48 protein-coding genes, 1 tRNA gene and 3 pseudogenes (2 of these 52 only partly in view) are annotated in these 57,671 nt (G+C 59.7%); 21 read left to right on the forward strand and 31 right to left on the reverse strand.

Annotated elements, in window-relative coordinates:
- Positions 1–846: the 3' portion of a hypothetical protein gene (locus IMCC21224_RS10350; protein ID WP_156178227.1), read on the forward strand. The gene continues 129 nt to the left of window position 1, outside the view; 846 of the gene's 975 nt are visible here — the last part of the coding sequence; its start codon lies beyond the left edge, outside the window; it ends in the stop codon at positions 844–846.
- 57 nt (positions 847–903) lie between these two features.
- Here the strand turns inward: IMCC21224_RS10350 and IMCC21224_RS10355 are convergent.
- From IMCC21224_RS10355 to IMCC21224_RS10375, 4 genes and pseudogenes are all read right to left on the reverse strand, one after another.
- Positions 904–1,396: pseudogene (locus tag IMCC21224_RS10355) on the reverse strand (DDE-type integrase/transposase/recombinase); the annotation flags it as partial.
- Between the two features lie 34 nt (positions 1,397–1,430).
- Positions 1,431–2,518 (reverse strand): IS3 family transposase gene (locus tag IMCC21224_RS10360; RefSeq protein ID WP_156178101.1). Its coding sequence is split into 2 segments (ribosomal slippage): positions 1,431–2,257 and positions 2,257–2,518, totalling 1,089 coding nucleotides; the frame shifts between segments, so codons are not numbered across the junction.
- Between the two features lie 208 nt (positions 2,519–2,726).
- Positions 2,727–3,896, reverse strand: a complete 1,170-nt coding sequence (locus tag IMCC21224_RS10370) for an RsmB/NOP family class I SAM-dependent RNA methyltransferase (RefSeq protein ID WP_047995288.1) — start codon at positions 3,894–3,896, stop codon at positions 2,727–2,729.
- Between the two features lie 333 nt (positions 3,897–4,229).
- Positions 4,230–4,928 (reverse strand): annotated as a pseudogene (locus tag IMCC21224_RS10375) (IS5 family transposase).
- A 431-nt stretch (positions 4,929–5,359) separates the two neighbouring features.
- Here IMCC21224_RS10375 and IMCC21224_RS28495 point away from each other — a divergent pair.
- Positions 5,360–5,566, forward strand: a pseudogene (locus tag IMCC21224_RS28495) (helix-turn-helix domain-containing protein); the annotation flags it as partial.
- 101 nt (positions 5,567–5,667) lie between these two features.
- Positions 5,668–5,865, forward strand: coding sequence for a hypothetical protein (locus IMCC21224_RS10385; RefSeq protein WP_231582057.1), 198 nt, complete (start codon positions 5,668–5,670; stop codon positions 5,863–5,865).
- A 183-nt stretch (positions 5,866–6,048) separates the two neighbouring features.
- Here IMCC21224_RS10385 and IMCC21224_RS10390 read toward each other — a convergent pair.
- Positions 6,049–6,122, reverse strand: a tRNA-Gly gene (locus IMCC21224_RS10390).
- A 166-nt stretch (positions 6,123–6,288) separates the two neighbouring features.
- Positions 6,289–7,032, reverse strand: coding sequence for a UMP kinase (pyrH, locus tag IMCC21224_RS10395; protein WP_047995290.1), 744 nt, complete (start codon positions 7,030–7,032; stop codon positions 6,289–6,291).
- Between the two features lie 145 nt (positions 7,033–7,177).
- Here pyrH and miaA point away from each other — a divergent pair, with 145 nt between their 5' ends.
- The 6 genes from miaA (at position 7,178) to IMCC21224_RS10425 (ending at position 15,380) form a co-directional block, all read left to right on the forward strand.
- Positions 7,178–8,065 carry a tRNA (adenosine(37)-N6)-dimethylallyltransferase MiaA gene (gene miaA / locus IMCC21224_RS10400; protein WP_047995291.1) on the forward strand — a complete coding sequence of 296 codons (888 nt, stop codon included), beginning with the start codon at positions 7,178–7,180 and terminating at the stop codon, positions 8,063–8,065.
- Positions 8,062–8,916, forward strand: a complete 855-nt coding sequence (locus IMCC21224_RS10405) for an AraC family transcriptional regulator (RefSeq protein ID WP_231582058.1) — start codon at positions 8,062–8,064, stop codon at positions 8,914–8,916. Before miaA ends, IMCC21224_RS10405 begins: the two co-directional genes overlap by 4 nt.
- A 264-nt stretch (positions 8,917–9,180) precedes the next feature.
- Positions 9,181–10,851: an ABC transporter substrate-binding protein gene (locus tag IMCC21224_RS10410; RefSeq protein WP_047995292.1), complete on the forward strand. Its 1,671-nt coding sequence runs from the start codon at positions 9,181–9,183 to the stop codon at positions 10,849–10,851.
- A 105-nt stretch (positions 10,852–10,956) separates the two neighbouring features.
- Positions 10,957–12,003, forward strand: coding sequence for an ABC transporter permease (locus IMCC21224_RS10415; protein WP_047995293.1), 1,047 nt, complete (start codon positions 10,957–10,959; stop codon positions 12,001–12,003).
- Positions 12,004–12,015: 12 nt separating this feature from the next.
- Positions 12,016–13,206 carry an ABC transporter permease gene (locus IMCC21224_RS10420; protein ID WP_047995294.1) on the forward strand — a complete coding sequence of 397 codons (1,191 nt, stop codon included), beginning with the start codon at positions 12,016–12,018 and terminating at the stop codon, positions 13,204–13,206.
- A gap of 89 nt (positions 13,207–13,295) precedes the next feature.
- Positions 13,296–15,380, forward strand: coding sequence for an ABC transporter ATP-binding protein (locus IMCC21224_RS10425; protein WP_231582059.1), 2,085 nt, complete (start codon positions 13,296–13,298; stop codon positions 15,378–15,380).
- A 51-nt stretch (positions 15,381–15,431) separates the two neighbouring features.
- On the opposite strand, the gene IMCC21224_RS10430 is transcribed toward IMCC21224_RS10425, so the two are convergent.
- From IMCC21224_RS10430 to IMCC21224_RS10450, 5 genes are all read right to left on the reverse strand, one after another.
- Positions 15,432–16,133: an ABC transporter ATP-binding protein gene (locus tag IMCC21224_RS10430; protein ID WP_047995296.1), complete on the reverse strand. Its 702-nt coding sequence runs from the start codon at positions 16,131–16,133 to the stop codon at positions 15,432–15,434.
- Positions 16,126–16,905, reverse strand: a complete 780-nt coding sequence (locus IMCC21224_RS10435; RefSeq protein WP_047995297.1) for an ABC transporter ATP-binding protein — start codon at positions 16,903–16,905, stop codon at positions 16,126–16,128. The genes IMCC21224_RS10430 and IMCC21224_RS10435 overlap by 8 nt, the downstream gene beginning before the upstream one ends.
- The gene (locus IMCC21224_RS10440; protein WP_047995298.1) at positions 16,902–18,761 is read right to left on the reverse strand and encodes an ABC transporter permease; all 1,860 of its coding nucleotides are present in this window, start codon (positions 18,759–18,761) and stop codon (positions 16,902–16,904) included. The genes IMCC21224_RS10435 and IMCC21224_RS10440 overlap by 4 nt, the downstream gene beginning before the upstream one ends.
- Positions 18,762–18,867: 106 nt before the next feature.
- Complete coding sequence (locus tag IMCC21224_RS10445) at positions 18,868–20,076, reverse strand: ABC transporter substrate-binding protein (RefSeq protein ID WP_047995299.1); 1,209 nt, start codon at positions 20,074–20,076, stop codon at positions 18,868–18,870.
- Positions 20,077–20,113: 37 nt separating this feature from the next.
- Positions 20,114–21,181, reverse strand: a complete 1,068-nt coding sequence (locus IMCC21224_RS10450; RefSeq protein WP_047995300.1) for an aromatic ring-hydroxylating dioxygenase subunit alpha — start codon at positions 21,179–21,181, stop codon at positions 20,114–20,116.
- Between the two features lie 203 nt (positions 21,182–21,384).
- Here IMCC21224_RS10450 and IMCC21224_RS10455 point away from each other — a divergent pair, with 203 nt between their 5' ends.
- Positions 21,385–21,831 carry a MarR family winged helix-turn-helix transcriptional regulator gene (locus IMCC21224_RS10455; protein ID WP_047995301.1) on the forward strand — a complete coding sequence of 149 codons (447 nt, stop codon included), beginning with the start codon at positions 21,385–21,387 and terminating at the stop codon, positions 21,829–21,831.
- 22 nt (positions 21,832–21,853) lie between these two features.
- On the opposite strand, the gene IMCC21224_RS10460 is transcribed toward IMCC21224_RS10455, so the two are convergent.
- Genes IMCC21224_RS10460 through IMCC21224_RS10485 form a run of 6 tightly spaced genes read right to left on the reverse strand, consistent with a single transcriptional unit; the run spans position 21,854 to position 28,952 of the window.
- Positions 21,854–22,438 carry an amino acid synthesis family protein gene (locus IMCC21224_RS10460; RefSeq protein ID WP_047995302.1) on the reverse strand — a complete coding sequence of 195 codons (585 nt, stop codon included), beginning with the start codon at positions 22,436–22,438 and terminating at the stop codon, positions 21,854–21,856.
- Positions 22,435–23,019, reverse strand: a complete 585-nt coding sequence (locus IMCC21224_RS10465) for an amino acid synthesis family protein (RefSeq protein WP_047995303.1) — start codon at positions 23,017–23,019, stop codon at positions 22,435–22,437. Before IMCC21224_RS10465 ends, IMCC21224_RS10460 begins: the two co-directional genes overlap by 4 nt.
- The gene (locus IMCC21224_RS10470) at positions 23,012–23,884 is read right to left on the reverse strand and encodes a UPF0280 family protein (protein ID WP_047995304.1); all 873 of its coding nucleotides are present in this window, start codon (positions 23,882–23,884) and stop codon (positions 23,012–23,014) included. Before IMCC21224_RS10470 ends, IMCC21224_RS10465 begins: the two co-directional genes overlap by 8 nt.
- Positions 23,884–25,377, reverse strand: a complete 1,494-nt coding sequence (locus tag IMCC21224_RS10475) for a hypothetical protein (RefSeq protein WP_047995305.1) — start codon at positions 25,375–25,377, stop codon at positions 23,884–23,886. The genes IMCC21224_RS10470 and IMCC21224_RS10475 overlap by 1 nt, the downstream gene beginning before the upstream one ends.
- Entirely contained in the window at positions 25,370–28,117 is a 2,748-nt protein-coding gene (locus IMCC21224_RS10480) for a molybdopterin-dependent oxidoreductase (protein ID WP_047995306.1), read from the reverse strand. Before IMCC21224_RS10480 ends, IMCC21224_RS10475 begins: the two co-directional genes overlap by 8 nt.
- Positions 28,110–28,952 carry a xanthine dehydrogenase family protein subunit M gene (locus IMCC21224_RS10485; RefSeq protein ID WP_047997030.1) on the reverse strand — a complete coding sequence of 281 codons (843 nt, stop codon included), beginning with the start codon at positions 28,950–28,952 and terminating at the stop codon, positions 28,110–28,112. The genes IMCC21224_RS10480 and IMCC21224_RS10485 overlap by 8 nt, the downstream gene beginning before the upstream one ends.
- Positions 28,953–29,435: 483 nt before the next feature.
- Here IMCC21224_RS10485 and IMCC21224_RS10490 point away from each other — a divergent pair, with 483 nt between their 5' ends.
- Complete coding sequence (locus tag IMCC21224_RS10490; protein WP_156178231.1) at positions 29,436–30,611, forward strand: amidohydrolase family protein; 1,176 nt, start codon at positions 29,436–29,438, stop codon at positions 30,609–30,611.
- Positions 30,612–30,712: 101 nt separating this feature from the next.
- Here the strand turns inward: IMCC21224_RS10490 and IMCC21224_RS10495 are convergent, their stop codons facing one another.
- From IMCC21224_RS10495 to IMCC21224_RS10525, 7 genes are all read right to left on the reverse strand, one after another.
- A complete protein-coding gene (locus IMCC21224_RS10495; RefSeq protein ID WP_047995308.1) occupies positions 30,713–31,495 on the reverse strand; it encodes a carnitinyl-CoA dehydratase in 783 nt (260 codons plus the stop codon).
- A 115-nt stretch (positions 31,496–31,610) separates the two neighbouring features.
- Positions 31,611–33,629, reverse strand: coding sequence for an acetate--CoA ligase family protein (locus IMCC21224_RS10500; RefSeq protein WP_047995309.1), 2,019 nt, complete (start codon positions 33,627–33,629; stop codon positions 31,611–31,613).
- A 135-nt stretch (positions 33,630–33,764) separates the two neighbouring features.
- Positions 33,765–34,925, reverse strand: coding sequence for an acyl-CoA dehydrogenase family protein (locus IMCC21224_RS10505; RefSeq protein WP_047995310.1), 1,161 nt, complete (start codon positions 34,923–34,925; stop codon positions 33,765–33,767).
- A 1-nt stretch (position 34,926) separates the two neighbouring features.
- The gene (locus IMCC21224_RS10510) at positions 34,927–36,336 is read right to left on the reverse strand and encodes a carnitine 3-dehydrogenase (protein ID WP_047995311.1); all 1,410 of its coding nucleotides are present in this window, start codon (positions 36,334–36,336) and stop codon (positions 34,927–34,929) included.
- Positions 36,333–37,094, reverse strand: coding sequence for an SDR family oxidoreductase (locus tag IMCC21224_RS10515; protein ID WP_047995312.1), 762 nt, complete (start codon positions 37,092–37,094; stop codon positions 36,333–36,335). The genes IMCC21224_RS10510 and IMCC21224_RS10515 overlap by 4 nt, the downstream gene beginning before the upstream one ends.
- Entirely contained in the window at positions 37,091–37,552 is a 462-nt protein-coding gene (locus IMCC21224_RS10520) for a lipocalin (protein WP_047995313.1), read from the reverse strand. The genes IMCC21224_RS10515 and IMCC21224_RS10520 overlap by 4 nt, the downstream gene beginning before the upstream one ends.
- Positions 37,549–38,463 (reverse strand): 3-keto-5-aminohexanoate cleavage protein, encoded by a 915-nt coding sequence (locus IMCC21224_RS10525; RefSeq protein ID WP_047997031.1) that lies wholly within the window; start codon positions 38,461–38,463, stop codon positions 37,549–37,551. The genes IMCC21224_RS10520 and IMCC21224_RS10525 overlap by 4 nt, the downstream gene beginning before the upstream one ends.
- Positions 38,464–38,535: 72 nt before the next feature.
- On the opposite strand from IMCC21224_RS10525, the gene IMCC21224_RS10530 reads away from it, so the two are divergent.
- Complete coding sequence (locus IMCC21224_RS10530; RefSeq protein WP_047995314.1) at positions 38,536–39,525, forward strand: GlxA family transcriptional regulator; 990 nt, start codon at positions 38,536–38,538, stop codon at positions 39,523–39,525.
- A gap of 210 nt (positions 39,526–39,735) precedes the next feature.
- Here IMCC21224_RS10530 and IMCC21224_RS10535 read toward each other — a convergent pair whose 3' ends face one another.
- Together IMCC21224_RS10535 and IMCC21224_RS10540 are read right to left on the reverse strand one after the other, a co-directional pair.
- Positions 39,736–40,470, reverse strand: a complete 735-nt coding sequence (locus IMCC21224_RS10535; RefSeq protein ID WP_047995315.1) for an RlmE family RNA methyltransferase — start codon at positions 40,468–40,470, stop codon at positions 39,736–39,738.
- Positions 40,471–40,584: 114 nt separating this feature from the next.
- Positions 40,585–41,697, reverse strand: a complete 1,113-nt coding sequence (locus IMCC21224_RS10540) for a Ppx/GppA phosphatase family protein (RefSeq protein ID WP_047995316.1) — start codon at positions 41,695–41,697, stop codon at positions 40,585–40,587.
- Positions 41,698–42,096: 399 nt separating this feature from the next.
- Between IMCC21224_RS10540 and IMCC21224_RS10545 the strand changes: the two genes are divergently transcribed.
- Genes IMCC21224_RS10545 through IMCC21224_RS10560 form a run of 4 tightly spaced genes read left to right on the forward strand, consistent with a single transcriptional unit; the run spans position 42,097 to position 45,110 of the window.
- Positions 42,097–42,393 (forward strand): virulence factor, encoded by a 297-nt coding sequence (locus IMCC21224_RS10545; protein ID WP_047995317.1) that lies wholly within the window; start codon positions 42,097–42,099, stop codon positions 42,391–42,393.
- 25 nt (positions 42,394–42,418) lie between these two features.
- Positions 42,419–43,348 carry a methylenetetrahydrofolate reductase gene (locus tag IMCC21224_RS10550; RefSeq protein WP_047995318.1) on the forward strand — a complete coding sequence of 310 codons (930 nt, stop codon included), beginning with the start codon at positions 42,419–42,421 and terminating at the stop codon, positions 43,346–43,348.
- Between the two features lie 20 nt (positions 43,349–43,368).
- The gene (locus IMCC21224_RS10555; protein ID WP_047995319.1) at positions 43,369–44,031 is read left to right on the forward strand and encodes an HAD family phosphatase; all 663 of its coding nucleotides are present in this window, start codon (positions 43,369–43,371) and stop codon (positions 44,029–44,031) included.
- 2 nt (positions 44,032–44,033) lie between these two features.
- Positions 44,034–45,110 carry a methyltetrahydrofolate cobalamin methyltransferase gene (locus IMCC21224_RS10560; RefSeq protein ID WP_047995320.1) on the forward strand — a complete coding sequence of 359 codons (1,077 nt, stop codon included), beginning with the start codon at positions 44,034–44,036 and terminating at the stop codon, positions 45,108–45,110.
- A 29-nt stretch (positions 45,111–45,139) separates the two neighbouring features.
- Here IMCC21224_RS10560 and IMCC21224_RS10565 read toward each other — a convergent pair whose 3' ends face one another.
- The 4 genes from IMCC21224_RS10565 to hemB form a co-directional block, all read right to left on the reverse strand.
- Positions 45,140–45,817 carry a DUF2270 domain-containing protein gene (locus IMCC21224_RS10565; RefSeq protein WP_047995321.1) on the reverse strand — a complete coding sequence of 226 codons (678 nt, stop codon included), beginning with the start codon at positions 45,815–45,817 and terminating at the stop codon, positions 45,140–45,142.
- A 199-nt stretch (positions 45,818–46,016) separates the two neighbouring features.
- On the reverse strand, positions 46,017–46,301 hold the full coding sequence (locus IMCC21224_RS27060) for an excalibur calcium-binding domain-containing protein (protein ID WP_369796021.1): 285 nt from the start codon (positions 46,299–46,301) through the stop codon (positions 46,017–46,019).
- A gap of 201 nt (positions 46,302–46,502) precedes the next feature.
- Complete coding sequence (locus tag IMCC21224_RS10575; RefSeq protein ID WP_047995323.1) at positions 46,503–47,060, reverse strand: YSC84-related protein; 558 nt, start codon at positions 47,058–47,060, stop codon at positions 46,503–46,505.
- A 121-nt stretch (positions 47,061–47,181) separates the two neighbouring features.
- Positions 47,182–48,180 carry a porphobilinogen synthase gene (gene hemB, locus IMCC21224_RS10580; RefSeq protein WP_047995324.1) on the reverse strand — a complete coding sequence of 333 codons (999 nt, stop codon included), beginning with the start codon at positions 48,178–48,180 and terminating at the stop codon, positions 47,182–47,184.
- A gap of 137 nt (positions 48,181–48,317) precedes the next feature.
- On the opposite strand from hemB, the gene IMCC21224_RS10585 reads away from it, so the two are divergent.
- Both IMCC21224_RS10585 and mfd read left to right on the forward strand, forming a co-directional pair.
- Positions 48,318–48,845: a hypothetical protein gene (locus tag IMCC21224_RS10585; protein WP_047995325.1), complete on the forward strand. Its 528-nt coding sequence runs from the start codon at positions 48,318–48,320 to the stop codon at positions 48,843–48,845.
- A gap of 33 nt (positions 48,846–48,878) precedes the next feature.
- Positions 48,879–52,370 carry a transcription-repair coupling factor gene (gene mfd / locus IMCC21224_RS10590; protein ID WP_047995326.1) on the forward strand — a complete coding sequence of 1,164 codons (3,492 nt, stop codon included), beginning with the start codon at positions 48,879–48,881 and terminating at the stop codon, positions 52,368–52,370.
- Positions 52,371–52,446: 76 nt separating this feature from the next.
- Here mfd and IMCC21224_RS10595 read toward each other — a convergent pair whose 3' ends face one another.
- Positions 52,447–52,716, reverse strand: coding sequence for an usg protein (locus IMCC21224_RS10595; protein ID WP_047995327.1), 270 nt, complete (start codon positions 52,714–52,716; stop codon positions 52,447–52,449).
- A gap of 195 nt (positions 52,717–52,911) precedes the next feature.
- On the opposite strand from IMCC21224_RS10595, the gene gyrA reads away from it, so the two are divergent.
- The 3 genes from gyrA to IMCC21224_RS10610 all read left to right on the forward strand — a co-directional run.
- Positions 52,912–55,668 (forward strand): DNA gyrase subunit A, encoded by a 2,757-nt coding sequence (gene gyrA / locus IMCC21224_RS10600; protein WP_047995328.1) that lies wholly within the window; start codon positions 52,912–52,914, stop codon positions 55,666–55,668.
- A gap of 135 nt (positions 55,669–55,803) precedes the next feature.
- Positions 55,804–57,222 (forward strand): YdiU family protein, encoded by a 1,419-nt coding sequence (locus IMCC21224_RS10605; protein ID WP_047997032.1) that lies wholly within the window; start codon positions 55,804–55,806, stop codon positions 57,220–57,222.
- A gap of 42 nt (positions 57,223–57,264) precedes the next feature.
- A protein-coding gene (locus IMCC21224_RS10610; RefSeq protein ID WP_047995329.1) for a zinc transporter ZntB crosses the window boundary here: on the forward strand, positions 57,265–57,671 show its start. Its footprint extends 541 nt past the window's final position; the window shows 407 of its 948 coding nt (coding positions 1–407); its start codon is at positions 57,265–57,267; its stop codon lies beyond the right edge, outside the window.

Raw genomic sequence — 57,671 nt, forward strand, 5'->3', positions numbered from 1 at the left:
GAGTATGCCACCCAACATCGCCCAAGTTCCTGCGGGGCCGTCATGCTCGAAGCTAGCCTCCTTGATGGCCTTGCTTGTTTGGCCGACAATATAACTGCCAGAGGCGGCGGCAAGCAGGCCGATTATGATTTGAAAGCCCAGCAAGATATGGCGGTATGGGCGTTTGGGATGCTTATTATCACCGTCTGGCTTGCTGTTATCACATTTTTTGGTGTTTTCTTTGTCTGGCGAACCCTCAAGTCTACTCAAGACATGGCTAGGGTAACCCGTGACATCGGGAACCAGCAGACAAAAGCGGCTATACAAACTGTCGAGCAAGGACGAAAAGCCAACGACATCACGAGAGAGGCTATGCAGTCTGCAAACCGGCCCTTTATCGTCGTGATCCAAAAATTCTCTAATGAAAATGAATGGAGACACGGGAAAGAATCCGGTAGTTGGGAAGTTGAACTTCGGAATTACGGGAACGGTCCTGCTATCTTGCTTGATGCCCATTGGCAAACATGGGTTGGCCCGAACGAAGAAACTCCAGAGAACCGAAAAAACAAATTGTTGTCCAAGGGATTCGCTGGGTCTGTCGATGATGACATCATCCACCTGGGCAAATCTATCTCCAAAACTGTGTCGATCCAGAGGCTTGGAGAAGGCCAATTCCCACAAGGCGGCTCTGGAAACCAGATTACTATGGCGCTCCAAGACGGGAAGATTTTCGGCTGGCTTGATGTTTCCGTCGTCTATGAGAGCCTGTACGGAACCAAGCATGAGACCAGAGCGCTTTTCCGCATAGAGAATTTCCTCGGAACATCCACGCATTTCGGTGGAAACCAGCGCAACTACCGCACATAATACACTAATCATCCATCACCCCATCCCGGTGATTGGTGCGTTTGATACATAAGGCCGCAAACACTCATCCCGCATCCTACCGTTGAAGCTTTCCACAAAACCGTTTTGCATGGGCTTGCCAGGCGCGATGTAATGCCAGTCAACCTTGCGGTCTTCTTGCCACTTCAGGATCGCATTCGAAGTCAGCTTGGTTCCATTGTCGCTGACGACCATGCTGGGATACCCCCGCATATCTGCGATCCGATCCAGCTCGCGGGCCACACGTTCGCCCGACAACGAGGTGTAGCCAACAGCAGCCAGACATTCCCGGCTGAAGTCATAGATCACGTTCAATATGCGGAAACGACGACCGCACGACAGGCTGTCAGACACGAAGTCGAGCGACCAACGCTTTCGGCCCCTGTGGAATCGCTATGGGTGTTCTGGTGCCCACTGCACGCTTGCGACCGCTACGTTTACGCACTGTTAACCCTTCTTCGCGGTAGAACCGATACAGCTTCTTCCAATTCACCGCCCAGCCTTCACGTTTGAGCAAGATGTGCAGCGGTAATCCCCCCATTTTTAATGGGGTGCAGCCGTAGAACTTACGCGGCCATTTTCAGTTTCTGTGCGGGTGTGATGCCGCCGATGCCCATGTTCGGGCGGTCGTTGTTGTAAGTCCAGAGCCATTGCGTGGCGAAGTCTTGGGCCTCCTCGATGTTTTCGATGATGTGTTGGTCCAGCCATTCATTCCTGACGGTGCGGTTGTAACGTTCGATGTAGGCGTTCTGCTGGGGCTGTCCTGGTTGGATGTGCTGGAGGGTAACACCTTGTTTCTCAGCCCATTCCAGCAGCTTGATGCTGATGTATTCAGGGCCATTATCGACCCGGATCGTGCCGGGCTTGCCACGCCATTCGATGATGCGATCGAGGCTCCGGATCACGCGTTCAGCAGGCAATGAAAAGTCGACCTCAATGCCAAGCCCTTCGCGGTTGAAGTCGTCCAGCACGTTCAGCAGTCGAAACTGACGACCGTCGCTCAGCCTGTCGGCCATAAAGTCCATCGACCAGGTCATGTTGGGGGCCTCGGGTACCGCCAGCGCGTCGGGTTTATCCCGCTTTAGCCGTTTGCGGGGCTTAATCCGCAGGTTCAGTTCCAGCGCGCAATAGATGCGATAGACCCGCTTATGGTTCCACGGATGACCTTTGACGTTGCGCAGGTGCAGATAGCAAAGTCCGAAGCCCCAAGTCTTCCTCGTATCCGTCAGCCCGACAAGCAAATCGGCAATCTGTTCGTTCTCATCGCTCAGAAGCGGGCTGTAGCGATAGCAGGTCTCGCTAACCCCAAAGGTGCGGCACGCCACGGCGACACTGACCCCGCGTCGCTCTACCGCCGTTGCGGCCATCTCTCGTCGCTGAGATGGCCCAGTCACTTTTTTCCAAGGGCTTCCTTCAGCAACTCGTTCTGCATGCTCAACTCTGCGAACATCTTCTTCAGGCGTCGGTTCTCGTCTTCAAGCGCCTTGGTCTGCGCGATCATTGAAGCATCCATCCCGCCATACTTCGCCCGCCATTTGTAAAAGGACGCTGTGCTCATACCATGTTCGCGGCAAAGCTCGGCCACCGGAACACCGCCTTCGGCCTGGCGCAGGATCGCAAGGATCTGCGGCTCACTGTATCTCGTCATCTTCATCTGAATCTCCTCATGCATCTTGCCGAGAAAATTCTACTTCCGCAGCCCCTTACTTTCGGGGGGGATTACCGGGGGATTACCAATAAATCACGCTCAAACCGCTCGTCACATGCCCAAACCACGGCTCAGCGCGACCAATAAGCTTGATCGCTGAGCAAAATGGCCGCAACCGTCAGCCGGTCTGCGTTCTACTCGGGAATGTCGGCTCTTAATTCCTGCAAAGGACAGCACAATAAAATCCATCACCACCCTCCAGGGGCGTAAAATGGTGGTCTGACAAAAGGGAGAAATCCTTATTGTGATCCAAAAATTTCTCTACTTGAAATTCGTTCTCCCGTTGGAATAGCGAGCATGTCGCATAGACAAGGTGGCCTTGAGGCCTAACTAGTGCGGAAACTTGGTCAAATATTTCTTGTTGTCGCTGAATGACTTGATCAAGCTTTTCTTGGTTCAATAACCACTTCCCTTGCGGATCACGGCGCCATGACCCGCTGCCGGAACAGGGAGCATCAACGAGAACAGTGTCGAATTGTGATCCGTGGACTAGACTTTCAATGGAAACCTGTTTGACAGACGTGCCAGCTCTTGAGGCTCTTGGCTGTAAATCTTTCATTCTACGTGCGTCTACATCATGGGCGTAGAAAACTCCAGAAACGCGTCCAGCCACGGCCAAGACCTTGCCTCCTGCCCCAGCGCAAAAATCAAGCAGCTTTTGTCCTGTTTGCAGTGGGACCAAGTCAGCAACCGCTTGGGATGATGCATCCTGCAGCTCGACCTCACCATTTAGGAATGACGTTGAGTTACGGATCTTCCGCGCCCCTTCCAAAACTTGAACAGCAGATGGCGACAACGGACTGATCTGCCCGATTATTCCTTCGGTAGCGAGTGAATCGATAGCATCACCCCGATTCAATTTCGAAAGATTTACGCGAAGATAGATGGGTGCCCTGATTCTCAAAGCCTGGGTAATCGCCGCAGCTTTGTCGCCATAGGATCGGACTAATTCGGGCCAAATCCAATCTGGAAAGTCAGCACTTTCGCTAGCAACAAAGCCCTCTATTATACCTGAAATACGTTCATCATCACTCAGCTTTGGTGGTGCATAACCATCTACTCCGAAGATGGTTTCTGGATCTTGCCCCGACGCCCGAACATAACCGAGTAAAAGCGCCCGCCCTGTCTGGCCTCCGCCGATCTCAGAAAAGCTCTGCATATTCCTAAGCACATCAAATAAAATATCCCCGATTGCGGCCCTATCCTTTGAACCAGCGTACCGATTGTTGCGCCCCCAGTTTGCTAGGGCCCTATCGGCTAGTTCTCCCGATTGGATATAATCGATTAAACCAATTGCGGCGTTAATCCGTGCTGCTGGTGTCATAGTTCTCTTCTCTCGGGCACTAAATATTTTGCGCTAAAATCGCTAGTGATGGCATTGCCGTTTCTACTAGAAATCTCGATGATTTTATTGAGTTTGATTACCTCATTTCGCAATCTGTCCCGCTCTATGATCCACGCTTGGGCTTCGGATGAGGCCTTCTGCAGTGCATCTTCATAGAATGCAATATTCTCACGGTTTTTTCCCTGTCCACGGTTTTTGGAGCGTCAGAAAACCACGCTGTTGAACCAAAAGCCAATCGTGCACAGACCTCTCTGAGATGACTGTGTTGCGTAAATCGGGTGGCGGCCAAACCTCCCCTTTCCCCAGACACACTTATCCCGCGGCCTCTGTGACGGGTATGCCGAGCGCGGTGAAGCCGTTCATGACGGCAACACGGACCTGAAGCTCGGCAACCTGACGTTCAGGGGCCCGTGCCATCAGCCGTTGGCCCAGCAGTTTCAAGCAGTGCATCTTCGTCTCGACGCGACTTCGGCGGTGGTAGCCACTCCATTTTGGCCAAAGCGCGCGGCCGAGATATTTCGATGCCCGGAGGGCCTCGTTACGCGCAACCGCTCCGGCCGTATCTGGGGTCCAGGGCTTGGCATTCTTGCGGGGCGGGATCACGGCATGGGCGCCCCGTTCGGCGATGGTATGGTGGCACTTGCGTGTATCGTATAGGCACCGTCTGCGGTAACGCTGCCGATCTCCTGATCGGGCGGGATCTGGTCCAGCAGTTCCGGCAGCATGGGCGCGTCCCCGATATCGCTTCTGGTGGACTCGACCGCTCGGATTTCCAGTGTTTTCTCATCTATCCCGAGGTGGACCTTGCGCCAGACGCGGCGCTTGGTGCCACCCACTGCCCGGCAGTCGAAACGCAGTTCCGATGAGAGGGATGCTTGCGGGCATTCCACTCCCCTTCGCCCTCCACCTTTATCCCGGTCAGTGGATCGTCAGCGAGCCCCGGCGCTTGAGCGCTTCGTTGTAGGCCCGCCAGTTCTTGATCTTGTAGGACGGGGGTGATGGTCTGCTCATGTCCCACAGCTATCACGCTGGATTCACCGGGAAAATCCCAAACCCGATTTGCCCAACAGAGTCATCTTGAGGTCATGATGAGGCGGGTTTCTTATGTGTTTGGTCCCATGGTTTGATGGTGCGATCCTTTCTGAGGAATGGAAGGAAGGCATATGGGACAAGTTCGTCACGGGAGCGCCACGTACTGTCCACCCGGCAGTGGTTTGCAAAGTAAACCATGAGAGGGCATGTACGCCGTCAGAGTTGCAACACAGCGATCCCACTGCCCGGCAGGGTTATGCGAAGCATGATCCGGAGACAGGCGCACTGCCTGGGAGTTCCTGCAGCACATACTCGAGGCCGTACCCTATCAGGTCCACACCCTTCTCACGGACAACGGCATTCAGTATCTGCAGCGTGACGAAGCCGGGCTGCAGGACCAATCTCCCAAGCCAAAACACGTCTGGAATCGCATCCCTGATGAGGTGCGGCGTAAAGTCGTCACACTGGCTTTGACGCAGACGGAGCTGTCGCCGGGGGAACTGGCGGTGACCTTCACAGACCACGAAAGCTACTTTGTATCAGAGGCTTCGGTCGATCGCGCGCTGAAGGCGCATGACCTGATCACCAGCCCGGCCTTCATTGCAATCAAGGCGGCCAGCGCGCCGCATAATCAAAGCAACCAGATGCGCCAGAATCTCTCTTAGTTTAGAGAGCTCTTGGACTCAAAAAAACTCTGACGACGGACAATTTTGAAGCCTTGCCCAAAGTTCCCATGGAAACCCTTTTCTACATCAGCAAAACGCTGAATGACTTGGCTGACAGCAACACGGCACACTATGCGCCGGAGACGGCGATGATAATCACCCAAGAACTGGTCGTAACCGGTGTCTTGAACGAAGGCAGGCATTTGAACGATGCCCTGTATTGGCTACCGATCGGGCGCTTGAGGGTTTGAAATCGATGGAGGCTGGCACCCAACGCACCAGCAACATTTCTGGCCAGTTCGGTTCAAAGAGCCACCAGTTTCGGGCTTAGGTTGGTACGAATTGGAAGCGCGTTATTGATGGCGGGGTTTTGGGCGGGTTGGGCGACCACCCTTTCGTAATTTAGCTTAATATTAATTACTTAACACATGATTTGGAGCGGGTAGCGGGAATCGAACCCGCACTTCAGGCTTGGGAAGCCGGCGCGCTACCACTACACCATACCCGCAACACGGCTTCACTACTCTGGCGATCAACCGCTGGCAAGCGTTATCTCTTGCCCCATCCAGGACCGCTCAATCTGCGCCTCACGACCGAGGAAACGTCGTAGAAACCGGAAATCATGGTGAGCGTGGGTGGCTATGCACCCAATCAGGTGTCGCGCTGCAACAAGCCTACCCATGCACCCGTGTATACGTGCCTTTGCCCGCCAGAATTCCGCGAAAACCGCCCGGTTCGTCCAGCGAAAAGACGATGATCGGCAGATTGTTGTCGCGCGCCAGCGCGATGGCACTCGCGTCCATGACTTTGAGGTGCTTGGCAAGGCAATCGTCATAGCTCACATTGTCATAGCGCACGGCGTCGTCGTGTTTCATCGGGTCCTTGTCATAGACGCCATCCACCTTGGTTCCCTTGAAGATCGCCTGACAGGCCATTTCATTGGCACGCAGGGTCGCGGCGGTGTCAGTGGTGAAATAGGGGTTGCCGGTGCCGGCGGCAAAAATGCAGACGCGCTTCTTCTCAAGATGGCGAACGGCGCGACGGCGAATATACGGCTCGCAAACCTGATCCATCGGAATGGCGCTGATCGTGCGGGTAAAGACCCCCAGCTCTTCCAGCGACGACTGCATCGCCAGCGCGTTCATCACTGTGGCCAGCATCCCCATGTAATCGGCGGTGGTGCGCTCCATTCCCTGGGCCGACCCCTGAAGCCCGCGAAAGATGTTGCCGCCGCCAATAACCATACAGATCTCGACACCCATATCGTGGACCGACTTGACCTCGCGTGCGATGCGCTCCACGGTTGGCGGATGCAGGCCAAAGCCCTGATCGCCCATCAGCGCCTCACCCGAGATTTTCAGCATCACACGTTTGTATGCACTCTTGTCGGTCACGATTTTGGGGGATGTGTCAGCCATGTTGCGCTCCGTCTCGCCTCGGTACAGGATCGTGGGCATATTTGGCGGAAAACCAGGGACGGGGCAATGCCAACCGGGCGCAGTTGCCCAAATGAACCTAACGTCGCCCGAAGGCTGCATGTTGCGCTGAACCAAAGGACCCCTGATGTATCCGACAGAGGCGCTTGACCCCGGTAGGCCGGTGTTGATCGCAGGCCCCACCGCCTGCGGCAAATCCGAACTGGCCCTGCGCATCGCCGAGACGCAGGGCGGTGTGATTGTCAACGCTGACGCGTTGCAGGTGTATGACAGCTGGCGCGTACTGTCCGCCCGTCCTTCTGTGGCCGACGAGGCGCGTGCGCCGCATGCGTTGTATGGTCATATCGGGGCGGATCAGGCCTATTCTGTTGGACACTGGTTGCGCGAAGTCGAGCCGATTATTGCGGGTCCGTTACGGCCGATCATCATTGGCGGCACCGGGCTATATCTGACCGCGCTGACTGAAGGTCTGGCGCCGATTCCGGCCACTCCGGCGGAAATCCGGGCCAAGGCGGACGCGCTGCTGCGCAGTCACGGGCTGGTGAATCTGCTGAGCGATCTGGACGCCGACACCCGCGCCCGGATTGACACAGCCAACCCGATGCGTGTCCAGCGCGCCTGGGAGGTGCAGCACGCCACCGGACGGTCGATCGCGCAATGGCAGGACGACACGCCACCGCCGCTTTTGCCGCTCGACCAGGCAACGTCGTTGTTGATCGACGCGCCAAAGGACTGGCTGACCCCGCGCATCGAGCAGCGGTTTTCCAGGATGATTCGTGACGGCGCGCTGGATGAGGCCCGTGCCAATCTGGCCGACTACGACCCCATGCGCCCCTCCGCCCGTGCTATCGGCGCCCCCGAGTTGATTGCTCATCTGCGCGGCGAGATCACTCTGGCCGAGGCGCAGGACCGGGCCACCATCGCCACACGGCAATTTGCCAAACGCCAGCGCACATGGTTTCGCGCGCGGATGAAAGCCTGGCACAGCCTGTCCCCCGAGGCCCTGAGGGCATGAGCACCCTGCCCGCCTTTCTGCGTGACCGAAGTGCGGGGATGGGTCGGCACGACACCCGTAAATTCCGCAGTATGACACTGGTACAGTTGGGTCTGGGCGCCCCGTGGAAACTGAGCACGTTGCACGATCGTCATGATGATCTGCTGATCTGGGTGACCAAAGGCCAGGGCCGCGTCATCATGAACGGGGTACGGCGTGGCATCGGCACCCATAACGCGGTGTTTCTGCCTGCGGGGACGCTGTGGTCCGTTGACCTTGGACCACAGAGCTTTGCGCAGGTGGTCACCAGTCCTCCGGGTCTGATCGCGCGACTGCCAAAGCAAGCGTTGCATCTGCGGATCCGCGACAGCCTGGCTCAGGCCGAAATCCTGGCCGAGATCGAGGCGATGCAACGCGAAATCACCCGAGACCGCCCATTGTTGCAGGACGCGCTTGAGGCGCATGTGCGGCTTATCGCGGTCTGGTTGCAACGCCAGATGGTGGCAGGAGCAATCGACCTGCCCAAGGACACTGCAGCACACCGTCTGGTGCGGCGTTTCGTGCTGGATCTGGTGCGCGACTTTCGAACCGACCGGGTGATGGCGGATTATGCTGCGGCGTTGGATGTTACTCCGACACATCTGACCCGCGTCTGCCGTGCGGCCTGTGGCAAGACGGCTTCCGAAATGCTGGTCGAACGGCGGCTCTACGAGGCGCGGCTGCTGCTCTCTGCCCCCGCGCCCGCAATCCGCGAAATTGCCAGTGATCTGGGCTTTCATTCGGCGGCTTATTTCACGCGCTTTATCCAGACCCACACCGGGCTGACCCCCAGCGCCTTGCGCAAACACAGCCTTGGGCAGCCGACCCGCTGAAGAATTTTGCGCCAGATACCGGCAGTGTCGGATCACCGTTTACAAATAATTGGGTTGCACAATGACAGGTGTCGCTTTTGAATGGGATTCATGTCGCTAACGTACCCCAGAATGCCGAATGCAGTCGTTGACGCCCCAGTCTTTCTGGTGCCGAATACCTAACAAGAGGGGCTGCGCCGGGTGAAAGACAACCAAAGGCAGTCGGCCAACGCCAAATCACATCGCAAGCCCCCAAACTATTTTATGTGTCACAGGGAGAACAAGATGACGCACACGAAACCCACCCGGCAGGTGCACCCCGCCGCCCGGATGTATGCAAACGAACTCAGGGCGGGTCAGATCGACCGGCGCGAATTCCTGACACGTGTCACCGCGTTGGGCGTCAGCGCGTCAGCGGCCTATGCGCTGGGTGGTCTTGGCTCTCCTGCTCAGGCAGCGGCACATGTACAGAGCGGCGGTACCATGCGGATTCAGCAGCAGGTGCGGGCGCTCAAGGATCCGCGGACCATGGATTGGACGCAAATTTCGAACTTTACCCGTGGGTGGCTCGAATACATGGTTGAATACAACCGTGACGGCAGCCTGCGCGGCATGTTGATCGAAAGCTGGGAAACCAACGACGACGCCACTGAATACGTCCTGCATGTCCGTCCCGGTGTCACCTGGAGCAATGGCGACGCCTTCAACGCTGATGATGTGATCCGGATGCTGGACTACTGGTGCGACAAGGATGTCGAGGGCAATTCGATGGCCGGGCGTATGGCCGTGATTGTCGACCCCAACACCAACAAGCTGCTCGAAGGTGCAGCCACCAAGGTGGACGATCTGACCGTCGCCCTCAAGCTGCCGGCGCCTGACATTTCGATTGTTGTTGGCATGGCAGACTATCCCGCCGCCGTGGTGCATTCCAGCTTTAACCCGGACACCATGCTGTCCGACCCGATCGGCACCGGGCCGTATTTTCCGGAATCGCTCGAGGTTGGCGTCAAAGGCGTGCTGGTCAAAAAACCCGATCACACCTGGTGGGGCACCGACGCCGAAGGGATCGGCGGGGCATATCTCGATAAGATCGAATTCATCGACTACGGCACCGACCCGTCGGCCTGGATTGCGGCGGTCGAATCCGAAGAAGTTGACATGCTCTATGAGAACGTCAACGAATTCATTGAGATCGGCGATGCTATCGGCTGGGAAAAATCCGAAGTTGTGACGGGTGCGACTGTTGCTCTGCGATTTAACCAGCAAACGCTGGTCGGAGATACGCCGCCCTATGCCGATCTGAAGGTACGTCAGGCGTTGATGCAGGCCGTCGACAATGCGGTCTGTCTGGAACTGGGCTATGCGGGGCTGGGTGTTCAGGCTGACAACTTCCACGTCGCGCCGGTCCATCCGGAATATGCCGATATCGGTCGGCCCAAATATGACCCCGATGGATCGGTCGCCCTGCTCGAAGAAGCCGGAATGGCGGATTTCGAACACGAGTTGATCACGCTTGATGACGGGTTCACCAAGAACACCGGTGATGCCGCTGCCGCGATGATGCGCGACGCGGGGATCAACGTGAAACGTACGGTGCTGCCGGGATCGACCTTTTGGAACGACTGGGCTAAATATCCGCTGTCGATTACCGAATGGAACCACCGCCCGCTGGGTGTGCAGGTGATTGCACTGGCCTACCGCACCGGCGAAGCCTGGAACGAAGCGGGCTATTCTAACCCCGAATTCGACGCCAAACTGAACGCGGCAATGTCGATTGCCGATGCCGATGCACGTCGCGAGGTGATGGTAGAGATCGAGACGATCCTGCAAAACGATGCCGTGGTTATTCAGCCTTACTGGCGCTCGCTTTATCGTCATTTCGCGCCGGGTGTCATCGGTGCCGAAATGCACCCAAGCTTTGAGATCCACGTCTACAAGCTGGGTTTCGCGGCCTAAACCCTGACCGGAGGGGTGCGTTGCACTCCTCCGGTTTCCCCGGCACGCCGGGCCACCGACCAGACCGGGGATCAACCCCGCGCGTTTCACTCCACGGGGGTATAAATGGGACTGTTCATATTGCGGCGGCTCTGGGTGATGATCCTGACCGCGCTCGCACTGACCTTTATCGTCTTTGCCCTGACCAACCTTTACCCCAATCTGGAAAAACTGGCCAAGAGCCAGGGCAATTTCCGCATGACCGATGAACAGGTCGCGACATGGCTGGGCAACCGCGGCTATTTGCAGCCGACATTGTCGAAATATGGCCAATGGCTGGGCGTAGTGCCCGGCTATGTAATCACCGGCACCGATGATGCAACCCGCGCGCGTTGCGCTGAACCCGGTCAGCCTGCAGATGAGGCGCGCAGCTATTGCGGTGTCCTGCAGGGCGACTGGGGCCTTTCGTCGGTGTTCAAGGATGATGTCAGCAGCATCGTCGCAACGCGGCTTGGTCTCACCGCCAAACTGATGTTCTGGGTCATGGTGTTGATGGTGCCGTCAGCCCTGCTTTTGGGGGTGCTGGCCGGCATGCGCGAAGGGTCGCGCACCGACCGGGTGCTGTCGACTGTGGCCATCACCACCACAGCCACGCCGGAATATGTGTCCGGCGTCATCCTGATCGCGGTCTTCAGCTCAACCGCCGTTGGTCTGAAATGGTTTAAAGGCACAGCCACCAGCGCCATGGATGATGCCAATTTCGGCAACTTCTTTCTGCCGGTGTTGACCATTGCGCTGTATGGCATGGGCTATATTGCCCGGATGACACGAGCGTCGATGGCCGAGGTGATGACCGCGCAATATATCCGCACCGCGCGGCTCAAGGGCGTGTCGTTTTCGAATATCGTCATGAAACATGCCCTGCGCAACGCGCTGATCGCGCCCTTCACGGTGATCATGCTGCAATTTCCCTGGCTGCTGAATGGCGTGGTGATCGTCGAGACATTGTTCAACTACAAGGGCTTTGGCTGGACGCTGGTACAGGCCGCCGGCAACAACGACATTGAATTGCTTCTGGGGGTTTCAGTCGTCTCGGTTGTCGTGGTGTTGGTGACGCAACTTATTTCCGACATCGGCTATGTCTACCTCAACCCACGCATCAGCGTATCCTAAGGAGGAACGGACATGGAACCCCTCAACTGGGCCGAGATTATCCTTCGCGTCGTGCTGCAACTCAGCCCGGTCTGGATCGCGCTGGTGCTGACCTTTGTCACCTCGATCATGTTCAAGCGGCGCCTTGGCCTGTATGGCAAGCTGTTCGATTCCCTGATCGGGATGATTGGGTTCGCCATGGTGATGTTCTGGGTCTTTACCGGCATCTTTGGCGCGCTCGACATGATTGTGACCCATGACCCCCTGGCACAGATCACCGCGATGAAGAACAAGGTGCCGGGCACACCGGTCAGCGGTGCCGATGACGCCTATCCCTATTTTCTGCTGGGGGGGGACAACCTGGCCCGTGACGTGTTCAGCCGGATGGTCACTGGCGCCTGGGTCGTGGTGCAGATCGCACCGCTGGCGACGCTGTTTGCGTTTATGGTGGGGATCACGCTGGGGCTGCCTGCCGGGTATTATGGCGGTAAGCTGGACACGCTGCTGTCGTTCCTGGCCAATCTGATCCTCGCGTTTCCGGTAATCCTGCTGTTCTATCTGCTGGTCACGCCCGAGATCATCGCCACCGGCATTCCCAACTATATGGCGACATTCCTGTTCGTATTTCCGCTAGTGTTCGCGGCAATCCTGCTGAATTCGCGCTATCATACCCGGCCAGGTGTGCGGACACCGCTGATGATTTCCGTATTGGGCGTGTTAGGCTGGCTTTACCTGTCTCTGATCTCGGAGGTGGGGTCTGCCGTGCAGGTGATCCCCGGATTTGTCGATCTGTTCGATGTGCCGGGCGGTATTTTGGTGGTGTTTGTGTCAGTGGTGTTTGTTAATTCGCCCACAGTGTTCCGCATCGTGCGCGGCCTGACCATGGACATCAAGACCCGCGATTATGTTGCCGCCGCCCAGACTCGTGGCGAAGGTCCGTGGTACATCATGCTGTGGGAAATCCTGCCAAACGCGCGTGGGCCGCTGATCGTCGATTTTTGCCTGCGTATCGGTTACACCACAATCCTGCTGGGCACTTTGGGGTTCTTTGGCCTGGGCCTGCCGCCCGAAAGCCCGGATTGGGGCAGCACCATCAATGAGGGGCGCAAGCTGCTGTCAATATATCTGCACCCGGCGCTGGTGCCAGCGCTGTCGCTGCTGTCGCTGGTTCTGGGACTGAATCTGCTGGCGGACGGGCTGCGCGAAGAATCGCTCAAGGATTGAGCACTGCGACTGTGGTGGACGTCTTTTTGCGTATTTGAAAAGAGAAGAAGCAGGGGCCGTCACACCCTGCCATGAGCCGGGAGAGAAAGATGAAAGACAGTTACGATGGACCGATCCTTGAGATCGAATTGCTTTCTATTTCCTTCTTCACCCGGTTGAGGGAGATCCCCGCCGTCATGGATTTCTCGGTCAAGGTAATGCCGGGTGAAGCCGTCGGGCTGGTTGGCGAATCTGGTTGCGGCAAGAGTACCGTAGCGCTGGGCGTGATGCAGGATCTAGGCAAAAACGGCCGTATCGTCGGCGGGTCGATCAAATTCAAAGGCCGCGACCTGAGCCAGATGACGCATGAGGAGTTGCGCCAGATCCGTGGGTCCGAGATTGCTATGATCTATCAGGAACCGATGGCCTCGCTCAACCCGGCGATGAAGATCGGGCAGCAGCTGATGGAAGTCCCGATGATCCATCAAGGCATGTCGCAGCAGGACGCCTTTGACCGCGCGTTGCAGGTTGTCACTGATGTCAAACTGCCCGATCCTCGGCGTATATTGGACGCCTACCCGCATCAGCTATCTGGTGGCCAGCAGCAGCGCATTGTCATTGCAATGGCGCTGATGTCGGAACCGGCGCTGCTGATCCTGGACGAACCGACAACTGCGCTTGACGTCACTGTCGAGGCGGCGATTGTCGAACTGGTCAAAGATCTGGGGCGCAAATACGGCACCTCGATGCTGTTCATTTCCCATAACCTTGGGCTGGTTCTGGAAACCTGCGACAGACTATGCGTGATGTATTCCGGTGAGGCGGTCGAACGCGGCAGTATCACCGATGTCTTTGATAACATGCGCCATCCCTACACGCAGGCGCTGTTCCGGTCGATCCCGCTGCCGGGTGCCCACAAGAATGCGCGCCCGCTGATTGCGATTCCGGGTAATTTCCCCTTGCCGCATGAGCGCCCCGAAGGCTGCAATTTTGGCCCCCGCTGTGACTACTTTGACAAGGGGCGCTGCGATGCCAAGCATATCTTTATGGTCCCGGTGCCCGAAAATGAGCTACATGAAACCCGCTGTCTGCGAGTGAAAGAGATCGACTGGAACGCGGCGCCGCAGCTTGCTGATATCAAACGAAAAGGTGAGATCGGCAAAGTGATCCTGAAGATGCAGGATCTTCGAAAGTATTATGAGGTCAGCGCCAATGCGCTGTTTGGCAAATCGGGTGCCACCAAGGTGGTCAAAGCCAATGAAACCCTGAGTTTCGAAGCCCACGAATCCGAGACTTTGGCTATTGTCGGGGAATCCGGGTGCGGCAAGAGCACCTTTGCCAAGGTGTTGATGGGGCTTGAGACCGCAACATCGGGTGAGATCCTGCTCGACAATCACAATATTGAGACGACGCCGATCGACAAGCGCGACACCAAGACCGTGGCCGATGTGCAGATGGTGTTTCAGAACCCGTTTGACACGCTAAACCCATCTATGAGCGTCGGGCGGCAAATCATTCGCGCGCTTGAGATTTTTGGCGTTGGCAATACAGAGTCCGAGCGCCGCGAGCGAATGCTGCAACTGCTTGACCTGGTCAAACTGCCGCGCGCATTTGCCGAACGGATGCCGCGTCAGTTGTCAGGCGGCCAGAAGCAGCGTGTCGGCATTGCCCGTGCCTTTGCGGGCGATGCGCGGATCGTGGTTGCGGACGAACCCGTGTCGGCGCTGGACGTTTCGGTGCAGGCCGCTGTGACAGATCTGTTGATGGAGATTCAGCGCGAGCACAAGACAACCCTGTTGTTCATTTCGCATGACCTGAGCATCGTGCGTTATCTCAGCGACCGGGTGATGGTGATGTATCTGGGCCATGTGGTCGAATTGGGCACAACCGATCAGGTTTTTTCGCCCCCCTATCACCCCTATACCGAGGCGCTGCTGTCCGCCGTGCCAATTGCCGACACGCGGGTCAAGAAAAAGCATATTGTGCTTGAGGGCGATATCCCGTCAGCCATGAACCCGCCACCGGGCTGCCCGTTCCAGACACGCTGCCGCTGGAAATCGCAGGTCGACGGCAATCTTTGTGAAACCGAGGTGCCGCCCGTGCGCATGGTCGCTGAGGGGCATCAGATCAAGTGCCACCTGTCAGACCTAAGATTCAGCGAGATGGAACCGGTGATTGAGATTGCAGCCGAGTAGAACGCTGGATTTCCCCGGCGAAACAATGTGCTGCTGGGGCCAGATGACGTTTCAGACCGACAAATAGGCGTCCCGCACTTCGGGCCGCGCATCGAGATCCGCAATAGTGCCGGCGAATTTCTGGGTGCCGTGTTCGATGATCACCGCCTCGTCCGCGACAGCTTTGGCAAAATGAAGGTTCTGTTCCGACAACAGCACTGTCAGCCCCTCGCTCTTGAGTTGCAGAATTGCGCGGGCCATCTGTTCGACGATCACCGGCGCGATCCCTTCGGACGGTTCGTCGAGCAAGACGAGGCTGGGATTGCCCATCAGCGTTCGGGCGATGGTCAGCATCTGCTGTTCGCCACCCGACAGTGCCTTGCCCCGGTTGGACCGCCGTTCGGCGAGGTTGGGAAAGAGATCGAACAACATATCCTCGGTCCAGAAGGTGGTGCCTTGGCGTCGCGGCTGGCGCCCGACTTCGAGGTTTTCCAGAACCGTGAGATCGGTAAAAATCCGTCGCTCTTCGGGTACATAGCCAAGGCCCAGCTTGGCCACCTTGTGCGGGGCCAGGCCGACCAGATCGACCCCTTCGAACCGGACGGAGCCACCGCGCGGGCGCACAAGCTGCATGATCGATTTCATCGTCGTGGTCTTGCCCGCGCCATTGCGCCCCAACAGCGCCACCACCTGCCCGCGCGCCATATCGAACGACAGATCGCTCAGAACATGCGCCTTGCCGTAAAAGGCGTTGATTCCCGAAAGTTCAAGCATCTGCCTGCGCCTCATCCTTGTTGAACAGCGTGCCGCCGCCCAGATATACCTCTTGGACCCGCGGATCGTTGCGGATTTCGGACACGCTGCCGTTGGCAATCAACTGCCCGCGGTTCAGCACCATGATCCGATGGGAATGGGCAAAGACCACATCCATGTCGTGTTCGGTAAACAGCACCGACACACCCCGATCGCGCACGATATCAGCTGTCAGCTGCATCAGTGCAATTCGTTCGGACGGGGCCATGCCCGCCGTCGGTTCGTCCATCAGCAACAGGGTAGGATCATGGCTCAGCGCGATCGCCAGCTCCAACCGTTTGAGATCGCCGTAGGCCAGCACGGCACAGTGACGCTCCGCCTGATCCGCCATGCCAACAAGGTCAAGAAAGCCTATTGCCTCGGCACGATACAAATCGCGCGCCCGCGCCCGCAGCGAAAACACCTTGCGATGGTGCGAGATTAGCGCCATCTGCACATTCTCGATCACGGTCATCGACTGGTAGGTGCCGGTGATCTGAAACGTTCGCCCGACGCCGCGCCGCCAGATATTGCGCGGGCGTTTGCCGGTGATGTCGGTGCCGTTCAGCACAACCGTCCCGGCGCTGGGTTTAAGCTGCCCCATGAGCATGTTGAAACAGGTGCTTTTGCCCGCGCCATTGGGACCGATCAGCGCCAGCAGTTCAGCCTTGCCCAGTTCAAAGGACACGCCATCCACAGCGGTGATCGCGTCAAAGCGTTTGGTCAGATCAGAGACCGCCAGAACCGGTGTCATCGTTCATCCTCCATTCGGGTCAGGCCCATGCGGTCAGTCAGTTTACGCAGGCTGCCGACAATGCCATCGGGTGCCAGGATCACCACGGCGATGATCATCAAGCCAAGCGCCAGTCGCCAGTATTCGAAACGCGTCAGGTAATCTTTGATCCCCTCAAGAAAGGCGCCGCCAACGATACCGCCTGACAGGGTTTTCACGCCACCCAGGAACACGACAATCAGCGCATCAAAGCTGCGGGCGATGTCCAGTTCGTTCGGGAAAATGCTGCCCTTGGAAAATACGAACAGTCCGCCGGCGACCCCCGCCATCGCACCGGCAAAGGCAAACGCGACCCATTGCACCCGCTTGGTGTCGATGCCGGTGGCTTCGGCCTGGCGGGTGCTGTCACGCGCGGCGCGCAGGGCGTAGCCGAACGGCGCATGCGCGGCCTGACGCAGCAGCAACATGCCGCCCACGGTGATCACGAGGGTCAGGTAGAAATAGACCGACGGTGAATTTGCCCAATCTGACGGCCAGATATCGACCAGCCCGTCATCGCCGCCGGTCACGTCGCCCCACTGGAATACCAGCGACCATAGCAATTGTGCGCAGGCCAACGTCAGCATGGCAAAATACACGCCTGTCAGGCGCAGGCAGACCCAGCCGATGATCACCGCTGACAGCCCTGCCCCCAACGGCGCGAGAACCAGCGCCAGCTCCATCGGGGTATCGGCATACGTCACCAGCAGTGCTGCAACATAGGCGCCACCGCCAAAGAAGGCGGCGTGGCCGAACGACACCAACCCGCCAAGCCCGAGTAGGAAATGCAGTGACGCGGCAAAGAGGCAGAATATCAGGATATCGGTGATCAGAACCGAGGCAAAGCTGGACCCGAACACTGGCACCAGCGCCAGCAAAGCCAACCCAGCCACCACCAGCATCCGCGCCCGCGGACCGGCCGGGCGGATCGGGCGTTCGGGTTCGCCGACCTGACCGTGTTCGCCGGCAATCTCTTCGCGGCCCAGCAGGCCGTAGGGCCGCACCATCAGCACAGCCACCATCACCACGAACATCAGCACCAGCGTCGATTGCGGCAGGTACGTCACGCCAAACACGTTCAGCACAGAAATCAGCACTGCCGCCAGATAGGCACCCGGCAGCGATCCCATGCCGCCAATCACCACGACAACAAAGACCGACGCGAGGATGTTGAAATCCATCAGCAGATCGGCACCACCTTTGGGCAGTTGCACCGCGCCACCCAGACCTGCCAGCGCACAGCCCAGGAAAAAGACCCCGGTGAACAACCACGCCTGATTGACGCCAAGCGCGCCGACCATCTCGCGGTCCTGCGTCGCGGCGCGGACCAGCACGCCAACGCGGGTGCGAGTGATCAGGTACCACAGGGCAAAGGCAACAAACGGCGTCATCGCGATCAGCGCAAGGTCATATTGCGGCACCGGTTCACCCATGATCCGCACGATGCCGCGCAACCCCGGCGCACGCGGGCCAAGCCGGTCCTCGGCGCCCCAGATCATCAGCACAAGATCCTGAATGACCAGAATGACGCCAAAGGTCGCAACCAGCTGGAATAACTCCGGTGCGCGGTAGACCGGACGCAGCACGCAAATTTCGACAATTACGCCGATCAGCCCGACGATGACGCCGGTCAACAGGATTGCGCCCCAAAAACCGACAGAACCGGGCAGAACATCCATCAGCGTGACACCGATGTAGGCCCCCAGCATGTAGAACGACCCATGCGCAAAGTTGACGACGCGGGTCACGCCAAAGATCAACGACAGGCCCGAAGCGACCATGAAAAGGGCGCTCGCGTTGGCAAGCCCGGTCAATATCTGTGCAAGGACAAGGCCCATGAATACATCCTGTAGGAAAGTTTGCGGATGTCACGCACCGGCACGATGTCGCGCAGCGTGACAGTGGCAGGTGTGGCCCCGGTGCGAACACCGGGGCACGGTCTGCTTAGTTGGACTGCGGGCGCATCGCGCGCACTTCGTCATCGCTCGGCAAATAGTCGGCACCGTCTTTGTAGGTCCAGTCGACCATGACACCGGCGCCATCCTTGATCGCGGTTTTGCCGACAAAGGCCCCCATCGTCGACTGGTGATCTAGCGCGCGATAGGTGATCGTTCCCATTGGCGTATCCACGTTGAGATCAGCAAAGGCGGCGCGGATTTCTTCGGTTTCGGTCGAGCCGGCCTTGGCGATGACAGTCGCAATGCTCTGCGCGGTCATGTAGCCAACGATCGATCCCAGACGCGGGTAATCGTCATACGCTGCCTTATAGGCATTGACGAAATCAAGGTTCGCGCCTTCGGGAAAATCGTACCAGGGGTAGCCGGTGACGATCCAGCCCTCAGGTGCCTCATCGCCCAGCGGATCAAGATACTCCGGCTCGCCCGACAGCAGACCCAACACGGTGCGGCCTTCAAATACGCCGCGCGTGCCACCCTCGCGCACCAGCTTGGCCAGATCGGTGCCAAAGGTGACGTTGTAGATCGCGTCGGGCTTGGCCCGCTCCAGCGCCTGAACCTCGGCGCCGGCGTCTATCTTGAACAGGGCCGGCCATTGCTCGGTCACAAATTCCACTTCGGGTTTGAGCGCGGTCAGCGTTTTCTTGAACGCCGCAACCGCATCTTTTCCATAGGCATAGTTGGGCGCGATGGTTGCGAATTTAACGGCGTCAGTCTTGGCGGCCTCTTCCGCCAGCATTGCGGCCTGCATGTAGGTCGAAGACCGCAGACGGAAGGTGTAGTCGTTGCCATTCTCCCAGACCACGGCATCGGCCAGCGGCTCGGACGCGAGATAGATGTATTTCTTTTCGGCGGCGAGCGACGCAATCGCAAGACCGACATTCGACAGAATCGACCCGGTCAGCATCACGGCGCCGTCGCGGGTCATCAGTTCTTCTGCGATCTTGATCGCTTCGCCGGGATCGCCCTGATCGTCGCGAAAGATGAATTCCAGCGGCTTGCCCAGCACACCGCCGGCGTCGTTGATCTGACCGACGGCCAGCTCGATCCCCTGCTTATAGGGCTCGGCAAAGGCGGCCATGCGTTTGTAATGGTTGATTTCGCCAATTTTGATCGTGTCCTGCGCCAGGGCAGGCAGACCGGCCACGGCCAGGGCTGCGCCTGACATCAGGCCATTCAGGAAAGTCTTGCGGTTCATCTTAATTCCTCTCTGTGGAGCTTTTGTTCTTATTGCATCATTCGTGTTGAATGAAGGTCGGCGCAACAGGTTCTCCGAGATCTTCGGTCGTTTCCGCTTCGACCAGATCGCGAATCCGTTTGCGGTAGACATTTGGGCCCTTGTCGATGGCGATGCGGATCGGCTTGCGTTTCTGTGGACGCTTTTCTTCGGCATGGCATGCTTCGAGGATCTCTTTGTCCTCGGCAAAGGCGATCTTGAACATCGCGTCCATCTGGCCAGAGGCTGCTTCGTCACCCACCGCCGTGTTGCGCAGATGCATCCAGTGGTCGATGGTATAATCCTCGGTTACCGGGGTGACAAAGTGCAGCGCAAAGATGCGCACCCCCTTGTTGCGGTCATCCTCGGGCAGGTTCAGCGCGGCATCGGCACTGCCAAAATCAATCACTGCCGTGCTGGGCAAATGCAGATAATAATAGTGCCAGCGATCAACGTTGCCGGAAAATCCGCCGAATTTCTGAAAGAACCCAATGGGGGGCGCATCGCGAATCCAGCGCCAGGCAACGATGGCTTTGCCTTGGGTGCTGACATGCACCGGGACGTTTTCACTGCTGGCGTTGCCCAGCGTGGTAGGATGGACAAAGCTCACGTGGGCGGGATCAACCAGGTTTTCAGCAACATTGAGATAGTTTGCCTCAATATGCAGCCCTTCACCCTGATGCGCGTGCCAGGCAGGGTCCGAGAATTCGGGCAAATCAAACACGGTATCGGTGTCAGCCAATGTTGGATCGCCCATCCAGATCCAGACGATTCCGTGCCTTTCATGCACGGCGTAGGCGTCGACATAGGCCGACGCAGGCAGGTTGTCCTGCCCCGGTACACGGGTGCATTTGCCCTGGCCGTTAAATGTCATGCCGTGATAGCCGCACTGGATCGTGTCGCCGATGCGCTTGCCTTTGGACAAAGGCAGTTGGCGGTGCGGGCAGCGATCCTCGAGCGCGACAACCTCGCCGGTCGATGTCCGGTACATCACCAGCGTCTGGCCGGTGATGGTCAGGGCCACCAGATCGTCGCCAAAGTCGCGGGACCAACCGGCGACGTACCAGGCGTTTCGGATGAATGGCATCTGCCTTCCTTTCGCTATCAGCGTCGCCTGCAACCCAAGGTATAGGCCGTTTGGCGCGGTGCCTCACTGGATCAATACGGCACCAAATTATTGTTCGTTGTCAAACAAAATTTTCGACGTCTGTTTTTCAGGTTTTCTGCGGTGGACGCTCCGGCGGTTCCGTGAAACTATCCCCGAGTCAAACGAAATCCGGACCCATTTGCATGACTGACACCGCATCAGACGGCCCCATCGAAACCGACACAGCACCCTATCGTCTGGACGAGCAGATCGGGTTTAAGTTGCGGCTGGCCAACCAGAAGCATCTTGAGATTTTTGCACGCCGGATGCCCGAGGTAACGCCGACACAATTCGCCGTATTGTCCAAGCTGCGCGACCTGGAATCCTTGTCTCAGAACCACTTGGGGCGCCTTGTTGGGATGGATGCCGCAACCACCAAGGGGGTTGTTGACCGGTTGCGTGTCAAAGGGTTGGTGATCAGCCGCCCGTCCAGTACGGACATGCGGCGGCTGGACATTTCGCTGACCGAGGCCGGGCTGGCCTTTGCAGGTCAGGCCATCAGCACAGCCCAAGAGATTTCTGCCGAAACCTCGACCAACCTGACGGCACGGGAATTGTCACGCCTGCTGTCCCTGCTGGACAAACTTTAGGTAGGCGCGACTTTATTCGTACCTAACGCAGCCCGTCTTTGCCTTCAGCCTCGGCATGGGTCAGCCCGCCGACACGCGGTAATGGGCGCCCGGAATCGGTCACGGCCACAGCGACCATGATTTCATTCGCACGCGGGGAATCGTTCAGGCGTACTTCGATGCCGTCAAAATGGCTGCGCACATATGCGGCATCCTTGTGCCCCAACGGCACGTCCAGAACCTGCCCCGGCCCGCCCATCTTTTTTGAGGACGGCACCAGAGCCGCCCCTTTTTCCACCGCTTTGCGCAAAGGTGCGCCAAGTTTGGGATGCAGGATTGCTGCGGCGTGTTCCAGTTCACCATTTTCGCCAACCATCGCGGCCTTGCCATAGCTTTCCGCCTGCGCCGAAGTGATTCCCAGCGCCGCGACACAGCGGTCACCCAGCAAGCCACCCAGTTCCGCACCAATATCCATCAGCGGTGCCAGATCTTCGGTGTAACTGCCCGCAAAGGGGTTGGTGATGACCGCCACGGCCACCGCTTTGCGCGTCGGAGGAGAGATGTCGCGCCCGATCTCGCGATGCGTTTCTTCGACCCAGACGGCGATCTTGCGAATTTCTGCGCTCATCTCAATCCATCCTCACCCTTGATGGCGTCTGCCGCCAAACCGCCCATACGCGCGTGGACCCGCGCACCCGTTGTCATCACCAGCACAAAGACCAACTCGTCCGCGCGGGGGGAATCGTTCAGACCCACTTCCATCGAATCGAAATGGCTGCGCACATATGAGGCGTCGATATGGGTGATCGGCACGTCCAGCCGGGTGCCCACCGCACCAACCTTTTTCGCCGAGGGGACAATCGCCTTGGCCCCGCCCAGCACGTCGCGCATGGCATAGCCGCCGGGCGCGTGCCACAGCGCGCCATGCTCAATCTCGCCTGCGGCACCGACGATCGAGCCTTTTCCATAGCCCTGCACCACCTTGGGATCACCGCCCAGCATGGTTACCAACCGCTGCGCCAGCTCAAGGCCCAGCGGTTCGAGATCCTTCATAAACGATTGCACGTCTTCGACATAGCTGCCGGCAAACGGGTTCTTGATCACCGCCAACGCGGCGGCGCGGCGCACCGGGGTTTCGGCGCGCGGGCCGCCTTCGTGATAGATTTCTTCCAGCGCGGTGGCGATCTTGCGGATCTCGACGTCAGGCATGCTCAGGGGTCTTTCCAGTTATGGTCAGGTCTTGTTCAATTTTGTGGCGCGGCAGGCCAACGCTGCACATGGCACCACGCAGAAACAGCGCCGCACCGGCGATCAGCCCGCGGTCGGCCAGATCCTGCGCCCGGCGGGTCCCGTGATCAAGGGCTGTGTCGATCTCGGAACGGGATAATGCGCCCACATGGGTCACCGTCAGGCGATGGCCCAGGTCACTGTCGGGGTCACGGTCTTGCGCTGGAACGCGGGCAATCGCGGGGTGCCCGGGCAAGTCAACCGCGTTGGCGATCAGCGTCGCCGCCACATCCGCCTGCGCCGCGGTTTGTGCCAGCACCGTCACGGAATCCGCGATGCCCAGCGACAGGCTGCGCCCGCCCTGCCCGCTGGTCGCGATGCCGCGCCACGGGTCCGTTGCTGTCAGCGTCAACTCTCCGAGCGACCGCCCCGCAGACGCGGCCATCGCCACGGCAAAGCGTGCGTCCCCCATAAGGTGCAGCGCGATATCCCCGCCGTTGTTCACATAGGCGCGGTATAGCGGCACCGCATCGGTCATGGCGGCCAGAACCGTTTCAGCCACTGCGCCGGCAACCGCCGCCATCGGGGTGACAAAGCCGTCCGCTGCATGGGGTCTGACAGCCGCAACCATCCGGCGGGCAATTGCACCGTTCAGGTCCGGTCCGACGTTGCTGCGCAAAAGCGGCAGTTCTGGCACCAGTTCGGACAGAATGGTGGCAAAGCGCCGCTCAGCCGCTGCAAAAGCGTGTTCCCGCGCGCCGGCTTCTCCTTCGGCCCCGATGACCAGATCAATCGGGCCATGGTGCAAATGCAGGCGGGTGCCGTTGGACAGACGGGCCGATTGCATCAGCCTCGGCCCCTCGGTCGGCTGGGCCAGCGATAGTTCTGCCGGGCATGAGGATCCGGCTGACTGTCATTGGGCAGCAGTTTGCGGATAGTTGGGCTAAGCACCGTATCGAGCGGCTGAATATGGTCCGAATGCCCGCCAAGCGCGCTGTAATCCGACGCCCGCAGCGTGAATTCGATCGGTGCAACCAGCGCAGGCGTCGGCACGTAGCCAAAAGAATTTGTTGGCATTTCCATCACATCCGCCATCACGGTTATGCCGCCACCGGGCCAGACATAGGCCTCGGCCCCGCCGCAGGACACATAGGTCAGCGCATCCTTGACTGACCGCGTGAGACGCACCGGATTTTCCGTCACGCCAGCCCGCAGACTGCCGCCCGCGCCGCCCATGAACAAAACCGAACACAGCGACGGTTCGCAATTTTCAGCGATGCGTTCCGCCACAGCCAGCAGCGGTGGCGAAATTTCGGCAGGTTGCGGTTGCAGATCATCGTCCAGCACAAAATAGGCCCATTGTTCGCCGGTGGTCGAAATCATCAGCAGCCGCAGTCCCGGCCAGGCCAGCTTGGGATCGGCGGGTTTCAGGATCGTCAGTGGATCCTGCACATTGGTGCCACCCCATCCAGTACCGGGTTCGGCCACCTGAAAATAGCGCCCCGGCGTAGATCGACGGCCTTTGACCTTGATCCCCGAGGCCCGCATATCCAGACCGCGCCCGGCTTCGTGTTCGCTAAGGACACCGGTGATGTGATCGTCGACCACAACAACCTCGTCGACATGGCCGTACCATTGTTTAGCAAACATGCCGATGGTGGCAGAGCCACAGCCGACGCGCATCAGTTTCTCCGGCTCACCGTTGATCACCGGCGCCTGCCCGGCCTGCACGATCAGTTCCACACCTTCGTCGATCTGCATGGTCACCGCTTCGCGATTGCATAGGCGCAGCAGTGCGTCGCAGGTCACGCGGCCCTCTTTCTTGGACCCACCCGTCAGGTGTTCAACCCCACCCAGTGACAGCATTTTTGAGCCATATTCCGATGTCATGACATGGCCGATCGCCTCGCCATCGACGCGCACGATGGCGCGTTCGTGACCGATGTGCCGGTCGGTGTCGATCTTAACCTTGACGCCGCAATAGCTGAAAATGCCTTCGGTCACGACGGTGACCATATCGACGCCATCGACCTCTTGGCTGACGATAAACGGCGCGGGTTTGTAATCGGGATAGGTGGTCCCGGCCCCGACAGCCGTGACAAACTGGCGATGGCCCTGAATCACGTCGCCGTCCCAGTCCTGCGCATTTTCGCCCCGGTCCAGAAAGGCCACGGCAGGCACGCCGCGTTCGATCACGGTCAGCGGGTCCAGCCGCACGAGTTCGCCGCCATGGTTGGCGTAGCGGTCACATGCACCGGATTTTCCGTCAGCGATGTAACACATCACCGGGCAGGCGTCGCAGCGGATCTTTTCAGATTTGGGGGATGCGTCTTCAGGCATGTCCAGCCTCCTTGAGGGCAGCGCGCACCCGCGCCGGGGTGGCGGGCACACGAGTGATGCGCGCACCGGTGGCATTGCGGATCGCGTTAAGGAGCGCGGGGGCTGTCGGGATCAGAGCGTGCTCGCCCAAACCCTTGGCACCGTAAGGTCCATGGGCGTCAGGTTCTTCGATGATCACGGTGTCGATGGGCGGGATATCCCCGATGGTCGGGATCAGGTAGTCGTGCAGGTTCTCGGTCCGCCCTGGCACAAATTCCTCCATCAATGCCATGCCAAGGCCCTGCGCGACACCGCCCTGTACTTGCCCTTCGACCAGCAGCGGGTTGATCGCCTGACCGACATCATGGGCTGCCACGATGCGTAGCGTGCGAACAGTCCCCAGCGCCAGATCAACCTCGACCAGGGCCAGATGCGCGGCATAGCCGTACTGGGCGTAGGGATCGCCCTGCCCGTTTTCGTCCAGCGGTTTGGTGGGCGGATCATAGCTTTCTTGGGCGCGCAGGGTGTATCCTTCGGCGTCGGCGCTAAGTGTGCTGAGGTCGATCAGATGCGTCTGCCCTCCGTCAACGATGCTGATCGTACCCGCTGCCACACGCAGCTCTGCTGCGTCTGACGCATTGACCCGACGCAGGATATCAGCACGCAGCGCTTCCCCCGTCAGCCGCGCGGCATTTCCGGACACAAAGGTCTGGCGCGAGGCGGATGTTTTACCCGCATCCGGCGTGTGGTCTGTATCAGCATCAGCACGGGTGACAGCCATCACCGACACACCCAAGGCGCGGGCGAAAATCTGCGTGATCACAGTGTTGGAGCCCTGCCCGATATCCATCGCCCCCTGATGCAGCACGATGGTGCCGTCGGCGCGGATTCCGGCCTTGAAGGTTGACGGGTTCGGCAATGAGGTATTGCCACAGCCATACCAGCCCGCCGCAATTCCGACGCCGCGCTTCACCGCTTGGTTTTCGGCGTTGAATGCCGCGCAATCCGCCTGCGCCTGTTGCCAGTCGGCACGCAGCGCGGTCAGGCATTGGCGAATGCCAACACCCTGCGCAAAGGTCTGGCCGCAGATCGTCGGCACGTCGTTGTCCAGTGCGTTGAGTAGCCGGAACTCCAGCGCATCCATCCCCAGCTTGTCCGCCAACTCGTCGAACAGGCTTTCCTGCGCGATGGCCGATTGCGGCACACCAAAGCCGCGAAACGCACCTGACGGCGGGCAATGGGTGTAGATCGCCCGCGATTTGGCGTGATAATCCGCAACCCGGTACGGTCCAGACGCATGGATCGGAACCCGGTTGGCCACGGTCGGGCCCCAGGACGCATAGGCCCCGGTATTGAAATCCCCCTGAAACGCCATGCCGCTCAGCCGCCCATCAGTGGTGGCCCCCACGGACATGGTGATGCTGGCCGGATGGCGTTTGGTTGTCGATTGCATCGATTCAACACGGCTGTAGGTCAAACGCACGGGGCGCCCGGTCTTGATCGCCGCCAGCGCAAGGAAGGGCTGGACCGATACGTCAATCTTAGAGCCAAAGCCACCGCCAACCGCCGTGGGAACAATGCGGATCTGGTCGCGCGGCAGATCAAGGATGCGCATCAGCGCGTCCTGATCCATTACCGGGGCCTGAGTGCAGGCCTGCACCACGACCCGTGTGCCGTCCATATAGGCGAACCCGGCCTCGGGTTCGATATAGGCATGTTCGACAAAGCCGGTTTGGAAACTGCCGCTTACCGTGATATCGGCCCGCACCAACGCGGCCTGCGCATCACCACATTGGACAAATCCACCGCACATGATGTTCTGCGCATGCCCCGGATGCAGCAGCGGCGCACCGTCGGCCAGCGCCTGCGGGACATCCATCAGCGCTGGCTTTTCAGTCCAGGACACGGGAAATGATGCAATATCAAATTCTTGCACGGCATCAGAAGTCAGAACAACTGCCGCGACAGCCTCGCCCCGGAACCGACACGTCGTTTCAGCAAAGACCGGCTGGTCAATGAACCCCGGAATAACCCCAAAGAGGTTGGTGCCGGGAATATCTTTGGCTGACAGAACTGCCTCGACCCCGGGCGTCGCGCTTTGCCACGCGTCCAGATCGCCGAACACAAATTCCGCGTGGGCAAACGGCGACCGGATGATCCGAAGCACCTGCGCGTCCTGCACCGCGACATCATCGCCAAAGCGTTCGCGGCCCGTGACTTTGTCCAGCCCGTCGAGGCGGCGGATCGTGGTACCAACGTCGCCGGACCCCTCGGCCAGCACCGGACCATGCGCGCCAACCACGGCGTCAATGATCTTGCGATAGCCAGTGCAACGGCACAGCACTCCGCCAAGCGCATTCTGCACCTGATCCACATCTGGCTGTGGCACAGCCCGCAGCAACGCCACGGCGGACACCATCATGCCCGGCGTACAGATGCCGCATTGCGCCGCCTGATGCGCCTGAAAGCTTTCTATAAGGGCAGCGACATTTTCGTCCTTGCCCCGCACCAGCCCGGCCAGCGTTTCGACACGTGCGCCCATGGCCTGTTGCGTCGGCATCAGGCAGGCACAAACCGGCGCGCCATCCACCAGCACCGTGCAGGCACCGCAATCACCGGCATTGCAGCCGACCTTGACATCACGACTGTCAAGCCGCTCGCGCAGGGAATGCGACAGTCGCTCGCCGGGGATTGCCTCGACTTCGACCATTGTGCCGTTCAGCTCGAACGCCGTCACGGACCAGGACAGGGATTTATCCATCAGCATTCTCCTTTATGGCCAGATGCACCGCGCGCACGCAAAGCTCGGATATCGTTGAAAGCCGGTACTCGGCCGTGCCCCGCATGTCTGTGATAGGTGCCAGCGACGCCAGATGCGCAGGCTGGATGCGCGCGGCGAAGTCGTCCGCCGCAGCGCCCGTCAGTGCAGCCTCTAGCGCATAAAGCCGCTGCGCCACTGCTGAACAGGCCCCAACCGCAATGCGAGCCGAAGCAATCCGGCCCTCTCGCATCTCGACAATGGCAGCCACCATGGCGATTGAGATCACCAGATACTTGCGCGAACCAAGCTTGAGAAACGCGCCCCGCGCAGATGTAGGCTGATCCGGCACAAAGACGCCTGTCACCAGTTCGCCAGGTTGCAATGCGGTTTGGCGCACCCCCTTTAGAAAATCATGCAGCGGCAGGCTGCGCACGCCATTTTTCGACGCAATCCGCACTTGCGCATCCAGCGTCAGCAGTGGTGGCACACCATCCGCAGCGGGCGAGGCGTTGCAGATATTGCCCACAACGGTGCCCGCGTTCTGGATCTGGATCGACCCGACCTCACGTGCCGCAGCACGCAAACCACCAAAGAATGACGGCAATTCCGCGCGCAAGATGTCGCTCCAGCGGGCGGTGGCCCCGATGATCCAACCTCCGTCGATCTTCGACACCCCACTCAGGCCCGCAAGCCGGGTAATATCCAGGATATCGCCCGTGGCCGCACGATCCCCGCGCGAGGGAAACCAATCCGTGGCCCCGGCGACGATAGACACGCTGCCCCCGGCCAGAGTGTCCAGCGCCACATTCAGATCGGTCGGAGCATGGTAGGCCATCATCCCTCGCTTTTTTGTATATTTCCGCGGCTCGCCGGATACGGTTCGCTGAGTCTGTGTAATTTCGTTTGTATACGAATAGAAGTCTCTTGCCCCCATTCTGTCAAACCCTAAATCACGGTGGTGCAAAATCCACCCGGCAGCACATGTCAAAAAGCGCTTTGTTGACCACAAATGCGGCGGGTTTGGCGCTGGCCGCTTACGCACGGCCGAATTCTTTGGGCGCATGGGCTGGTATCGGGTACCCTGGCTGCGTATCCGCAGATGTGGATCAGAACATTTCTGCACCAGAGTCACGGCTCGGACCAGTGGCGCGGCAGGGGCAGCGGCGGGACTTTGAAACATCTAACTCTCTCCGGCCAACCATATTGTTAGTGCACAAATAATTATCCCCTCAACAAAAGCGCCCAACAACAGATACTGATCACCCTTGATCCGCCAAATATTCCTGTTAGCGTTCAAATGAAACATGAGGGACACGACATGGCAGACAATCAGCAGAAACTAGTCATCCGGAACATCGGCCTGATGCTGTCGGGCAAGATCGAAGAGCCAATCCTCGACGCAGACTGTATTATTGCACTGGATGGCAAGATCAGCGCCTGGGGGCGTGAAAAGGATCTGGATACCGAGGGGGCGACAACCCTGATTGATGCCAATGGCGTCACGCTCGCCCCCGGGCTGATCGACAGCCATATTCACCCGGTGGTCGGCGACTACACCCCGCGCCAGCAGCAATTGCATTGGATCGACAGTACCCTGCATGGTGGCGTTACGACGCTGATTTCCGCCGGCGAAGTCCATATGCCAGGACGCCCCAAGGATATCGTCGGGCTGAAGGCGATGGCGATTGCGTCGCAGCGCTGGTACGAGAACTTTCGCCCATCCGGGGTCAAGGTTCATGCCGGCGCGCCAGTGATCGAACACGGGCTGGAAGAGCAGGATTTCAAAGATCTGGCCGACGCCGGTGTCAAACTGCTGGGCGAGGTTGGGCTGGGGTCGGTCAAGGACGGCAAGACCGCGCGGCAAATGGTCGAATGGGCACGTAAATACGGCATTCAAAGCACGATTCACACTGGTGGCCCGTCAATCCCCGGCTCTGGCCTGATCGACGCGGATATGGTTCTTGAGACCGGAACAGATGTGGTCGGGCATATCAACGGTGGCCATTCCGCCCTGCCCGATGACCAGATCATTTGCCTTTGCGAAAGCTGCACAGCGGCGCTGGAAATCGTGCACAACGGCAATGAACGCGCGGCCCTGCTGACCTTGAATACCGCGCGCGAGTTGGACAAACTGGATCAGATCATTTTGGGTACGGATGGCCCTGCAGGTTCGGGGGTGCAGCCACTCGGGATCTTGCGAATGGTTGCGATGTTGTCGTCACTCGGAAATATTCCGGCCGAGATCGCGTTTTGCTTTGCCAACGGCAATACAGCGCGTCGCCGCGAGTTGGACACCGGCCTGATCGAAATTGGCATGGCCGCCGATTTTGTTCTGATGGACCAGGCGCAGCACGCCCCCGGAAAATCTATGCTCGAGTCGGTACAATACGGCAACCTACCCGGCGTCGGGATGACGGTAATCGACGGCGTAGTCTGTAGCCAGCGCAGCAGAAACACACCACCCGCCTGGCGATTGCCATCGGTGGTGAGCTAAAGCCGCATCGTCCTATCCGCTCCATGGCAACCAGACGCGACCCAAAACTGTCACGTAAGGTTATGGGTCGCTTCATTACATTGCACGGCCTGCCCGGACGGTTATTTTCCCCGCCAAACCGGATCGCGCTTTTCAGAAAAGGCCCGCGCGCCTTCAAGTTGATCCTCGGAGCTATAAAGCGCATCCACTGTCGGGAATTGCCGCTTGGTGATCCGGTTCATAGCATCCTGAAATGTCATGTCCTCGGCCTGGCGCACCACCTCTTTGATCGCGGCATAGACCAGTGGCGGCCCAGACGCGAGCCGATCCCCCAGGTTCCGGGATTCGGTCATCAAATCTTTGGCCGGGTAAAGATGATTGACCAAACCCCAGCGGGCCGCTTCCTCGGCGTCGATCCAGCGTCCGGTCAGCAGCATTTCCATGGCGATATGATAGGGAATACGCTTTGGCAGCTTGATGCTGGCGGCATCGGCCAGGGTGCCGGACCGGATTTCAGGCAGGGCGAATGTTGCGTGATCGGCAGCCAGAATGATATCTGCGGACAGTGCCAGCTCTAGACCGCCACCGCAGCAGATTCCGTTCACCGCCGCGATGACCGGTTTGTTCAGGTCGCGCAATTCCTGCAGTCCGCCAAAACCACCTACACCATAATCGCCATCAACAGCATCGCCGTCCGCAGCCGCCTTGAGATCCCATCCGGGGCAAAAGAACTTATCTCCGGCACCCGTGACGATAGCAACGCGCAAGGTCGCATCGTCGCGAAAATCGCGGAACACGTCGCCCATCAGACGACTGGTCACCAGGTCAATTGCATTGGCCTTTGGCCGATCCAACGTCACCTCGAGCACCGCACCGCGTCGTTCCGTACGTACCGGACCAGTCATTTATCTCTCCTCACAGCTGTATCTGAGTCTGGGTCAGGGCTTTGGGTGGCGCCAGCGGCAATGACCGCGCGACGCCCATAAATCGAAACGTCCAGCAAACGCACACCCACTTACTTTAGTCGGCAATCCTGATGATCGCGTCCACTGCAACCGCACGGTTCGGACCGGCAATCAGCGGATTGATCTCAACCTCCGTGACGCAACCGTCTTGCGCGATAACATAGTCCTGTATCGCCAAAACAGCATGTTCGACCGCTGCGATATCGACAGGATCCGCCCCACGATAGCCCGACAGCCGTGGCGCGATTCGCAAACGACCAAGGGCCGCGCGGATATCGGCGCCAGAAATCGGCAACAGCAAGGATTGCGTATCGCACCAAAGCTCGGTCAATACGCCACCGGCCCCAAGCGTCAGGACATAGCCATGCGCCGGATCCGCGACGACCCCGATCAACAGCTCAACACCCGGCGGCACCATTTCCTCGACCATGAACGCCTGTCCGCCCATGGTCAGGGCCGCAGTTTGCACCGCATCGGCACCGCGCAGATTCAGTATCACGCCGCCGGTGTCGGATTTGTGCGCGATTCCGCGCGCTTTCAGTGCGACCAGACCCATGTTGGCCGCCGCCTGTGCCGCGGCTTCGGCACTATTCGTCACCGCGTTTTGCGGAATATCGAGGCCATATTCAGCCAAGACGCCTTTCGCCTCCGCCTCGTCCAGCAGACGGGGGGGCGGGCGCGCGACCGCAGGCAACACCGGCGCGGGTTGGTGCCATATTTGTCCCAGCGTGATCACAGCCGACACCGCATCGAGGGCCGTTTCCAACCCGCTAAGTGGGATCAACCCCTTTTGAATCAGGTTCTGCGCGATTTCTTCGGGCATGGTGTCGGGCAGACTCGACACAAGCGCCAGCGGCATCCCGACCCTTGACCGTGCCTCGGCAGCCGCAGAGATCAATTCGTCCCAGCCGCGCGGTTGACCGCGATCATTGCGGGGAAAATCCACGACCAGGAGCGTCAGCACCGCCGCGCCGCGCATCATATCGGCAAAGACCTGGGCCATATCGTCGATCTGCCCCCAGATGAACGTATGATAGTCCAGCGGATTGCTCAGCGTCACAAACGGCCCGAGTTTCGCGCCCAGCTGGTCAAGCTGCCGATCGCTAAGCGGCGCAAACTTGATTTCGCGCCGGGCGGCGGCGTCGGATACCAGGCTGGATTCACCGCCAGAGCAGGCAAGCGCCGCAATCTGGTTTGCAGGCAACGGGCCGGTGAAATGCAGCAATTTCAATGTTTCCAGCAGCGCATCCAGCGATTGAACCCGCACCATTCCGAGCCGCGCAATCAACGCGGCGGCCCCCGCATCCGACCCCGCCAGCGATGCGGTATGGGACACGGCCGTCGCCCGCGCAGCATCGGATGTTCCGGTTTTGAGCACCACAATCGACTTGCCCAATTTCCAGGCCTGCTCAGCCAGCGTCTCGAACGCGCGCAGATCACCAAAGCCCTCGACGTGCATGCCCAAGGCGGTGACACGTTCATCCGCCAGCAACGCAGCCCCGATCTGCGCCAATCCGGTCTGTGCCTGATTGCCAGCCGTGACCATATAAGCGATGGGCAGGCCGCGCCGCTGCATCGTCAGATTTAGCGCGATGTTGGAACTTTGGGTGACAATCGCAACGCCGCGGGTCACAGGAACCAGACCATGTACATCCGGCCACAAAGACGCCCGGTCCAGCGCATTGACAAAACCGTAGCAATTGGGACCGAGGATCGGCATATCCCCCGCGGCCGCGACCAAGGCCGCGTTCAGGTCGCCGCCATCCGCAACCTCCTTGAAACCGCTTGCAAAGCAGACCGCCCCGCCAGTTCCGCGTTTCGATAGCGCCGCGACCACATCAATCGTCGCGTTCCGGTTCACCCCGACAAAGGCCGCATCCGGAACACCCGGCAACTCTGCGACGCTGCCATAGGCGCGCACCCCGGCCACCATCGCGGCACTGGGATGCACCGGCCATACATTCCAAGCATACCCTATGCTCTGCAACCCCTGGATCACGGCGCGGCACCACGCTCCGCCGCCGATCACGGCAATCGAACGCGGCTTCATCAGACGGGACAGTCGTTGAGTCATGGCAAAGCATCAGCCTTTGGGACGCGCGGTATTCGCCGACGGCGCGGTTTTGACAAGATGAAGCAAAGGGTTAGCTCATCCAATGCATCTATGCGTGGAAAACCGACCAGCGCAAGGGCCAGAGCGCGGAAACCGCTATGCGCCGAGGGGGCGCAGCAATTCGCGACTGATAATGTGGCGCTGAATCTCGGATGTGCCGTCCCAAATCCGTTCAACCCGGGCGTCACGCCAGAACCGGGCGATGGGCAGGTCGTCCATCAACCCCATACCACCATGGATCTGCAACGTTGCATCGGTAACGCGCGCCAGCATTTCCGAAGCATAGAGCTTGGCCGAGGCTATCTCTCGATTGGCTGGCAGTCCCTGATCCAGTCGCCAGGCCGCAGCAAGGGTCAGCCAGTCCGCGGCGTCAATTTCCGTCACCATATCAGCCAATTGAAAGCTGACACCCTGGAATTTGCCAATCGGCTGGCCAAATTGCTGACGGTCTGCGGCGTAAGACTGCGCATGGTCAAACACCCGTCGCGCCCGGCCAACCGACATCGTGGCAACCGTAATACGCGTGGCATATAGCCATTCGTTCATCACCGCGAATCCACCGTCAACCGCGCCCAGAACCTGAGCATCCGGTAGGCGACAATCATCGAACTCAAGGATGCAATTGGCGTAACCCTTGTGGCTAACGCTTTGATATCCTGCGCGAACCGTGAATCCCGGATGACCGAGATCGACCAGAAAACAGGTGATCCGCTTTTTCGGGCCATGGGCGGTGTCATCAACCCCGGTCGCGACAAAAACGATAAAGAAATCAGCATGATCTGCGCCAGAGATAAAGTGCTTTGTGCCGTTCAGAATCCAGTCACCGCCATCGCGCCGCGCGGTTGTCTTCATACTGCGCACGTCCGATCCCGCATCGGGTTCGGTCATTGCCAGCGCATCCATCTTTTCGCCGCGCACAGCGGGTTTCAGATAGCGTTCCGCCTGTTCGTCGGTACAGGCCATCAGAATGTTCTGCGGTCGACCAAAGAAATGCGTCAGAGCCATAGAGCCACGGCCAAGCTCGCGTTCCACCAGTGCAAAATCCACGTGGCCCAGACCAGCCCCGCCCGCAGATTCCGGGAAATTGCAGGCGTAGAATCCCAGGTCCAGCACCTTTGAGCGGATCTCCTGCGCAATCTCTTTGGGGACTGAATTCTGGCGTTCTACCAGATCCTCGTGTGGATAAATCTCTCGCTCGACAAAGCTGCGAACGGTATCGACGATCATCTCTTGTTCCGGGGTCAGACCAAAATGCATATCAGGACTCTGCGTGTTGCGCGGCAAGCTGGTCCAGCGCCGCCTGTACCGGCGGCAATGGCGGACAGGATTTTCGGGTTTCCAGGCTGACATGTAGCATAAACTGATCGCATGTTGCCAGAATTTCGTCATCCGATCCGCGCCGCATCTCATGGAAAAGGCCTAGTTTTTTTCCATCCGCCAGTGTCACGCGGGTGGCCACACGGAACACTTCTCCGGCATGGGTTTCATTAAGATAGCGTATTTTCGTCTCAGCCGTGAAATAGCTATGACCGGCCGCGATATAGGCGCGGTCGGCGCCAATATGGGTCATCACCTCTTCAGACGCATCCGAGAACACCTGCCCGTATCGCCCCTCGTTCATGTGGCCGTTCATATCGGTCCAATCCACCGGTACACTGCGGTTCTGGGTGATCAGCGGCACCGTCGCTGTCAGCGGAGCGCGCAGTGTATTTTCGTGCTCGAACAAAAGCTTACCCGCCGCAGCGCCCTGCTGTTTGAGCGCACGCATCATCGCCACAAGGTTGTCGTCGCGCAGACGTTCAAGTTCGCGGATTGTCGCATGGCCCGACTGTGCATCGGACTGCCCGGCAATCAGGTCGACCAGGTCGTCGGTGAATTCGGGAACATCGGTCAGCTTGGTCCAGGGCCATTGCAGGCAGGGACCGAACTGAGCCATGAAATGTTTCATACCCGCCTCGCCGCCAGCGACGCGATAGGTTTCAAACAGGCCCATCTGCCCCCAGCGCAGGCCAAAGCCATAGCGGATCGCGTTGTCTATTTCTTCGGTGGTGGCGATGCCGTCCTTGACCAGCCACAGCGCTTCGCGCCAGACCGCTTCAAGAAAGCGGTCGGCAATATGGGCGTCGATTTCGGCCCGGACATGCAGTGGATACATGCCAATAGATTTCAAGATTTCCTGCGCTTTGACAATGTCTTGTGGCGTGTTCCTCTGGCTAGGGACAAGCTCCACCAAGGGCAACAGATAGACCGGGTTAAACGGGTGCGCGACCATGATCTGTTCCGGTCGGCGCGCACCGTGCTGCAATTCGGACGGTTTGAACCCGGATGTCGATGAACCGATGAGCGCGTCAGTCGAGCAGAACGCCTGAACCTCTTGAAAAACCTTGTGTTTCAGCTCTAATTTTTCGGGAACGCTTTCTTGAATCCAATCCGCCCCGACAACGGTGTCGCTGATGGTGTCGCAAAACACGATCTGTTCGCGCACGGGCATCGGTGTGTCATACAGCATCGGAAGGGCGCGCCCGGCGTTGGCCATGATCGCGTCCATCTTGCGACCGGCCTCGGGATCTGGATCAAAAATGCGCACCTGCCACCCCATAAGGGCAAACCGCGCCGCCCAGCCACCGCCGATCACGCCACCGCCAATAATCGCTGCTGTCTGTGTCATGGTACCAATGTCTCCGTATGTCCGTCGATGGCCAGTGTCTGGCCCGAGATGCGGCGCGCCTGCGGTGAGGCGAGCCATAGAACGCTGTCCGCCACGTCCTGCGCTGTGACCCAACTGCGCAAGGAAACGCCCTTAACATATTGTGTGCGAACAAATTCCTGCGTCTGACTCGAGGCAGCCGCCTCCATCGCCACAACGCGATCCATGCGGTCGCCGTCGACGGCACCGGGACAGATCGCATTGACGCGGATGCCCGCCGGGCCAAGTTCCATCGCCAGCGTTTTCATCAGCCCAATCACGCCCCATTTCGCGGTCGCATAGGGGCTGCGCAATGGATAACCGAACTGGCCCGCGGTCGAGGACGTCAGCACAATCAGGCCCGAACCCTGTGCCCGCATCACCCGCGCTGCCCAGCGGCAGGTCAGGAACGTGCCGTTCAGGGTCACGTTCAGACAGGTCTGCCATGCGGCATAATCCAGATCCTCTATCCGGCCTACCGGACCGCCGGTGCCAGCATTGGCACAAACCACATCAGCACCGCCCCACAAACTTTCGACGGTCCTGAGAAAGGTCTGCATCGCGGCCTCGTCCGTCACATCGGCCACCATCGCGATGTGGTCCGGATGCGCTGACGCATAGCCTGCAATTGCCGCCGCGTCCGAGTCGCAGACGGCAATCTGCGCGCCCTGCCCGGCAAAGGCGTCAGAAATGGCACGGCCGATGCCCGTCGCGCCGCCAGTGATCACAACCCGGCTCACGGCGCCATCACGCGGCTTAGGTCGTAGCCGTACCAATCGAGGATCTCGCGCGCGACCTTCAGTCTGTCCGGGCTGCTGGTTGCTGCCCGGTCCATGATCCAGACGCGTGCCCCCCCAGGATCACCCAACGCTGCCGTGCGGTCGCTGATGTCGATCCAATGGACCCAGAGCGCGCCCTCCTCGGTCTGAAAGCGGCCCTGACCAAGTGACGTGAACGACGTTATCATTGTGCCATCAACGGTCTCAACGCGCAACTGATCCGTCGCGATCCTGATACGCGTCCCCGGTTCCAGCCCCGCTCCTTGCACCACGATCCAGTCACCGGCTAGCCGGTCCGGCGTCGCGTCCAGTTGTGACGCGATCTGCGCCGTCGGATTGCGCAGCGGTACCGGCCCGGCAGGCGGCGGCGCGCTGGCGCACCCTGCCAGCACCAGACATAGCGCAGCCGGAATCCTCATCGTGCCACCGGCGCACGTTTCGTCAGCCCCAAGCGTGTCCGAACCTCGGCCGGGGTCATCACCCTGGCCCCCAGGTTTTCAACGATCCCCACCGCCCGTTCGACCAATTCCGCGTTGGTGGCCAACTGCCCCTTGCCGAGCCAGAGGTTGTCTTCTAGCCCGACACGCACATTGCCACCGGCAAGCACGCTCGCCGCGACATAGGGCATCTGGTGCCGCCCCAGCGCGAAGGCTGAAAAATTCCAATCATTCGGCACGTTGTTCACCATCGCCAGTAAGGTATTGAGATCGTCCGGCGCGCCCCAGGGCACCCCCATACACAATTGAACCAAGGCAGGCGAATCCAGGACGCCCTCCTCCACCAACTGTTTGGCGAACCACAGATGACCGGTGTCAAACGCCTCAATCTCGGGTTTGACGCCAAGCTCGGTCATCATTTGGCCCATGGCGCGCAACATGCCAGGCGTGTTGGTCATCACGTAATCGGCCTCGGCGAAATTCATCGTGCCGCAGTCCAGCGTACAAAGTTCCGGCAAGCATTCAGCGATATGTGCGACCCGCTCGGTCGCGCCAACCATGTCGGTTCCGCGGCCCAGTGGCAACGGCGTCTCAACACCACCGAAAACGATGTCTCCGCCCATGCCGGCTGTCAGGTTCAGAACCACATCCACTTCGGCGTCGCGGATTCGGTCGGTCACCTCGCGGTACAGGTCGAGCCGTCGCGACGGCGCACCGCTGTCAGGATCGCGCACGTGACAATGCACAATGGCTGCCCCGGCACGTGCAGCATCTATCGCGCTGTCAGCGATCTGCTGCGGCGAACGCGGCACATGTGGCGACCGATCCTGCGTGCCGCCCGATCCGGTCACGGCGCAGGTGATGAACACGTCCTTCGACATTTGTAGCGGCATGGTCTTTCCTTTGCTGTTGATGGCAGCATCGGCGCTGGCAGAAACCCGAGCCATGCGCTAACAGCCAAAATCATGCCAAAACAGACAGAACCCACGACACGCCCGATCAAGATCGCCTTTCTCCTGTTCGACCGGTTCTCGAACCTGTGTCTTGCCAATTGTCTGGAACCGATGCGGGCGGCCAACACGTTCGCCCCACACCCGGCCTATCGCTGGCGGTTCCTGACGCCGGACGGTGCGCCGGTCCGCTCAAGCTCGGGGCTGACTGTGTCACCGGATTGCTCGGTGGCTGGAATGACGCCCGTAGACCGGCTGTTCATCGTGGCAAGCTATGACCACCTGGCACATGACACTCCCGCAACGCGCCGCCTGCTGGCTCGCGCGGCAGGACAGTCGCAGCTGGTGGCCGGTCTCGATGCCGGGGCCTGGCTGATGGCGAGCGCCGGATTGCTGCACGGACGACAAGCGACAATCCACTGGGATCTGTTGGACGCTTTCAGCGAACGGTTTCTGCAGGTCAACGTGATCCGCGCGCCACATCTGCGCGACGGCGACCGGCTGACCTGCGCCGGGGCAATGGCCGCGTTCGATATGACCCACAACATGATCCGCACCGATCTGGGACCGGCGATTGCCCTTGATGTCGAAGGATTGTTCCTGACCGACCGCCCCACCCTGCAACCTGCCCCCAAACGCGGTGATGCGCTGGTCCGGCGAGCGTTGGACATGATGCGCACCGAACTGGAAACACCGCTGACGCTTGGGGTGCTGGCCCGTCGGGTGGGCACGACACCGCGCACCCTGACCCGCCGGTGCCAGGCCGCTCTGGGGCTGACACCGGGGGTGCTGTATCGTCACATTCGCCTCTCGGCCGCACGGCAGATGGTCGAAGGATCAAGCAGCAGTATTGCTGAAATAGCTCTGCGCTGCGGCTACGAAGATCCAGCGGCGCTGACCCGTGCCTTTCGCCTGCGCTTTGGCTGCGCCCCCCGGCAAATGCGGCTCAGATCTGCCGCGACCGCACCACAAATTCGCACCGAAAACGCCACAGATCGCATGTAGCATGGTCCTCCGGGGCAAGGAGAGGACGATGCGCCACAACACAGATGCGCTGCGGGCGACGCAGATCAAACGGCTGTTTGCCCTGTATGCGGCGCATATGAATCAGCAATCTGCCGACCATCCGGGCGAATATCGCGTCGTGTCACCCGGATTTGCACGCGATTTTCAGCAACGCGCAATCGCCTCGTTGCGGTTCAGCCCTGAGCCCGATCAGTCGCCCGACCCCAAGCTTCCGCGAAACCCGGTGGCCACGACAAACTTCTCGGAACTATCGGCCCGCGAGGCGGGTGGTTTCACATTCGCAACCTTAACAAAACGCTGCTTGAGCAGCTTCTGAAGCTCACCCTCAGCCCCGCCAGCCAGCACCTTGGCGACAAATGTGCCACCATCTTCCAGCACGTCAAAGGCGAAATAGGCCGCAGCCTCACACAGCGCGATGATCCGCAAATGGTCGGTCTGCTTATGACCGGACGAAGACGCCGCCATGTCCGACATCACCACATCGGCCTTGCCCCCCAGCCATTCCTTGACCTGCTGATCCGCATCATCCTCCAGAAAATCGAGCTGGTGCAGGGTCGCCCCCGCGATCGGCTCAATTTCTTGCAGATCAATCCCCAGAATGGTGCCCACAGCCTTACCGCTACGTTCGCCGAGCGCGTTGATGCGCTTGACGGCGACCTGACACCATCCGCCGGGCGCACACCCCAGATCGACAACCCGTGCTCCGGGCACGAGAAACCGAAACTTTTCGTCCAGCTCCAGAATCTTGAACGCGGCCCGCCCGCGATAGCCTTCGGCCTGCGCTCGCTTGACATAGGGATCGTTCAGCTGACGCTGCAACCAGCGGGTCGAGCTCAGCGTGCGCCCCCGGGCGGTCTTGACCTTGACCTTGAGATCGCGTTGCCCGCGTCCCGAAGTGTTCTTGCCCGTCGGTTCCTTGGCCATGACCTGTGCTTCTTCTCTTCTTAAATACGCAAAACCCGCCATCTCGGCGGATACAGAGGCCGTTATTTATGCGCAGAACCGCAATGTAGCAAGGACTGCCGCTCTCAGACCCACTCAGAACGGGCCGTCCTCCAGTACCCCGTCCGCCGACATCTGCGCATACAGCAACCCTTCGCGCAGCCCCCGGTCGGCCACCGACAACCGGTCCGTCGGCCAGCAGCGCAGCAGTGCCTGAAGGATCGCCGCCCCAGACATGATCAGCGCCTGGCGGTCCTGACCGATGCGTGGATCGCGGCGTCGTCCGATAGGGCCAAGTTCCAGATAACGGTTGATCACCGTCTCGATCTGGTCGCTGGTCATTCGCAGTCCATCCACCTTGGTCCGGTCATAGCGGCGCAATCCCAGATGACTGGCCGCGACAGTGGTCACGGTGCCCGAGGTGCCTACAATCTGGAACCCCTCGCGGGTCTGCTCGTCCTTGTAGGGGGCGAATTCTGCCAGATTTTCCTCGAAAAACCAGCTCATCAGCGCATAGCGCGCGGCATCGTCCTCAACATCAGAGAATTGGTCGCGCAGCGTCGCCACGCCCAGCGGCACAGAAATCCAATCCACCACCTTGGCGGCGGGAAACGGACTCTCCAACTGATGGAATCCTGCATGCAGGCGCATGATGGCTTTGGGCCGTTCGATATGCGGCACCGAACTCAGGTCGATCCACACCAGTTCGGTTGACCCACCGCCGATATCCACCACCAGCAATTGTTCGGTCTTCGTCGACACCAGCGGCGCACAGGATATCACGGCAAGCCGCGCCTCCTCCTCGGGCTGGATGATTTCCAGTTTCAGCCCGGTCTCGCGCTCGACCTGACGGATAAAGTCGCGGGCGTTCTCTGCCCGCCGACAGGCTTCGGTCGCGACCAATCGCATCCGCCGCACATTGTGCCGCGCGATCTTTTGTTTGCAGACCTTTAGCGCCGCCACGGTCCGCCCCATCGAGGCACGACCGAGACGACCGGATTTCTCCAGCCCCGCGCCAAGCTGCACGGATTTGGAAAAGCTGTCGATCACATGAAACTGATTGCCCTTTGGCTGGGCAATCAACATGCGACAGGAATTTGTGCCCAGATCCAGCGCGGCATAGAGCTCGGCAGGGTCAGGCCTCTCGGGTGCGGGGCGCTCGACCGGTTTCGGGAATGCGCCCACACCCATGGGACGCTCTGGCGCCATTCTTTTTGCGCCTTCCGTTTATACAGTTGCCTGCACGATACGCAGCCACTGCCCGCGCCGCAAGTTCCGATAGCACCCGTTCACAGGGGTTTGTCAGAATTGTCTGGCGCACCCCGCAGGTGACGCTACGGAAGCTGGAGGTGATGCGACTGTCGATCCGATTCCGGGAATAGCCAACCCACCCCCTCTTGCCCAGCCCAACCCGCTCGAAGTGAATGCGCCTCATGTTGCGGGTGAACCGTTTTCCACTTCGCTGCGGTGGCCCCTGCCGACATTCTCGCCTAGGGTCGGCGCTGCAATGTCACAAGGTCGCTCCTTGCGCGTCAAAAGTCGAAATCCGCCCCCGTCGCGCCACCGCGCCGGACTAAACAAGAGCTACCGGAACAAAGGGAATCATCCATGGCCGACGTCACTATCGTTTTCTGGCGCGACATCCCGGCTCAGGTCATCGTGGGACGCGGTCGCTCTGGCGCCAAGGCCCAGTTGCCTGAACGGTTCGAGCAGGCGATTGACCGCGCCGCCATGAAAACCGGTGCGGCTGGTACGGATGACTACCTTGCCGAGTGGCGCAAAGCTGCCCCCTATCCGGTCGAGGGCGTGCCCTCGGACATCGCCGCATCCGAGGCACAGCGCCTTGATGCTGAATACGATCAGGAGCGGATCAAATCCTTGATCGCGAACGACGGCTGGGCGTAAGCCCTTGAGGATATGGGAGTCCGTGATGGCGCTTTTGAACTTCAGGAAACGTGATGCGGCGCCACAAGGCGTGAATGGTCAGGTCGAGGCCCTGCTTGACGGCTATTCAATCGAGGTAATGCCGCGCACCGCCGAGAAGATCGAGTGTTTTGCGGATCTGTTGCCGACCGGCACGCGCGTCTACATCGCCCATATCGACGGCACCCCGATCGAGGATATGGTCGCCACCGCCAAACGCCTGAACGCCGAAGGGTATCCGGTGATGCCGCATTTCCCCGCGCGCATCATCAAGGACAAGGCCACGTTGGGCGACTGGATCGCCCGTTATCAAGGCGAGGCGGATGTACGTCAGGCGCTGCTTCTCGCGGGCGGCGTGTCAGAACCACATGGCGACTTCGACAGTTCAATGCAACTGATGGAAACAGGGCTGTTCGACAAGGCCGGTTTTACCCGACTGCACGTCGCGGGACACCCCGAAGGCAACCGCGATATCGACCCAAAGGGCGGCGACGCGGCGGTGATGGACGCGCTGCGCTGGAAACAGGCGTTTTCGGAGCGCACCGATGCGCAGATGGCGCTGGCAACGCAGTTCGCCTTTGACGCAGACCCGATCATCGCCTGGGCGGATGCCCTGCGCGACGCCGGGATCACCCTGCCGATCCATATTGGCATCGCAGGTCCGGCCAAACTGCAGACCCTGATCAAGTTTGCCATTGCCTGCGGGGTTGGCCCATCGCTGAAGGTGCTTCAAAAACGTGCCATGGATGTGACCAAGCTGCTGTTGCCATATGAGCCGACTGAGGTGCTGACCAAACTGGCGGCGCACAAGGCCAATCACCCCGACTTTGGCGTCACCAACGTGCATTTCTTTCCGCTTGGCGGGATCAAGACCAATGCGGAATGGGCAATTGCCAACGGCGGCACCTCTGGTACACCTGCCTCACAGCAGGCCTGAAAGGTACCGATTACAGCACTATGACACTGGCACTTCTCTTTGATCTCGATGGCACATTGCTGCACACCGATCCCCTGCATGCGGCAGTCTTTTCCGAGCTGTTCGCACAGCGCGGGCGGCAAATTGATGACGCATTCTACCTCCACCATGTCCATGGGCGACAAAACCTCGACATCTTTGGCGAGCATTTCCCAAACGAGGATGCACAGACCCTGAGCAATATCAAAGAAGCCGCCTTTCGCGCCCGGCTAGGCGCGCAGATGCCAACACCGGGGCTGGCAGCCCTGCTCGACCAGGCCGAGACGCAGGGTTGGCCGGTTGCCGTTGTCACCAACGCGCCGCGCGACAACGCTGAGGTTATGCTGGCCGCCATCGGGATGCGCCAGCGCTTTGATACGCTGATCATCGGGGACGAATGTGACCGGGGCAAACCCGATCCCGCGCCCTACCGCGCCGCAATGGCCGCACTTGGCGTCGCCCCAGACATCTGCATCGCATTCGAGGACAGCCCCTCGGGCGTCGCGTCGGGTGTCGCAGCGGGCGCGTTGACCATCGGGTTGCGATCCTCGCTGACTGATGCAGCGTTGCGTGCGGCGGGTGCTGTGGCCAGCATCGCGGATTTCACCGACCCAATCCTGCCGGGGCTGCTGTCCCGGCGCCTTTCATCCCAAGGAGTGTCCTGAGCATGACTCGCACGATCGTCGAATCGAAAACGAAAACCGCCATTATCGGGTTCGATCAGCCCTTCTGCGTCATTGGCGAACGGATCAACCCGACGGGTCGCAAGATCCTCGCGGCAGAACTGGAACAGGACGATTTCAGTCGGGTCGAGGCCGATGCCATTGCCCAGGTCGCCGCCGGCGCCACGATTCTGGACGTGAATTCAGGTGCAGTGTTTTCCAACAAGATGGCCGAAGATCCGCGCTATGCCGACAACAACTTTGTCGAACCAATGCTGATGCCGGAACTGATCAAACGGGTGCAGGCGGTGGTTGATGTGCCCCTGTGCATCGACAGCTCGGTTCCCGGCGCGCTGCTCGCCGGGCTGGAAGCCTGCGAAGGTCGCCCGCTGCTGAATTCCGTCACCGGCGAAGAAGAGCGGATGGAACTGGTTCTGCCACTGGTCAAGAAATTCAACGTGCCGGTGGTGGCGATTTCGAATGATGACACCGGCATCTCCGAAGATCCCGACGTGCGGTTTGCCGTGGCGAAAAAGATCGTCGAACGCGCCGCAGATTTTGGCATTCCGGCGCATGACATCGTGGTCGATCCGCTGGTGATGCCAATTGGGGCGATGGGGACTGCCGGTTTGCAGGTTTTTGCGCTGGTCCGGCGTCTGCGGGATGAGTTGGGTGTCAATACCACCTGCGGTGCCTCCAACATCTCATTCGGGTTGCCCAACAGGCACGGTATCAACAATGCCTTCCTGCCGATGGCGATGGCCTGCGGTATGACCAGCGCGATCATGAACCCGATCGCCCTGCCCATCGGCCCGACCAAGATAGCCGAGAAGCGTGCAGCGGTTGCGGCCGCGGGCATCGTGTTGCCCCCCGACATGGACGATGAGGCGTTCTGCGTCATGTTCGGGTTGGGCAGCACCAAACCCCGCGCAGGCAAGGAAATGGAGGCGATCCGCGCTGCCAACTTCCTGACCGACAACGATTCTTCTGGTGCGCAGTGGATTCAGTTCAACCGTGATCCTGCCGCCGAATCTGGTGGCGCGGGCGGACGTCGCGCTGGTGGACGCCGCCGCCGGGGATGACATGTAAGGGGGCGGTATTGCAGCCGCCCTCAGCCCATGCTGCTGCGCACCGTCCGATTGCGCGCGCGGCGTGCATCATCCTGCCAACTCCAGAACGCGAAACCACCCCAGACGATGCAATAGCCCGCGCCAAACGCCAGCGTCACCCAGCCCGGCACCGGACCAATGGCCGCGCGGGCAACAAATTGCCCGGCAGAGGTCAGCGGTTCGGGATGCACCAGCAGTTTGCCGATATACGCAGTGGTCTGGATCAGCAAAATCCATAGATAATTGCGCCGGATCCGTCGGCCTATCGCCACCCACATCGACACATGATAGCGCGGATGCCAATAATCCTCGGCCAGGGTTTGCTGCCACCCCTCCTCAAGATGGACATCGCCGTCATGTAACATTCGGGCAAAGAAATGCACCTCGAGCCAGCGACAGCGCGCCCGCCAGACGTTGAAGTAGCGATAGCGCCGCGCTTCGAGCATCAGAAAGAACAGGATCAGGATGCCAACCAGAATGAGCGGCAGCGGTGACGCCACCGGTGAGGAAAACGCAATCGACAGCGCAATTCCCAGCGTCACGACCGACCAGTTTGTGGTGGTGTCCAAGCGGGTGCGCCACAGCGTAGAGCGATACACCTCACCGCGGTAAAGATGCGCGATTGCCCCGATTTCGGCAGCGTCCAACGCCTTGCGGTCCTTTGGCCCTCCGGTCGACATGGTGCATCCTCCCTTCTTGTAGACAGGGTGCACCATGGTGAATTTTTCGGCAACCTCAGTCGCTCATGCCCGCAAAAATTGCGAAATATAAATTCAGCTCGGGTGTGCCGTAACTGCGTCCAAAACACTCAAATGCGTCGACCGGCGTTAGCGCTGGTCACAGAAAATGTTATTCGCGCGCAGGGTATCCCAAGGGGTTTCAACAGGGGCTGGAGCAAAGATTTTCGCAAGGGATGCCATCATTGTCGCCATCGCGTTTACGCTGACCACATTGCAACAGTTTGTAGCAAGCCTCGGCGCAAGAACTGAGGCGCTTGCAACTGACATCGCTGCAGTCATAGGCTTGCGCTAGGCGCAAGGCGTCGAACCTCTCTGAAACAGCTGCTGGCGCCACAACGGTACTCGCCGGGTCGCGCGAATACAAAGTATCGCCCCAGGCAGGTTCAGCTAGCATGAGCAGGCAGATCGCTAAGGAGGTCCGCATCTTGCGTCATTTCAAAATAGTTAACGAATGATTAAAATCTGAACCGGACTCCATAAAAAATCAAGCAAGAAACAAACAAGAAACCTGCGGCGTTAAGCGTCGCTGGCTCCGGCGTTCGGATCAGAGCCGGTTGCGTTCTGACATCACAAACCGGTTGATACTAGAGATCCGGCGCCGCTTGTTGTCAGCTAAAGCCTATGTTCAGGGGATGATGCGTGAATATTTGGTCCCGTCGAGCGTGGCACCGGCGCGCAACCCGGCCTGACCAAAGATCACTGCGATCACCGGGGACAACGATGTCGTCGTCTCGGCGGCCAGCGTTTCGCCACCGTCAGGGATGGCATATTCGATGTTTGCGCCACCAGCCCAGCCCGGCGAGCGGCGGAATTCAAGCAACGCTTCTTCGGTCATAAAGAACATAACATGCGCGTATTGCTGCGCGCCGATCTGCAGGCCCGCGCTTGCCTTGGTGGTCGAATAGTAATCGACGGTCACATCGCCGACCCGCAGCGCACCACGCCCATAGGCCCCCCCCAGGCCAAGCCCGGCCTCGGTCACCAGCGGCATCACTAGAACACCGGTTGATTTTTCCCGCAGCGCGCGCGTGCCGGGATACTGGTTGTACAACTGCGACAGGGTCGCATCGACGCGCGCGTCAATTGTTTCGCTGCCACGGCTTCCGATACCGTTTCCGCAGGCGGCAACCAACGTCGCTGCGCCAAGCGCTAGGACAAAGCCGCGTCTGTTGAGATGTTTCATGGGATTGCTCTTTCGATAATATACACTGCCTCGGGTCCGGCTGTTTCGCCAGTTATGCAGGGATCATACCCCCATACAGATCGGTTGTCATCCCATACGAACCACAATAGGCGGTATCAAGTTACCCGTTCAGCAAACGCGCGGCGGCCGGGGCAAAATACGTCAGCACACCATCGCAACCGGCCCGTTTGAACGCCATCAGCGATTCCAGCATCACGCGATCGCCATCGACCCAGCCATTCTGCGCCGCACCCGCAAGCATCGCGTATTCGCCCGACACCTGATAGGCAAAGGTTGGGGCGCCAAACATATCCTTGGCGCGGCGGCAGATATCCAGATAAGGCATCCCCGGTTTGATCATCACCATATCGGCACCTTCGGACAGATCCCGTTCGATCAGGCGCATCGCCTCATCGCTGTTGGCGGGATCCATTTGATAGGTCTTTTTGTCCCCCTTGAGAGCCCCTGACGCCCCGACCGCGTCGCGAAACGGGCCGTAAAAGGCGGACGCGTATTTTGCCGCATAGCTCAGCAGGCACACATTGCTGTGCCCTGCCCCCTCTAGCGCGCCGCGCAGCGCCCCGATGCGCCCATCCATCATATCCGATGGCCCGATGATATCCGCGCCCGCATCCGCCTGACTAAGCGCCTGTTTTACCAATGCCTCGACCGTGCGATCGTTGACGATCTCACCATTCTCGACAAAGCCGTCGTGGCCGTTGATGTTGTAGGGGTCCAGAGCCACATCCGTCATCACCACCATGTCCGGCACCGCCGCTTTGATCGCGCGGGTGGCGGTGTTGCTCAGGTTGCCAGGGTTCCATGCCTCGGCGCAATCTTCGGTCTTGAGCGCGGGGTCGGTATAGGGAAACAGGCAGATCGCCGGGATTCCCAATGCATAGGCGTCAACCGCTGCCGTCACCACCTTGTCGACCGACCGGCGCACCACACCGGGCATCGAGGCAATGGGTTCCTCGACCCCGTCGCCGTCGCGCACAAACACCGGCCAGATGAAATCCGCCGGGGTTAGCGCCGTCTCGCGGACGAGATCGCGCAGCGCCGGGGTGCGGCGCACCCGACGTAAACGTGTTGCGGGAAAAGCGGCAATGGTCGGTTTCATCGGTTCGGTCCTTGTAAACGCCTTCTTTGGGTGGCATGGAATGGCGGCTATCTCAAGGGTTGCCATCGCCGCGCGATCCTGAATTCACGTCGGACGGTGCCTGCATCGACCCGCCTCACAGACCAAAGGGCCGAAATTTGGACTGGCATCTCATTGTCTTTGAAGTGATCGACGTGCGATCCTTCTCGAACCTCTGGTACTGGATTGCGCTGGCGGTTGTGTGGTCGTCTGCCAGTCACTGGGTTCTGGGTGTCCCATTCGACATGGTGTCGCGCGCGCGACGACACGGGGATCAGGCCGAAGCGGATCTGACCGACCTTGTGCGCATCAACTCCAACCGGCTGGTCTACATCGTTCAAGAGACCGGGTTGTGGATTTTGGGGCTTGGGTGTTTCCTGCTAACGGCACTGATGGTGCTGGGGTTTATCTATTGGGTGGAACTGGCGCAGGCGGTGTTCTTTTTGGCCTTTCCCATGACGCTGGTCGGCATTCTGAGTCTGCGCACCGCGGCAAAGGTTTATGCCGACGGGCCCACCGGGCCGGAATTGTACAAGCGCCTGTCGCGGTTGCGGATCGGGACACAGGTCATCGGCATGATCTCGATCTTTGTCACCTCACTGTGGGGGATGTACCAGAACTTGTCCGCCAGCTTTCTGGGCGGTTGACGCCGCGCGTCATCCGCGCCATGTGATCGCCACATGGCACATTTCAAACCTCTGGTCATGGGCGGCGCGCCCGAAGGCTTTGACGCAAAGCTCCTGCTGAACGAGGCGGCCCGTGCGGCTGGTCCGGTCCTGCATGTTGCGCGCGACGACAAACGCATGGCGCAGATGCGCGACGCGCTGGCGTTCTTTGCCCCGGACATTCCGGTCATCACCTTTCCGGGCTGGGATTGCCTGCCCTACGACCGGGTGTCCCCCAATGCCGATATTTCTGCCGCGCGAATGGCGACGCTGGCTGGGCTCGTGCATGGGATGCCGGCAAAATTCGTCCTGCTGACCACGTTGAATGCAGCGAGCCAGCGGGTGCCCGCGCGCGCCGTGCTGCGCGAGGCGGCGTTTACCGCCACCGTTGGCAGTCGCGTCGACGAATCCGCATTGCGCAATTTCCTGGTTCGTATGGGGTTTACCCAGGCCCCGACTGTCCTGGAACCTGGCGATTATGCCATCCGCGGTGGCATCATCGACATCTATCCCCCCGGCGAAGGCGGACCGGTGCGGCTGGACCTGTTTGGTGATGTGCTTGACGGCGCGCGCCGCTTTGATCCCGCGACGCAACGCACCACCGACAAACTTGATGTGATCGAACTGGCACCGGTGTCCGAGGTCATTCTGGACGACGCCGCAATCACCCGTTTCCGCCAGTCCTACCGGATCGAATTCGGCGCTGCCGGAACGGACGATCCGCTTTACGAAGCGGTCAGTGCCGGGCGTAAACATGCCGGTGTCGAACATTGGCTGCCGTTCTTTCACGATGGGCTTGAGACGCTGTTCGACTATCTGCCAGACGTACCCATCCTCCTGGACGATCAGGTGACGCCGTCCCGCCTTGCGCGCTGGGACACAATTGCTGACCAGTATGAGACGCGCCGCCTTGCCATGCAGCAAAAGAGCCGGATGGACAGCGTCTATAAACCCGCCCCTCCGGGTCTGCTGTACCTTGACGATGCGTCTTGGGACGCAGTGATGCAGGGGCGCCGGGTGATCCAGCTTAGCCCTCTGCCACAGGCAACCGGCCCCGGCGTCGTGGATGCCGGCGGACGTATCGGGCGCAACTTTTCGCCCGAACGCCAGCAGGAAAGCATCAGTCTTTTTGGCGCTTTGGCAGCGCATATTCAGGCAAAGTTGCAGGACGGTCCGGTTGTCATCGCCAGCTATTCCGAAGGCGCGCGCGAACGCCTGACCGGGCTGATCGAGGATGAGGGGCTGGCCGAGGCTATTCCGATTCCAACCGCCACCCGCATCGGCAAACGCGGACTGCATCTGGCTGTCTGGCCTTTGGAGCATGGGTTCGAGGGGCCTTGGGGTGATCCGGGTTCAAAGAGCAGCCCGTCGCATCTGACGGTCATCAGCGAACAGGACGTGCTGGGCGACCGGCTGATCCGCGCGCCCAGAAAACGCCGCAAGGCGGAAAACTTTCTGACCGAAAGCCAGTCGCTGTCCCCCGGCGATCTGGTGGTGCATGTGGACCACGGGGTCGGCCGCTATCAGGGCATGGAGGTGATCACCGCCGCAGGTGCTGCGCACGAATGTCTGTTGCTGGAATATGCCGAAGGATCGCGGCTCTATCTCCCGGTTGAGAATATCGAACTGCTCAGCCGCTATGGCCATGAGGAAGGTCTGCTCGATCGGCTTGGTGGCGGCGCGTGGCAGGCCAAAAAGGCCAAGCTCAAGGAACGCATCCGCGAAATGGCGGACAAGCTGATCCGCATTGCCGCCGAACGCGCCCTGCGCAAGGCACCGATCATGGACCCGCCTCCGGGCGCCTGGGATTCGTTCTCGGCCCGGTTCCCTTATCAGGAAACCGACGATCAGCTCAGCGCTATCGAGGATGTGATGGCCGACATGCATTCCGGCCAGCCAATGGACCGGCTGATCTGCGGCGATGTCGGCTTTGGCAAGACCGAGGTTGCGATGCGCGCTGCCTTTGTCGCGGCCATGTCAGGTGTCCAGGTCGCGGTGGTTGCACCGACTACATTGCTGGCCCGCCAGCACTACAAGGGGTTTGCCGAACGGTTTCGCGGATTTCCGGTTAATGTCAGGCCGCTGTCACGCTTTGTTTCGACGCGTGACGCCCAGCTGACCCGGGACGGCATCACCAAGGGGTCGGTCGATATCGCCATCGGCACCCACGCCCTGCTGGCCAAAGGCATCCGGTTTCACAACCTTGGCCTGCTGATTATTGATGAGGAACAGCATTTCGGCGTCGGTCACAAAGAGCGGCTCAAGGAATTGCGCAGCGATATTCATGTGTTGACCCTGACCGCGACGCCGATCCCGCGCACGCTGCAACTTAGCCTCACCGGGGTGCGTGACCTGTCGATCATCGGCACGCCACCCGTCGACCGGCTGGCGATCCGCACCTATGTGTCGGAATTCGATGCCGTGACAATCCGCGAGGCGCTGCTGCGCGAACATTATCGCGGCGGCCAATCGTTCTATGTCGTGCCACGCATTTCGGACCTGCCCGAGATCGAGGAGTTCCTCAAGGCACAGCTGCCCGAACTGTCATACGTGGTTGCCCATGGCCAGATGGCTGCGGGCGAGTTGGATGATCGCATGAACGCGTTTTATGACGGAAAATATGACGTTCTGCTCGCCACGACCATTGTCGAATCCGGCCTCGACATCCCGACCGCCAACACGATGATCATCCACCGCGCCGACATGTTTGGCCTGGCGCAACTGTATCAGATCCGTGGCCGCGTTGGCCGGGCCAAAACCCGCGCCTATGCGTACCTGACGACAAAACCGCGCGCGAAACTGACAGCAACCGCCGAAAAGCGCCTGCGCGTGCTCGGCTCTCTTGACACACTGGGTGCGGGCTTTACCCTGGCCAGTCAGGATCTCGATATTCGTGGCGCTGGCAATCTGCTGGGCGAAGAACAGTCCGGCCAGATGCGCGACGTTGGCTATGAACTGTATCAATCCATGCTGGAAGAGGCGATTGCGAAGATCCGCTCGGGCGAGCTTGAAGGTTTGTCGGACAATGACGGCCAATGGGCCCCCCAGATCAACCTTGGGGTGCCGGTGCTGATCCCCGAAACGTTTGTGCCGGATCTCGACGTGCGCCTTGGCCTATACCGTCGCCTGTCGTCGCTCTCGACCAAGGTCGAGCTCGAAGGGTTTGCCGCAGAACTGATCGACCGGTTCGGGAAGTTGCCAAAAGAGGTGAACACCCTGCTGCTTGTTGTGCGGATCAAATCCATGTGTCGGCGGGCTGGTATATCCAAGCTTGACGCCGGCCCGAAAGGTGCGACGCTGCAATTCCACAACGACAAGTTCGCCTCGCCCCAGGGGCTGGTGGAATTCATTCAAGATCAAAACGGTCAGGCCAAGGTCAAAGACAACAAGATCGTCATCCGCCGCGACTGGCGCACCGATAACGAAAAAATCAAAGGCACCTATGGCATCGCCCGCGACCTTGCCGAAAAGCTGGCGATCGAGAGAAAGCGCAAAGCCAAAGCCTGACACGCAGTTCCGGCCCGATCATGCCGGACGGATGATCTGTTTCGGATTTGCGACCTCCCTCTCAAGGGGCCGCAGGTCAGTGGTAGCGGAATTCTCCGACCACTTGCCGCCATTCTCCGGCGCCAATCATCTTACGATGGGTATAGCGCACGGAATGCAGCGGACCTTCGATCGTGTTTTGCCAGAACTCTATGAACTCAAACAGTTTCTGGTGATCCGGCGCCAGATCGTAATCCTGCCAGATGTAGGTGTTGAGCACGTTTTTATAGTCTGGCATGCGGTAAAAGAATTCGGCTGTGGTCAGTCCATAGCCGCGCAGCATCAGTTCGGTTTCGTTGCCCTGCATTGATCCATCCTTTCGTTCGCCTCATGAACTTTAGAATCATGGCAGGGAGTAATTTACTTTTCAATAAAAACAGTGTGTTAGCAATCATGCCCGCTGGCTGCCAGAATTGGCGACGACCCACCATTGCGCCCTATATCCTGCTTCTGTTATACGTTTTGTAACAAGATATAGCAGACTAACAGATGGGCAGACCACGTGAGCGATACGCCGGAACCACCTGAAAATACAGACGAAAACACGCCAGAGCGTCCGATCTTCCTTGGTCCGAACATTTCGATCACCGAGGAGATGAAGAAAAGCTATCTCGATTACGCAATGAGCGTAATCGTGAGTCGTGCGATTCCGGATCTGCGCGACGGCCTAAAACCTGTGCACCGCAGAATCCTCTATGCCATGCATGAGACCAACAACAGCCACGACAAACCCTACCGCAAATCCGCGCGCCCCGTTGGCGACGTGATGGGTAAATACCACCCGCATGGCGACTCTGCGATCTATGACGCGCTGGTGCGGATGGCGCAGGATTTTTCGATGTCGCTGCCGTTGCTGGATGGTCAGGGCAACTTTGGCTCGATGGACGGCGATAACGCTGCGGCGATGCGCTATACCGAAGTGCGGATGGACAAGCCCGCCGCGTTTCTTTTGAACGACATCGACAAGGATACCGTCGATTTTCAGGACAATTATGATGGCAAGGACCGTGAACCGACGGTCCTGCCCGCACGCTATCCCAACATGCTCGTCAATGGGGCTGGCGGTATTGCCGTTGGCATGGCCACCAACATCCCGCCGCACAATCTGGGCGAAGTCATTGACGCCTGCCTTGCGCTGATCACTGACTCTGACCTGACCTCAGAGCAGTTGATTGAATATGTCCCCGGCCCTGACTTCCCGACGGGCGGCTACATGCTGGGACGTTCCGGCGCCCGCAAAGCGTACCTTGAGGGCCGCGGTAGCGTCATCATCCGCTCCAAGACCCGCGTCGAGGAAATTCGCAAGGACCGCTGGGCCATCGTCATCGACGAGATCCCCTATCAGGTCAACAAGGCCACGATGATCGAAAAGATCGCCGAGGCCGCCCGCGAAAAGCGGATCGAAGGCATCTCTCATGTGCAGGACGAATCCGATCGCAATGGTGTGCGTGTGGTGATCGAGCTGAAACGTGACGCCACTGCCGAAGTCGTGCTGAACCAACTGTTCCGCTTTACCCCGATGCAGACCTATTTTGGCTGCAACATGCTGGCGCTGAATGGCGGACGTCCCGAGCAGCTGACACTGCGCGCCTTTCTCACAGCATTCCTCGACTTCCGTGAGGATGTTGTGGCGCGGCGCACGGCCTTCTTGTTGCGCAAGGCACGCGAACGCAGCCATATCCTTTGCGGTCTGGCTGTTGCCGTGAGCAATGTCGACGAAGTGGTCGCCACCATCCGTGCCTCGGCTGACGTGGCCGAAGCGCGCACCAAATTGATGGAGCGTCGCTGGCCCGCCGGTGAAATCCTGCCTTTTATCGCGCTGATCGACGATCCGACCCATACGGCGAACGAGGACGGCACCTATAACCTGTCCGAAATTCAGGCCCGCGCCATTCTGGAACTGCGCCTTCAGCGTCTGACCCAGCTGGGCGTCAAAGAGGTCACCGACGAGCTCGAAGAGCTGGCTGGCAAGATCAAGGAATACCTTGAAATCCTCAGCTCGCGTGAGCGGATCATGGGGATCATCTCGGACGAGCTGCGCGAGGTCCGCGAGCTGTTCGCCGTGCCGCGCCGGACCGAAATCCTCGACTGGTCCGGGGACATGGAAGACGAAGACCTGATCGAGCGCGAAGACATGGTTGTCACCGTGACCCAGACAGGTTGGATCAAACGGACCCCGCTCGCCGATTTCCGCAGTCAGCGGCGCGGCGGCAAGGGTGTGTCAGGCGGCGGCATGAAAGAAGATGACGTGGTTACCACGCTCTTTGTTGCCAACACACATACCCAGCTGCTGTTCTTTACCACCGAAGGCATGGTCTACAAGCTCAAGACCTGGCGCCTGCCGCAGGGCAGCCGCACGTCCAAGGGCAAGGCGATCGTCAACATCCTGCCAATCCCGACAGGTGTGTCGATCGCGGCCATCATGCCGGTAGATCGGGATGAAAAAGACTGGGACGACCTGCAGATCATCTTTGCCACCTCTGCTGGAACTGTGCGCCGTAACCGATTGTCAGACTTCACAAATGTCATGCGAAACGGCAAGATTGCGATGAAGTTCGAGGATGAGAACGCGGACATCAAACTCATCAATGCGCGCATCTGCTCTGAGGATGACGACGTGATGCTGGTGACAGATTCCGGCCGCGCGATCCGCTTCCGTACCACCGATGTGCGGGTCTTCAACTCACGCGCCTCCACCGGTGTGCGCGGCATCAGGCTGCAGGGCGACGACACCGTGGTGTCGATGTCGGTGATCCGGCATTTCGACGCCGACCCGCAGGAACGCGCTGCCTATCTGAAAATGCGCCGCGCCATGGCCGGTCTTGCCGATGACGCCGAGAACGAAGATGATGACGATGTGGCCCCCGGCAACATCACTCAGGAACGCTATGCCCAGATGTCGGCAGCGGAAAATCTGATCCTGACGATCACGGCAAATGGCGTGGGCAAGCTGAGTTCGTCGCACGATTACCCTCTGCGCGGACGCGGCGGTATGGGTGTGATGGCCATGGACAAGGCGATGCGGGGCGGCGCATTGGTGGCCAGCTTCCCGGTGGAGATGGACGACCAGATCATGCTCGCCACGTCCAAGGGGCAGTCAATCCGTGTCCCGGTTGACGGCATTTCCTTCCGCTCACGCAGCGCTGGCGGTGTCAAAGTGTTCAACACCGGCAAAGGCGAAGAAGTGGTCAGTGTTGCCTGGATTGCCGATCAGGGTGATGAGGCCGATACCGCTGCACAAGATACTGCCGAAGAATAAACCGTTTGATGATTGGCCCGTGAAACCAACGAAACCACGGGCCAGTCATCAAAATTCTATCGCGTCGCCCGGTATCATTCAGATCCGGATGCAAAAACCGCTCGCAATTCGGCGCAATATGATTACCTGTTCGCCATGACCCTGAACATCCCCTTCGACAACAGCTATGCCGCCCTGCCTGCGGGCTTTTACTCCCGGCTCGACCCGACGGCCGTGGCCGCGCCGGACCTCATCAGCTTTAACCGCGATCTGGCGGCACTGATGCTGATCACAGAGACTTCTGACGCCGAACTCACCATGCTCTTTTCCGGCAATGCGGTGCCCGAGGGTGCCGCCCCGCTGGCGCAGCTTTACGCGGGGCACCAGTTCGGTCAGTTCAATCCGCAGCTTGGGGATGGCCGCGCCATTCTGCTCGGCGAAACTGTCGGCCGCGACGGAGTGCGCCGTGACATCCAGCTCAAGGGATCGGGGCCGACCCCTTATTCGCGCAACGGGGACGGTCGTGCTTGGCTGGGTCCGGTGCTGCGCGAATACGTGGTAAGCGAAGCGATGCACGCGCTGGGTGTGCCGACCACCCGCGCCCTCGCCGCCGTACGGACCGGCGAGATGATTCAACGCGAAGCCATGCGGCCCGGAGCTGTGCTGACGCGTGTCGCATCCAGCCATATCCGTGTCGGCACCTTTCAGATCTTTGCCGCGCGTCGCGATGTGATTGCCCTTCGGCAGCTATTTGACTACACCGTTGCGCGCCACTATCCCGACTGCACGACGCCCGATGCGCTGTTACAGGCCGTAATCGACCGGCAGGCCGCGCTGGTGGCACAATGGATGAGCCTTGGGTTCATCCATGGCGTAATGAACACCGACAATTGCACCTTGTCGGGGGAAACCATCGACTATGGACCCTGCGCCTTTCTGGACTTCTATGACCCCGAAACCGTGTTTTCGTCGATCGACCGGCATGGCCGCTATGGCTATGCCAGTCAGGCCGATATCATCGTCTGGAACATGGCGCAGCTGGCGACAGCGCTGTTGCCGCTGATGCCTGATGCGGACGCAGCTGTGGCGCAGTTCACCGATCAGGTTCACGCGATGCCAGAGCTGATCCGCCAGGAGTGGCTGGCACGTTTTGCCGCCAAGATCGGGATCGGCACGCCGAAACCCGAAGATGCGGCGCTGATCGGCGATCTATTGACGCGCATGCATGGCAATCAAGCCGATTTCACCAACACGTTTCGCGCGCTTAGCGATGGCACTGCGCGGGATCAGTTCACCGACCCCACCGCCTTTGACAGCTGGGCAGAGGGGTGGCAGGCGCGCATTGCCTCTGATCCCGACGCAATCCAGCGGATACGGCAAACCAACCCGGCCTTTATTCCGCGCAATCACCGGATCGAGCAGATGATCGCCGCTGCCGTCGCCGGAGACGATGCGCCGTTTCACCGACTGAACGCTGTCCTGTCGCGCCCGTTCGACGACCAGCCTGACGCTGAGGATTTGCGCCGCCCGCCCGCACCGTCAGAAGTGGTCGCAGCCACGTTTTGCGGCACCTGATCAGGTCGAGCGAGAGATGCGCCCTAAGACCTTGCAATCACGATGACACCGATTTGCGCCTTTGACATTCGACCTGACGGCAGCGCCATTGTGGTCCGCGATCTGGCGATTCTGCCGACCGTGGGCTATCGCTGGCTGCATTGCGATCTGGGCGATCCTGAACTGGCGGCATGGCTGGACAGCCACCTGCCCGACCGCGCCGCCGATGCCCTGCAGCAGACCGAGACGCGCCCCCGCGCCCTGACCAATGACGGTGGGCTGATTGTGATCCTGCGTGGACTCAATCTTAACACCGGCCAGCGTCGCGACGACATGGTGTCCTTGCGGTGCTGGCTGTCGGACCATTTGGTGGTGACGGTCCGCCTGCGCCGCGTCTTTGCCGCAGAGGATCTGCGTCGCGCCACAGAATCGGGTCAGGCGCCGCCCTCGCCCGCAGCATTTCTTGCCGC

This window comes from Puniceibacterium sp. IMCC21224 (assembly GCF_001038505.1).
Lineage (GTDB): Bacteria > Pseudomonadota > Alphaproteobacteria > Rhodobacterales > Rhodobacteraceae > Puniceibacterium.

Bases quoted from the DNA above. Each gene is read 5' to 3' on its own strand.
- IMCC21224_RS10370 (WP_047995288.1), bottom strand. From the start codon at position 3,896: ATGACACCAGCAGCACGGATTAACGCCGCAATTGGTTTAATCGATTAT.
- pyrH (WP_047995290.1), bottom strand. From the start codon at position 7,032: ATGGCTGACACATCCCCCAAAATCGTGACCGACAAGAGTGCATACAAA.
- miaA (WP_047995291.1), top strand. From the start codon at position 7,178: ATGTATCCGACAGAGGCGCTTGACCCCGGTAGGCCGGTGTTGATCGCA.
- IMCC21224_RS10405 (WP_231582058.1), top strand. From the start codon at position 8,062: ATGAGCACCCTGCCCGCCTTTCTGCGTGACCGAAGTGCGGGGATGGGT.
- IMCC21224_RS10410 (WP_047995292.1), top strand. From the start codon at position 9,181: ATGACGCACACGAAACCCACCCGGCAGGTGCACCCCGCCGCCCGGATG.
- IMCC21224_RS10415 (WP_047995293.1), top strand. From the start codon at position 10,957: ATGGGACTGTTCATATTGCGGCGGCTCTGGGTGATGATCCTGACCGCG.
- IMCC21224_RS10420 (WP_047995294.1), top strand. From the start codon at position 12,016: ATGGAACCCCTCAACTGGGCCGAGATTATCCTTCGCGTCGTGCTGCAA.
- IMCC21224_RS10425 (WP_231582059.1), top strand. From the start codon at position 13,296: ATGAAAGACAGTTACGATGGACCGATCCTTGAGATCGAATTGCTTTCT.
- IMCC21224_RS10430 (WP_047995296.1), bottom strand. From the start codon at position 16,133: ATGCTTGAACTTTCGGGAATCAACGCCTTTTACGGCAAGGCGCATGTT.
- IMCC21224_RS10435 (WP_047995297.1), bottom strand. From the start codon at position 16,905: ATGACACCGGTTCTGGCGGTCTCTGATCTGACCAAACGCTTTGACGCG.
- IMCC21224_RS10440 (WP_047995298.1), bottom strand. From the start codon at position 18,761: ATGGGCCTTGTCCTTGCACAGATATTGACCGGGCTTGCCAACGCGAGC.
- IMCC21224_RS10445 (WP_047995299.1), bottom strand. From the start codon at position 20,076: ATGAACCGCAAGACTTTCCTGAATGGCCTGATGTCAGGCGCAGCCCTG.
- IMCC21224_RS10450 (WP_047995300.1), bottom strand. From the start codon at position 21,181: ATGCCATTCATCCGAAACGCCTGGTACGTCGCCGGTTGGTCCCGCGAC.
- IMCC21224_RS10455 (WP_047995301.1), top strand. From the start codon at position 21,385: ATGACTGACACCGCATCAGACGGCCCCATCGAAACCGACACAGCACCC.
- IMCC21224_RS10460 (WP_047995302.1), bottom strand. From the start codon at position 22,438: ATGAGCGCAGAAATTCGCAAGATCGCCGTCTGGGTCGAAGAAACGCAT.
- IMCC21224_RS10465 (WP_047995303.1), bottom strand. From the start codon at position 23,019: ATGCCTGACGTCGAGATCCGCAAGATCGCCACCGCGCTGGAAGAAATC.
- IMCC21224_RS10470 (WP_047995304.1), bottom strand. From the start codon at position 23,884: ATGCAATCGGCCCGTCTGTCCAACGGCACCCGCCTGCATTTGCACCAT.
- IMCC21224_RS10475 (WP_047995305.1), bottom strand. From the start codon at position 25,377: ATGCCTGAAGACGCATCCCCCAAATCTGAAAAGATCCGCTGCGACGCC.
- IMCC21224_RS10480 (WP_047995306.1), bottom strand. From the start codon at position 28,117: ATGGATAAATCCCTGTCCTGGTCCGTGACGGCGTTCGAGCTGAACGGC.
- IMCC21224_RS10485 (WP_047997030.1), bottom strand. From the start codon at position 28,952: ATGGCCTACCATGCTCCGACCGATCTGAATGTGGCGCTGGACACTCTG.
- IMCC21224_RS10490 (WP_156178231.1), top strand. From the start codon at position 29,436: ATGGCAGACAATCAGCAGAAACTAGTCATCCGGAACATCGGCCTGATG.
- IMCC21224_RS10495 (WP_047995308.1), bottom strand. From the start codon at position 31,495: ATGACTGGTCCGGTACGTACGGAACGACGCGGTGCGGTGCTCGAGGTG.
- IMCC21224_RS10500 (WP_047995309.1), bottom strand. From the start codon at position 33,629: ATGACTCAACGACTGTCCCGTCTGATGAAGCCGCGTTCGATTGCCGTG.
- IMCC21224_RS10505 (WP_047995310.1), bottom strand. From the start codon at position 34,925: ATGCATTTTGGTCTGACCCCGGAACAAGAGATGATCGTCGATACCGTT.
- IMCC21224_RS10510 (WP_047995311.1), bottom strand. From the start codon at position 36,336: ATGACACAGACAGCAGCGATTATTGGCGGTGGCGTGATCGGCGGTGGC.
- IMCC21224_RS10520 (WP_047995313.1), bottom strand. From the start codon at position 37,552: ATGAGGATTCCGGCTGCGCTATGTCTGGTGCTGGCAGGGTGCGCCAGC.
- IMCC21224_RS10525 (WP_047997031.1), bottom strand. From the start codon at position 38,463: ATGCCGCTACAAATGTCGAAGGACGTGTTCATCACCTGCGCCGTGACC.
- IMCC21224_RS10530 (WP_047995314.1), top strand. From the start codon at position 38,536: ATGCCAAAACAGACAGAACCCACGACACGCCCGATCAAGATCGCCTTT.
- IMCC21224_RS10535 (WP_047995315.1), bottom strand. From the start codon at position 40,470: ATGGCCAAGGAACCGACGGGCAAGAACACTTCGGGACGCGGGCAACGC.
- IMCC21224_RS10540 (WP_047995316.1), bottom strand. From the start codon at position 41,697: ATGGCGCCAGAGCGTCCCATGGGTGTGGGCGCATTCCCGAAACCGGTC.
- IMCC21224_RS10545 (WP_047995317.1), top strand. From the start codon at position 42,097: ATGGCCGACGTCACTATCGTTTTCTGGCGCGACATCCCGGCTCAGGTC.
- IMCC21224_RS10550 (WP_047995318.1), top strand. From the start codon at position 42,419: ATGGCGCTTTTGAACTTCAGGAAACGTGATGCGGCGCCACAAGGCGTG.
- IMCC21224_RS10555 (WP_047995319.1), top strand. From the start codon at position 43,369: ATGACACTGGCACTTCTCTTTGATCTCGATGGCACATTGCTGCACACC.
- IMCC21224_RS10560 (WP_047995320.1), top strand. From the start codon at position 44,034: ATGACTCGCACGATCGTCGAATCGAAAACGAAAACCGCCATTATCGGG.
- IMCC21224_RS10565 (WP_047995321.1), bottom strand. From the start codon at position 45,817: ATGTCGACCGGAGGGCCAAAGGACCGCAAGGCGTTGGACGCTGCCGAA.
- IMCC21224_RS27060 (WP_369796021.1), bottom strand. From the start codon at position 46,301: ATGCGGACCTCCTTAGCGATCTGCCTGCTCATGCTAGCTGAACCTGCC.
- IMCC21224_RS10575 (WP_047995323.1), bottom strand. From the start codon at position 47,060: ATGAAACATCTCAACAGACGCGGCTTTGTCCTAGCGCTTGGCGCAGCG.
- hemB (WP_047995324.1), bottom strand. From the start codon at position 48,180: ATGAAACCGACCATTGCCGCTTTTCCCGCAACACGTTTACGTCGGGTG.
- mfd (WP_047995326.1), top strand. From the start codon at position 48,879: ATGGCACATTTCAAACCTCTGGTCATGGGCGGCGCGCCCGAAGGCTTT.
- IMCC21224_RS10595 (WP_047995327.1), bottom strand. From the start codon at position 52,716: ATGCAGGGCAACGAAACCGAACTGATGCTGCGCGGCTATGGACTGACC.
- IMCC21224_RS10605 (WP_047997032.1), top strand. From the start codon at position 55,804: ATGACCCTGAACATCCCCTTCGACAACAGCTATGCCGCCCTGCCTGCG.